General features: G+C 51.3%; 37 protein-coding genes. 6 read left to right on the plus strand and 31 right to left on the minus strand.

What is annotated here, in order from left to right; translation table 11 throughout:
* Positions 1 to 796: 796 nt before the first annotated feature.
* The 10 genes from HMPREF3027_RS07910 to HMPREF3027_RS07955 all read right to left on the minus strand — a co-directional run bounded on the left by HMPREF3027_RS07910 (position 797) and on the right by HMPREF3027_RS07955 (position 10,590).
* Positions 797 to 1,801, minus strand: a complete 1,005-nt coding sequence (locus HMPREF3027_RS07910; protein ID WP_021903252.1) for an ROK family protein — start codon at positions 1,799 to 1,801, stop codon at positions 797 to 799.
* A gap of 14 nt (positions 1,802 to 1,815) precedes the next feature.
* Positions 1,816 to 2,412: a nuclear transport factor 2 family protein gene (locus HMPREF3027_RS07915; RefSeq protein ID WP_244860704.1), complete on the minus strand. Its 597-nt coding sequence runs from the start codon at positions 2,410 to 2,412 to the stop codon at positions 1,816 to 1,818.
* Between the two features lie 627 nt (positions 2,413 to 3,039).
* Complete coding sequence (locus HMPREF3027_RS07920; RefSeq protein WP_210400693.1) at positions 3,040 to 3,861, minus strand: purine nucleoside phosphorylase I, inosine and guanosine-specific; 822 nt, start codon at positions 3,859 to 3,861, stop codon at positions 3,040 to 3,042.
* Positions 3,862 to 3,878: 17 nt separating this feature from the next.
* The gene (locus tag HMPREF3027_RS07925; protein WP_070707935.1) at positions 3,879 to 5,159 is read right to left on the minus strand and encodes an amidohydrolase; all 1,281 of its coding nucleotides are present in this window, start codon (positions 5,157 to 5,159) and stop codon (positions 3,879 to 3,881) included.
* Positions 5,152 to 6,531, minus strand: coding sequence for a dipeptidase (locus HMPREF3027_RS07930; RefSeq protein ID WP_070707937.1), 1,380 nt, complete (start codon positions 6,529 to 6,531; stop codon positions 5,152 to 5,154). The genes HMPREF3027_RS07925 and HMPREF3027_RS07930 overlap by 8 nt, the downstream gene beginning before the upstream one ends.
* Positions 6,532 to 6,635: 104 nt before the next feature.
* On the minus strand, positions 6,636 to 7,313 hold the full coding sequence (locus tag HMPREF3027_RS07935; protein WP_070707939.1) for an RluA family pseudouridine synthase: 678 nt from the start codon (positions 7,311 to 7,313) through the stop codon (positions 6,636 to 6,638).
* Complete coding sequence (locus tag HMPREF3027_RS07940; RefSeq protein ID WP_083317563.1) at positions 7,313 to 7,816, minus strand: dihydrofolate reductase; 504 nt, start codon at positions 7,814 to 7,816, stop codon at positions 7,313 to 7,315. The genes HMPREF3027_RS07935 and HMPREF3027_RS07940 overlap by 1 nt, the downstream gene beginning before the upstream one ends.
* Entirely contained in the window at positions 7,813 to 8,607 is a 795-nt protein-coding gene (locus HMPREF3027_RS07945; RefSeq protein ID WP_070707943.1) for a thymidylate synthase, read from the minus strand. The genes HMPREF3027_RS07940 and HMPREF3027_RS07945 overlap by 4 nt, the downstream gene beginning before the upstream one ends.
* A complete protein-coding gene (gene thiL / locus HMPREF3027_RS07950; RefSeq protein WP_070707945.1) occupies positions 8,604 to 9,635 on the minus strand; it encodes a thiamine-phosphate kinase in 1,032 nt (343 codons plus the stop codon). Before thiL ends, HMPREF3027_RS07945 begins: the two co-directional genes overlap by 4 nt.
* Before the next feature lie 7 nt (positions 9,636 to 9,642).
* Entirely contained in the window at positions 9,643 to 10,590 is a 948-nt protein-coding gene (locus HMPREF3027_RS07955; RefSeq protein WP_070707947.1) for an HU domain-containing protein, read from the minus strand.
* Positions 10,591 to 10,754: 164 nt separating this feature from the next.
* On the opposite strand from HMPREF3027_RS07955, the gene HMPREF3027_RS07960 reads away from it, so the two are divergent.
* Entirely contained in the window at positions 10,755 to 11,258 is a 504-nt protein-coding gene (locus tag HMPREF3027_RS07960; RefSeq protein ID WP_018027499.1) for a hypothetical protein, read from the plus strand.
* Between the two features lie 259 nt (positions 11,259 to 11,517).
* On the opposite strand, the gene HMPREF3027_RS07965 is transcribed toward HMPREF3027_RS07960, so the two are convergent.
* The 14 genes from HMPREF3027_RS07965 to HMPREF3027_RS08030 form a co-directional block, all read right to left on the minus strand.
* A complete protein-coding gene (locus HMPREF3027_RS07965; RefSeq protein ID WP_021903262.1) occupies positions 11,518 to 12,531 on the minus strand; it encodes a S24 family peptidase in 1,014 nt (337 codons plus the stop codon).
* A 12-nt stretch (positions 12,532 to 12,543) separates the two neighbouring features.
* Entirely contained in the window at positions 12,544 to 12,921 is a 378-nt protein-coding gene (locus HMPREF3027_RS07970; RefSeq protein WP_026161600.1) for a VOC family protein, read from the minus strand.
* 18 nt (positions 12,922 to 12,939) lie between these two features.
* Entirely contained in the window at positions 12,940 to 13,431 is a 492-nt protein-coding gene (locus tag HMPREF3027_RS07975; protein WP_070707949.1) for an alanyl-tRNA editing protein, read from the minus strand.
* A 14-nt stretch (positions 13,432 to 13,445) separates the two neighbouring features.
* Positions 13,446 to 14,339, minus strand: a complete 894-nt coding sequence (locus HMPREF3027_RS07980) for a hypothetical protein (RefSeq protein ID WP_018027495.1) — start codon at positions 14,337 to 14,339, stop codon at positions 13,446 to 13,448.
* A gap of 12 nt (positions 14,340 to 14,351) precedes the next feature.
* On the minus strand, positions 14,352 to 15,023 hold the full coding sequence (locus HMPREF3027_RS07985; protein WP_070707951.1) for a DUF3256 family protein: 672 nt from the start codon (positions 15,021 to 15,023) through the stop codon (positions 14,352 to 14,354).
* Positions 15,023 to 16,435 (minus strand): glycoside hydrolase family 125 protein, encoded by a 1,413-nt coding sequence (locus HMPREF3027_RS07990; RefSeq protein WP_070707953.1) that lies wholly within the window; start codon positions 16,433 to 16,435, stop codon positions 15,023 to 15,025. The genes HMPREF3027_RS07985 and HMPREF3027_RS07990 overlap by 1 nt, the downstream gene beginning before the upstream one ends.
* Position 16,436: 1 nt before the next feature.
* A complete protein-coding gene (locus HMPREF3027_RS07995; RefSeq protein WP_246830565.1) occupies positions 16,437 to 17,849 on the minus strand; it encodes a PDZ domain-containing protein in 1,413 nt (470 codons plus the stop codon).
* 82 nt (positions 17,850 to 17,931) lie between these two features.
* Positions 17,932 to 18,459: a chromate transporter gene (locus tag HMPREF3027_RS08000; RefSeq protein WP_021903269.1), complete on the minus strand. Its 528-nt coding sequence runs from the start codon at positions 18,457 to 18,459 to the stop codon at positions 17,932 to 17,934.
* Positions 18,456 to 19,046, minus strand: a complete 591-nt coding sequence (locus HMPREF3027_RS08005) for a chromate transporter (RefSeq protein WP_018027490.1) — start codon at positions 19,044 to 19,046, stop codon at positions 18,456 to 18,458. Before HMPREF3027_RS08005 ends, HMPREF3027_RS08000 begins: the two co-directional genes overlap by 4 nt.
* A 53-nt stretch (positions 19,047 to 19,099) precedes the next feature.
* Positions 19,100 to 19,951 (minus strand): glutamate racemase, encoded by an 852-nt coding sequence (gene murI, locus HMPREF3027_RS08010; protein WP_070707957.1) that lies wholly within the window; start codon positions 19,949 to 19,951, stop codon positions 19,100 to 19,102.
* Positions 19,951 to 20,325 carry a YccF domain-containing protein gene (locus tag HMPREF3027_RS08015; RefSeq protein WP_070707958.1) on the minus strand — a complete coding sequence of 125 codons (375 nt, stop codon included), beginning with the start codon at positions 20,323 to 20,325 and terminating at the stop codon, positions 19,951 to 19,953. Before HMPREF3027_RS08015 ends, murI begins: the two co-directional genes overlap by 1 nt.
* Before the next feature lie 26 nt (positions 20,326 to 20,351).
* A complete protein-coding gene (gene fmt, locus HMPREF3027_RS08020; protein WP_070707996.1) occupies positions 20,352 to 21,287 on the minus strand; it encodes a methionyl-tRNA formyltransferase in 936 nt (311 codons plus the stop codon).
* A 7-nt stretch (positions 21,288 to 21,294) separates the two neighbouring features.
* On the minus strand, positions 21,295 to 23,082 hold the full coding sequence (locus HMPREF3027_RS08025) for a chloride channel protein (RefSeq protein WP_070707960.1): 1,788 nt from the start codon (positions 23,080 to 23,082) through the stop codon (positions 21,295 to 21,297).
* A 1-nt stretch (position 23,083) separates the two neighbouring features.
* The gene (locus tag HMPREF3027_RS08030) at positions 23,084 to 23,668 is read right to left on the minus strand and encodes an L-threonylcarbamoyladenylate synthase (protein WP_070707962.1); all 585 of its coding nucleotides are present in this window, start codon (positions 23,666 to 23,668) and stop codon (positions 23,084 to 23,086) included.
* A gap of 304 nt (positions 23,669 to 23,972) precedes the next feature.
* On the opposite strand from HMPREF3027_RS08030, the gene HMPREF3027_RS09635 reads away from it, so the two are divergent.
* The 4 genes from HMPREF3027_RS09635 (at position 23,973) to trxB (ending at position 29,505) form a co-directional block, all read left to right on the plus strand.
* Entirely contained in the window at positions 23,973 to 24,134 is a 162-nt protein-coding gene (locus HMPREF3027_RS09635) for a hypothetical protein (protein ID WP_168165887.1), read from the plus strand.
* Positions 24,135 to 25,340: 1,206 nt separating this feature from the next.
* Entirely contained in the window at positions 25,341 to 27,908 is a 2,568-nt protein-coding gene (locus HMPREF3027_RS08035; RefSeq protein WP_070707964.1) for a DNA translocase FtsK, read from the plus strand.
* Positions 27,908 to 28,525 (plus strand): hypothetical protein, encoded by a 618-nt coding sequence (locus HMPREF3027_RS08040; RefSeq protein ID WP_246830566.1) that lies wholly within the window; start codon positions 27,908 to 27,910, stop codon positions 28,523 to 28,525. The genes HMPREF3027_RS08035 and HMPREF3027_RS08040 overlap by 1 nt, the downstream gene beginning before the upstream one ends.
* A gap of 29 nt (positions 28,526 to 28,554) precedes the next feature.
* Positions 28,555 to 29,505, plus strand: coding sequence for a thioredoxin-disulfide reductase (gene trxB, locus HMPREF3027_RS08045; protein WP_021902783.1), 951 nt, complete (start codon positions 28,555 to 28,557; stop codon positions 29,503 to 29,505).
* A gap of 278 nt (positions 29,506 to 29,783) precedes the next feature.
* Here trxB and HMPREF3027_RS08050 read toward each other — a convergent pair whose 3' ends face one another.
* From HMPREF3027_RS08050 to dacB, 7 genes are all read right to left on the minus strand, one after another.
* Positions 29,784 to 30,320 carry a 4'-phosphopantetheinyl transferase family protein gene (locus tag HMPREF3027_RS08050; RefSeq protein ID WP_070707966.1) on the minus strand — a complete coding sequence of 179 codons (537 nt, stop codon included), beginning with the start codon at positions 30,318 to 30,320 and terminating at the stop codon, positions 29,784 to 29,786.
* Entirely contained in the window at positions 30,317 to 31,657 is a 1,341-nt protein-coding gene (locus HMPREF3027_RS08055; protein WP_070707968.1) for a hemolysin family protein, read from the minus strand. The genes HMPREF3027_RS08050 and HMPREF3027_RS08055 overlap by 4 nt, the downstream gene beginning before the upstream one ends.
* A gap of 40 nt (positions 31,658 to 31,697) precedes the next feature.
* Positions 31,698 to 32,141 (minus strand): single-stranded DNA-binding protein, encoded by a 444-nt coding sequence (locus HMPREF3027_RS08060; RefSeq protein WP_070707970.1) that lies wholly within the window; start codon positions 32,139 to 32,141, stop codon positions 31,698 to 31,700.
* Between the two features lie 236 nt (positions 32,142 to 32,377).
* Positions 32,378 to 33,736 (minus strand): RagB/SusD family nutrient uptake outer membrane protein, encoded by a 1,359-nt coding sequence (locus HMPREF3027_RS08065; RefSeq protein WP_070707972.1) that lies wholly within the window; start codon positions 33,734 to 33,736, stop codon positions 32,378 to 32,380.
* A 15-nt stretch (positions 33,737 to 33,751) separates the two neighbouring features.
* Positions 33,752 to 37,057 (minus strand): SusC/RagA family TonB-linked outer membrane protein, encoded by a 3,306-nt coding sequence (locus tag HMPREF3027_RS08070; protein WP_070707974.1) that lies wholly within the window; start codon positions 37,055 to 37,057, stop codon positions 33,752 to 33,754.
* 19 nt (positions 37,058 to 37,076) lie between these two features.
* Positions 37,077 to 39,614 carry a zinc-dependent metalloprotease gene (locus HMPREF3027_RS08075; protein WP_070707975.1) on the minus strand — a complete coding sequence of 846 codons (2,538 nt, stop codon included), beginning with the start codon at positions 39,612 to 39,614 and terminating at the stop codon, positions 37,077 to 37,079.
* Between the two features lie 52 nt (positions 39,615 to 39,666).
* Positions 39,667 to 41,103 (minus strand): D-alanyl-D-alanine carboxypeptidase/D-alanyl-D-alanine endopeptidase, encoded by a 1,437-nt coding sequence (dacB, locus tag HMPREF3027_RS08080; protein ID WP_070707978.1) that lies wholly within the window; start codon positions 41,101 to 41,103, stop codon positions 39,667 to 39,669.
* Between the two features lie 54 nt (positions 41,104 to 41,157).
* On the opposite strand from dacB, the gene HMPREF3027_RS08085 reads away from it, so the two are divergent.
* Entirely contained in the window at positions 41,158 to 42,324 is a 1,167-nt protein-coding gene (locus HMPREF3027_RS08085; protein ID WP_070707980.1) for an AI-2E family transporter, read from the plus strand.
* The last annotated feature ends 305 nt before the right edge of the window (positions 42,325 to 42,629 follow it).

Below are 42,629 nucleotides of genomic sequence, written 5' to 3' on the forward strand. Positions count from 1 at the left end.
CCCTCCGACCTGTGCCTATTTAACACGGACCTCTACCGAGGTCCTATGGATCCTAGCCACCGCGTCAGAGGGGGCAAAGCCCCCGAACGACTGGGGGATTAATGGTTGTTTTTTCCTCTCCCCCCCTCCCTCCCACCTCTACGACGTCTCCTCGCGGAAGGTCGGACAACTCAATGTGTCTACTCTTTCAGGAATAGAGGAGGCTGAGTGTCTACACTTTTAGGAATGCGATGATATGCCGACCCCATATTCCGCATAGGGGGCGGAAAGCATTCCGTATGCGTGCGGAACGTATTCCGTAGCGCTGCGGAATCCATTCCGCACGCATACGGAATATAGGGTTGATACAAGAAGAGACTGTTGCACGAAGGCGATCTGCGGCGTTGCTTTCGGGATTCGGGCTCGGTCACGTACGTGAGTACGCTCCCAGTGCCCTAGTTGGGCCTTGGTGCCTTACGGCACCTTGCCCTCACCCTCAGGCCTTGCATCTCATCCTTCGTTCAAAGTCTCAGCACATTTGAAGCAAATGTGCGAGAATGGCACTTCGTGCAAACATTCTCAAGAACCGATTGTGGAAGAAACGAATGGCACCACTTAGGGTAGGAGCGTCGGTCGAGATGCTTTCCCCTTTTTTCGAGACAGGGTCTCGGCCAGTGCTTTAATAGTGTTTTGTATTTCAGTGGATTACAACTTGTCGTTATGGGTCATATCTAGGGTGATGACTCTTGGGTTGAAACAAAAAATCACCTAGAGGGGAGCCCCTAGGTGATTTCAAGATGTATTGGTGAGGTTTTGGTTACTCTGTAAGCAGAGTGAGTAGCTTGCGGTCGGCCTCCCAGCCTAGTGCACTAGCACCGAGGACTGCGGCATCGCTCTCTTTGAGTTCGCTCACGAGGATCTTCACCTTGTCTTTGTAGATATTGAGGAGGTTTTGCTCCATGTGTCGCTTCACTGGCTCTAGTAGGATATTGCCAGCTTTGGTTAGTCCTCCAAAGAGGATTATTGCCTCTGGACTGGTGTAAGCTACGGAGTCGGCGAGTGCTTCGCCTAGGATGGCTCCAGTCGTCTCGAATACATCAAGTGCTAGCTTATCGCCTTGCACTGCAGCATCGTAGACATCCTTTGAGGTTATCTCATCGATATTGAATGTGCGAAGGAGACTATCATCTTCACGAGCGGTGAGGAACTCCTTGGCGGTGCGTGCTACACCTGTAGCGGAGCAGTAGGTCTCAAGGCAACCAAAGCGACCGCAACCACAAGAGCGCCCGTTGCGACGGATAATGGTGTGTCCGATCTCGCCGGCAAAACCATCGTGACCGTAGACGAGCTTTCCACCCACTACGATACCACTCCCTAGCCCTGTGCCGAGGGTGATCTCGATGAAGTCTTTCATACCACGAGCAGCTCCATAGGTCATCTCTCCGATAGCGGCAGCATTGGCATCATTGGTGAGTGCCACAGGGATGCCATTGAGTGCTTCGCTAAGGAGGAAGGCCATAGGGATGCGACCCTTCCAAAGGAGGTTGGGTGCAAAGTCAATGGAGCCGGTAAAGAAGTTGCCATTTGGGGCACCTACGCCTACACCATGGATCTGGTCGATTCCCCCTGCGTCATTTGCAAGGTCGGTGATGGCATCTGCCAATTCCTTGATATAATCCTCTACTTTGATATGATTGGTACTCTTGATCTTATCGCTTCTGATAATGGTACCTCTCGCATCTACAATGCCGAAAACGGTATTGGTACCCCCCACGTCTACCCCTACTACATAGGGCTTGTTGTCGCTTGTTACGATTGCCATGAATTATCTATTTATCAATTGTTTTGTACATACACTGACTTTACCATACGGGAATTGACCTGATTGGCAAGGTCTAGAAATACCCTCCACTCATCGCCTTCGCGCTTTAGCTTGAGACTTCTGTCGTAGCTACGAGTGGGCACGCCATCTTTCTTCACAGACTCCTTGATCTTATTCTGGATCTCCTCGGGTAGATCTTTGAGTCGGTGACTCTTCATTGAGAGGATGGTCTTGGCATCTTCTAGTGAGAGGTTGCCAATCTTCTCTAGGTCGGGCAGGTAGATGAAGTAGGTGACAGTGGCGGTTTCGCCATTAACGCTACTGGTAAACTTATCTACCTTGATGGACTCCTTCACCTCGGGAATCAATTCGATGGCATCTGCAAGCTCATCTGGGATGGTGTAAAAATGCTTGAAGTTTTCGAGCGTCATCGCATCTTTATCCTCCTGTGTGAGTAGGTCGTAAAACTGCTCGAGGTCGCCATTGAGCTCTGCTTTCACGGCCTCTTCGGCCACTTCCTTAGGGTCTTTTCCACCACACGAAGTGAGGGTAGCAAGCAATAGACCTATGAGCATTGCCACGCTAATGGATGAATAAAATCTTTTTGCCATAATCATCAATTTAATGTATTCGATTGTCGTACAGAGGGACCCCGTGGGGGCTGCCTCGCTATTTTACCGCAAGTTACAATTATTTTACGAATTGGGCAAAGGATTAGCCCATTCTTTGATTATTTGTACCTGTCCAAAAATAGTTTTGGGTGTTAGGATTGATAAATGTCAGTCATAACCCTAAATGGACTGCCAAAATGAATATAACGCACGAAATATCGCCTGTTTGCTTTCATTTTGTTACTATGGAAATCTTTTAACATAAAAAGAGAGGAGAATAGTTGCAAGTATCAAAAATAATGCCTACCTTTGCACTGTGGTTTTTTCATAATAGTATTAGATTATAGGTTTGAGATTGAGGGTGTCGTGAGACACTCTTTTTCTATTTCGGGGGAAGGAGTTCAAAGGGAAAGGGGCTATATCCAGCTGGATATAGCCCCTTTTCGACTTTGCACGAAGGCGATCTGCGGCGTTGCTTTCGGAATTCGGGCTCGGTCACGTACGTGTGTACGCTCCCTTTGCCCTAGTTGGGCCTTGGTGCCTTACGGCACCTTGCCCTCACCCTCAGGCCTTGCATCTCATCCTTCGTGCAAAGCCCCTTTTTTATTGGGAAGCTACTCTAAATTATTAATAGAGTGACTTGATAAGCTCTGTGAATAGACGGCCCATCTTCTCAGAGGCGGCATTGGCGGCACGTATCACATCGTCGCCATCGTTGACGAAGTCATCTGTGAAGTGGTACCCTTCGTTGGTGATTACCGACATACCAAAGACGCGGATATCGCAGTGGCGAGCCACAATCACCTCTGGCACGGTGCTCATACCGATTGCGGTACCTCCGATGATGCCTAGGTACTTGTACTCCGCTGGAGTCTCGTAGCTAGGGCCTGTCCAACCGACATAGACGCCCTTATGAAGCGGGATATTGAGTTGGCGACCAATCTCCTCTGCCTTGGCAATCAGTGGGCGGTCGTAAGCTCGTGTCATATCGGGGAAGCGAGGGCCAAACTCCTCCATATTCTTACCAATGAGCGGATTAGGGAGCATATTGATATGGTCTCTAATGATCATCAGATCTCCCACCTTGTACTGGTCGCAGATGCCCCCGGCGGCATTGGAGACGAATAGGTACTCTATGCCGAGGAGCTTAAAGACGCGTACGTGGAAGGTCACCTTCTCCATTGGGTAGCCTTCATAGTAGTGGAAGCGTCCCTGCATGGCGATCACTGGGCTACCATCGAGTTTGCCCACGATGAGGTTGCCTTTGTGCCCTAGTGCCGTAGACTTAGGGAAGTTGGGGATATCGGTATAAGGGATCACGCGAGCCTCTTCTATCTTATCGGCCAATTGACCCAAGCCAGAGCCTAGGGTAATCGCCACCTTGGTCTCTTGTGGGATCAGCGGTCTTAGGTAGTCCGCTGCTTCTTGATATTGCTTGTACTCTACCATAATTGTATCAATTTCTATCACTTTTGTTTCTTACTTCTCTCAAATAGGTCGCGGGCTACGGTGCGAGCTTCGGACATAATCGCCTCCTCGCCTGGTACGTGGCGACCACGCATCAGCACCCGACCATCAACGATAAGGGTATCCACCGCACTACCGTTGGCCGAATAGACCGCATTGCTCACCAGGTTGTGGCAAGGGGTCATCTCGGGAATATCTAGTTGCAACAGGGCAAGGTCGGCAAGTCGTCCCACCTCAATCCGCCCTGCGGGGATACGGAGAATCTCCGCACCTGCAAAGGTGGCTGCCTTGAAAACCTCTCCCGCCTTGGCACTGGTTGGATCTCCCGACCAAGCTTTAGCGAGGAACGAGGTGAGTTTCATGGCGGTAAACATATCTAGGTTGTTGGAACTAGAAGTGCCGTCGGTACCAATACCCACGCGGATACCCTTTTGCCACATCTCCTCGATCTTGAAGCGGTAACCACTCGCCAACTTCATATTAGAAGCGGGGTTGTGGACACACGCCACACCATGGTCGGCGAGGATCTGAAGCTCCTCGCTATCCATCCAAAGCGAGTGGGCGAGGACCAGATTAGGAGAGAGCACTCCTAGCTGTTGCAGGTACCTCACAGGGGTGGTGCCGTGCTCCTTTACGCACTCCTTCACCTCGCCCTCCGTCTCGGAGAGGTGTAGGTGTACGAGTAGATCATTGGCCTTGGCGAAGTCGTGGGTGTACTGTAGCATCGGACCAGTCACCGTGTAGATGGCGTGCGGACCAATCGAGAGCTGCACACGGTCGGAGTAGCGCTCAAATTCCTTTAGATATCGCTCCATATTCCGCTTGTCCAGCTCTGCCCGTTCCTTATCCCCTCTATCGAATACCGTGTAGGAGACATTGGCCCTCAGCCCCATTTCCTCTACCGCTCTTGCGGTGCCGTGAGGAAAGGAGTACATATCTAGGAAAGCGGTGGTGCCACTCTTGATCATCTCGAGGCAAGCGAGCTTGGTGCCGACATAGACATCCTCCTCGGTCATATGTGCCTCCACTGGCCAAATCATATTATTGAGCCAATCCATCAGGCGTAGGTCATCGCCATACCCACGGAAAAAGGTCATCGCCGCATGCGTGTGGCAATTGATCAAACCAGGGATCACCGCCATACGAGAGGCATCAATCACCTCAGCCCCAGCCTCCATTCCTTGGAGGTCGCCGATGGCTACTATCTTATTGCCCTCAATAAGAATATCCCTCCGCACCCCATCAGGGTGCAGAGGATTTTTAATAAATAGCTTACTCATTGTGTCCGTATCTTGCGTAGAATTCAGCCACGGTACGGATACCGATATGGAAGTTGTAGAGAGGGAAGTTTTCATTTGGTGAGTGGATAGCATCGCTGCCAAGTCCAAAGCCCATCAAGATACTCTTCACTCCTAGCACTCGCTCGAAGGTAGCGATGATTGGAATACTTCCACCCGAGCGAACGGCTAGTGGCTTCTTGCCGAAAGTAGCCTCATAAGCCTCCTCAGCCACCTTGTAGATAGGTAGGTCACTTGGGCATAGGTATGGGGTACCACCGTGTAGATACTCCACCTTTACATCTACATGATCGGGAGTTAGCTTATGAACATAGTCGATAAAGGCTTGTGCAATCTTCTTCTCATCTTGATTTGCTACCAGACGGGTAGAGACCTTAGCAAAAGCCTTGCTAGGAAGGATGGTCTTGGCACCTTCGCCTTGATATCCACCCCAGATGCCACAAAGGTCAAAGCTAGGACGGCTACCAGTACGCTCTAGGGTATGGTATCCCTCCTCGCCATATAGCTCCTTCACCTTTATCCCGGCCTTGTAAGCTGCTTCGTCAAATGGGATTCTCTTAGTCATCTCCCTATCGGCCTCGGTCAGCTCTACCACATCATCGTAGAAGCCAGGGATAGTGATACGTCCCTTTTCATCCTGCATCTTAGCGATCAGCTTGCACAACTCATTGAGAGGATTACCTACGGCACCGCCATAGATACCCGAGTGGAGGTCGTGGCTAGGCCCCGTCATCTCTATCTGCCAGTAGCAAAGGCCACGCAGACCGGTAGTCATTGATGGGTTCTCAACACTCAGCATACCGGTATCGCTCACAAGGATATGGTCGCTCTTCAATAGCTCCTTATGCTCTTGGCAGAAGGCCTCAAGGCTAGGCGAACCGATCTCCTCCTCGCCCTCTAGCATCACCTTCACGTTGCAGCGAAGTAGATCCAGCTTAATAGCTGTTTCTAATCCCTTTACCTGGCACATTGTCTGCCCCTTATCATCATCAGCCCCACGAGCATAGATGATACCATCGCGTACCTCAGGCTCAAAAGCCTCCGACTTCCAGAGCTCTAGTGGCTCGGGTGGCATCACATCGTAGTGGCCATATACCAGCACGGTAGGGAAGGAGGGGTCGAGTAGCTTCTCGGCATACACCACAGGGTTGCCCTTAGTAGGCATCACCTCCGCCTTGTCCATACCACTCTTCAGCAGTAGGTCGCGCCAATGCTCGGCACAGCGAATCATATCAGGCTTGTGCTTGCTCTGCGAACTTACCGATGGGATACGAATGAGCTCAAATAGCTCCTCTAGGAATCTCCCTTTATTCTCCTCTACAAATTGATCAATCTTCGGATTGGATTTACTCATAGTAAATGGTCTCTCTTTAGTTTGGTTATTAAAATACTATCTACCTCAAAGATACCTATTTTCTGCCAAACTTTAGCCACCTCGCCGAAACAAGAAGGGGGTGACTACTTGAAGTAGCCCCAAAGCGGATCGTCGGTGGGGTAGGGAGCCACCACAGAGATTGCTTCGCCAGAGACGGGGTGTGTGAAGCTCACCTCTCTAGCGTGAAGCGAGATCGATCCGTCGGGATTACTCCGCTTGGCACCATACTTCAGGTCGCCCCGAATGGTGCATCCGATGCCACTGAGCTGAGCACGTATCTGATGATGTCGCCCCGTCTCTAGTCGTACTTCGAGGAGCGTATATCGATCGCTCTCGCCAATCACTCGATAGTGCAGGCGTGCCTCCTTGGCACCCTTGGTGCCAGTGGCAACGATATAAGACTTATTTTGCTTAGGATTCTTCTTGAGCCAATGCACCAGCGTCCCCTCTGGTGCTTTTGGGGGTTGTTCCACAATGGCGTGGTACACCTTCTCCACCTTGTCGTCGTGAAAGAGCCGATTCATTCTGGAGAGCGCCTTGGAGGTTTTGGCAAAGACCACCACTCCGCTCACTGGCCGATCGAGACGGTGAACCACTCCGAGGAAGACATTTCCTGGCTTTTGGTACTTCTCCTTGAGGTATTGCTTCACCTTTTCAGGCAAAGGGACGTCGCCCGTGCTATCGCCCTGAGTGATCTCCCCTGCTCGTTTGCTAATAATGATCAGGTGGTTATCCTCGTAAAGCACCTCAAATGCTGCCATTATGCTTTTCGCTTCCAGGTGGTAAAGGAGTAGGGGAAAGCGTTGCGCTCATCCGCCTCATGGGGCTCATTTTGAGTGCACTCCCAAAGGTCAATGTCAATGTCGGGAAAGAAAGTATCTGCCTCTGGCCACTGGTGATGAACCAGCGTCACATGTAGCTGATCGGCTAAAGCCATCCCCTGTCGATACAGCTCCCCTCCGCCGATAAGGAAGAGCTTCTCCCCCTCCGCTACCTCCATCGCCTCCTCTAGGCTATGAACTACCTCCGCTCCCTCTGCGTGGTAAGCCGTATTGCGGGTGACCACAATATTTTGTCGCCCTGGAAGTGCCCCCTTAGGGAGACTCTCAAAAGTCTTGCGTCCCATCACAATCGGATAGCCCATAGTGGTCTCCTTGAAGTGACGCAGATCGGCAGGGAGTTGCCGTCCCCATGGCATATCGCCCTTCAGTCCTATCGCCCCGTTATCCGCAATAGCGACAATAATGTGTAGCTCTGATTTCATACCGATACCTCCGCTTTGATGTGTGGATGAGGGTCGTAGCCCACGAGTTCGAAATCCTCAAACCTAAAGTCGTCAATCGACGACACCTCTCGCACAATATTCATCTTCGGCAAAGCTCGAGGCTCCCGACCCAATTGTATCCGTGCCTGCTCTAGGTGGTTGAGATAAAGGTGGGCATCACCAAGGGTGTGGACAAAGGTGCCCGGTTTTAGCCCCGTAACCTTCGCCACCATCATTAATAGCAAGGCGTAGCTGGCAATGTTGAAAGGGACACCGAGGAAAACATCGGCACTACGCTGATAGAGTTGCAGGCTGAGGCACCCCTCCGCTACGTAAAACTGAAAGAGTAGGTGGCAAGGAGGTAAATGCATCTCCTGCAGCTGCCCCACATTCCACGCACTCACGATGATCCGTCGGCTATCGGGATGATTCTTGATCGTCTCAATAGCCTCTGCCAGCTGGTCGTGCTCCTGCCCTTTGGCATCACGCCAATGCCGCCACTGTGCCCCATAAATCGGACCGAGATCGCCCGCTTCATCGGCCCACTCATTCCATATCCGCACCCCGTGCTCCTGTAAGTAGTGGACATTGGTATCGCCCTTGATGAACCACAAGAGTTCGTAGATGATGCTCTTCAAGTGTAGCTTCTTCGTGGTAAGTAGAGGGAAGCCCTCCGAGAGGTCAAACCGCATCTGATACCCAAATAGGCTCTTAGTACCAGTGCCAGTACGGTCGCTCTTCTCCACCCCTTCGTCGAGGATCTTCCTCAGTAGCTCTTGGTATTGTTTCATTTGTCCTCCTCCTCTCTATGATATCCTTGTGCCACAATTGTCGTTTCGCTACCTCCCGAGGAGACTAGTCGCACGCCATCCTCTGCTTCGGTGATAAAACCGATCTGCCGAACATCCTCCATTGCATCTACCAGATCCTTTAGTCCGAGTGGAATGGTAAAGAGTAGCTCAAAGTCGTCTCCGCCATTCATCCCTACTAAGGTGGGCGAAAGCCCCAGCTCGTCTGCCATACCCACTGTCTCGTGGTCTATCGGAATCGCTTTTTCATAGATGCGAGCTCCTACACCCGAGGCGTGGCAGAGCTGAAGTAGGTCGCTCGCCAGACCGTCACGAACGCTGATCATCGCCGTCGGTTTGATGCCAGTCGCCTGTAACTGCCTTAAGATATCTAGCCGAGCAATCGGCTTCATCTGTCTCTGAAGAATGTATTCGCGACCGTCAAACTGGGGCGCGAAGTCGGCTGTTCCATCGAAAGCCACCTTTTCCCTAATCAATAGCTGCAACCCCATGTAGGCGGCTCCTACATTGCCTGTAAGGCAAAGAAGGTCATTTTTCTTAGCACCACTTCGGCGTAGCTCCTCCCCAATGGCCACACTGCCGAGTGCCGTCACCGCAATGGTGAGGCCTGTGTACGAACTGCTCACTTCTAGTCCTACCAAGTCAATATTATATAGTGCCAAAGCATCCTTCACTCCAAGCATCAAGACATCTACATCCTCTACCTTGAATCGCTGTGAAAGGCCAAGGGATAGCGTTAGTTGTCGTGGCGTTCCACCCATGCCAATGATTTCTGCCACGGCCGAGGTGACTGCTTTAAAGCCTAAGTATTGAAGGGGAAAGTAGACGAGGTCGAAGTGGATGCCCTCTAGTAGCAATTGGCTCGCCACCAATTGTTGCTCTCCCGAGGTGGGGGCTACCAATGCGGCATCGTCCGTTAACCCAAGTAGCGTAGAGGCGTGGTGGGTCTCCTCCAGCCCCTCAATGATATGGTCGCGGAGTCCAAAGGCTCCCAACTTGCTGATCTCCATAGGTCAATTATTGCTTATGGATCCAAGCGGTGCTAAATGCCTCCTCCTTCGTTAGTTCACGGAGATAGGTTTGTGCCTCCTCGCTTGTCTCAAAGCTAGCGGCATAGAAGCGGTGTAGCCCTCGGCTAGAAACCAAAACACCCCCCTCATCGGCAAAGCGAAGGTAGTTGCTATTTTCATTGATAAACTTATGAGCCATGGTCTCATTTGGAAGCGTTGCCACCACCACATAGTAGCGACCTGGCTGCTCGCTCCCCTCCGTGATGCGGAAGCCTTCAAAGGTAGGTACTTGTACCTCATCCATCACTGGTGTGGGCTCCTCCTTCTGCTCCGCCACCTGCTCGGTGAGGAAGCCAGCTTGGTATTGCGTTACGTTGTTAGGTGATTGTAGCTTTTGATTGGGAATGAAGATCGCTGCCGCCACCATAGCAGCAGCAACTGAGCCATAACCTAGGCTTCTGAGATTGATAGGTAGGTAGTAGATGTGCCCCTTGAGCCCAGCCCGCCGCTCTGCCACTTTGGAGGTCGCTTTGGGGCGAGGTAGCATCGCTACTGGGCGTAGACCGTAGTAGTCAATGGAGAAGGGGTGGTGTGGATTGGGGATAAAGGTGAGATTCATCTCCCCTTTTGACTGTACCAACTTGCCCACTTCGCCGATCTCCACTACTCCGCTAGAGAGTAGTTGGGCTCGGAGCTCCTCAATGTCCTTCTCCATAATAGAGAGGGAGCGGCGATAGCCAAAGGAAAAGGCATCGCTGTAGCTCTTCACCAGCACCCCATCATTATCCTTCAGTGCTGCATTGAAGGAGATGCGACAGCGCCCTGGATAGATTAGTCCCTTCTGCTCATCTGCCACTGCTGGCTCGTGATGCACCAAAAAACCACCGATCCCTGGTACCACTACGCACTCCTCAGTGTAGAGAAGTTGCTCTATTTGCCTCGTTAGTCGTCTCATAATTCTACCTTATAATTCATTCTCCTATCACACAAAGATACCTATTTTTCCATAAACCGATAGTGGCGGTTGAAGGAAAACAAGGGAAAGATCTACCAATTTTCAAGAAAAAGAGTACCTTTGTGGTAGATAATAGTATCAGATAAACTAATAAATTAAATGTTATGAAGAGAAAATTAGCCCTCGCAGTAATGGCTGTCGTAGCTCTATTTGGTCTACAAGCCAATGCTCAGAATGTAATGCAAAAAGGCACTAGCATCGTATCTGGTAGCCTTGGTATCACTAGCAGTTCGCTCCCTATCTACGCCTCTTACGACTATGGTGTGGTAGATAATCTATTCCAAAGCCCTGATGCTGCCCTCTCTGTAGGTGCCCTCGGTGGTGTGGTCCTAGGCAAGCATACTCTAGGGTATGTCGTTGGCCCTCGTGTAGCGATGCACTACCACTTTATCCCTGAGCTAGATACCTACTTCTCCTTGATGCTTGGTGCCTACGGTTACCACTACAAAGACAAGAAAGAAGGGGTGGATATTAATAAGTGGACACACGACTTTGACTGGGGTACTCACATTGGTGCTCGCTACTTCTTTACCCCAACGGTGGGTATGTTCCTTGAGCTAGGATATGGATATTCTTATGCCAATGTAGGTCTCTCCTTTAAGCTCTAATCTTTAGAGAGCACTCTGTAAACAAAAATAGGCCGAAGGGGCAATCGCCCTTTCGGCCTATGTGTTTATGAATGGTACCTGTATAAGGGAGCAAAAGTGGAGTTGCAACTAAGCGATCGGCGAGTTGCAACTAAGCAAATGACGAGATGCAACTAACCAATTGCTTAGTTGCATCTCAATTTTTGCCTTGGTAGGGAGTTGGTTATCAGTTGGTTATAAGGGGGCTGAAAACCACCTGTATTGGAGGTGGATTTGGGTGTTAGTACTTCATGGAGCGGCTGACCAGTTCCACTACGTTGTATACCCCTATGATGTCTTTTAGGTGAAGCACGATGTCGGGATATTCGGGGTTGAGGCTATGGCAGGTGATGGTGTCATTTTCGAGGTCTTGGTCGATTACTTTTTTGATGATGATGCCCTCGGAGTAGGTGGCAAAGACAAAGTAGTACCAGTTCTTACGGTGTAGACCTAGTGACCAATACTCCCGTGCCACTTCGCGACAAAGTACCTTATCCCCATCGCAAAGGGCATTGGTGGTGCCGTCGTCCATAGAGGCACCTCGGACGGTGAAAATATAGTAGCGACCTTTGTACCTGCGATCGACTGGGACGGAAAGGGTCTGCAACCCTTCAGGATCGGGGTCTCCGTATCCCGTAAGTCGCCCAGCCACTGCGGCATCAGGTATGATGGGGAAGCTCATCATCTCCGCCACTTTGTAGGGCGTTGCACTCTCTACCCCAGGCTCTTGTAGTGGCTTGATATAGACTTCCCCTCGCCCCCACAGAAGCCATTCCCTGCCATATTGTGGAAAGCGCTCGTAGATGAGCTGCATGGTATTGTTGCTGGGCCGTGTCTTATTTTGCAAAGCTCTATAGATAGTGCTAGGGTGGGTGAGACCAATCTCCTTTGCAAAGTCTTGCACGCTGTATCCCTCCTGCTCTACCACGTAAGCGACACGTTTCCAGCGGGCACCACTTGCCTCATCAGGATCCACCTCTAGCTTGGTCCTCATATTGCCGGTACCATCGTAGAGCCAGTCGCTTGAGTACTCCTTTCCATAGACCTCCAAAAAGCGGTCTAGGAAGCGATGCGACAGGTACTCCGAAGCAAGGCTAAAGGCTCCTCGCACGGTGGAGATATTCATCTCCAACTTCTCCGAAAGATCGGCATAGTTTTCAATCAGATCCCTGCTGACTAGGCTCTCGTATATCTTGAGGAGCCGACGCTTGATCTGTAGCTTGTGCTTGGGGTCGATGGGTGGTTTCTGTGCCATAGAGCTGAGTGGTTACTTGAGTGGAAGTACCTCAATCCAATACCCATCTGGGTCTTGGATAAAGTAAAGACCCATCTCGTGATTTTCGAAGCAGATACAGCCCATCTCGCGGTGATACTCTCGCCATTGGTCGTAGTCGCCCTCTACGCGAAGGCAGAGGTGATACTCGAGGTCGCCAAGATTGTAGGGCTCCTTGCGGTCGCGTAGCCAAGTGAGCTCTAGTGTAAAGCTGGTGGTGCCGTCACCGAGGTATACTAGGATAAAGGAACCGTCGGAGGCTTCCTTTCTCCTCACCTCCTTTAGGCCAAGTGCTTGCTCATAAAAGCGGAGGCTCTTCTCGAGGTCAAAGACATTGAAGTTGAAGTGATCGAATCGGCTCTTTAGCTCTATCATATTATCTGTGTTTATTTATTCATCAAATGTGGGATCGCTCTCGTAAAGGCGGTAGCGGATACGCCACCTGGCGCGCTCAGGGTCGTAGGCATTGGAGTAGATCTCTACCCGCCCTATCTGCTGGGTATGTGCCACATGGCTACCGATGCAGAGGCAGGTATCGTAATCGCCCACCTGTACGATGCGTACCGCCTCCGAGGAGTCGTGGGGGATGCGACTAAGGTCTACATCGTACTGCTCCGCCTCTTGGCGTGTGGTGGTGAGGTAGGTGACGGGTAGGTCTTGTAGGATGATCCTATTTACCTCCTCCTCGAGTAGCTGCGCCTCCTTATCGCCCATTGGTTGGGTGGTGTGGAAGTCTAGTCGCGACTTCTTGCGCTCCACATGGGCATTGATGCTCCGCCCGGTATCAAAGAGACGGCACATCGCCTGATTGATGATGTGCTCGGCGGTGTGCATCGGTGGGTATTCCTCCTTATTGTGGCTATTGTATTGTGGGTCTGGCATAGCTGGTAGAGTCCTTAGAGTGCAAAGGTAAATCGACCGATGATGTAGCCATCGGCAAAGATCTCTACACGATAGTTGCCCTCCACTAGATATTCCTCTATATCCCAGTACATAGTGAGGGTCGTTGCCTCGCCACCATACTCCACCTGTCGCTTGATAGAGTAGGGTACTTTGCCCCCTTCAAAATTGAAGTGACCGCTCTCGGCGGGCTTCTGTAGAAGTACCTCGTCGGGGGTGATGATACGCATATAGATGTCGCGGAAGCCTGGTTCGGCGGTGACATTCTTATCAATCGTAAAGCGGAATTCTAGCTGACGCATCTGCTGGATACGCTTGGTCTCCCGCCCTCTTGAATTGAGGCGCCGTACATTGAAGCTAGAGACAGAGAGCTTGCTGGCAAGGGTCACCTGCTCGGTTAGCTTCGCCTTTTCCTCCCGTAGCTGTGTCCGCTCGGAGGTCACTTGGCTTATCTGTCGCTTCACCTCTTGATTCTCTGTGCGGAGCTCGGCATTGGCTCTATTGAGGGAGTCAATCTGCACCACATAGTGCCTGAGTACTTTGCGGAGCGTCTCTAGCTCACGGCGTAGCTCCGAGATCCGTGCTGCGTTGGTACTCTTCACTGTCCGTAGCTCCTCCATCAAGCGTTGTACCTTGGCCTGCTCCGACTCTAGCTGGTGGAGGATGGAGTCGTTGCTCACCTCTATCTTGAAGCCCTCGTACTGAAGTGCCACCTCGTTGTATTGCTCTTGTAGCTCTTGCTTCTCGATCTCAGCGATATTCTGAATGTCGGTGAGTTGGCGACGCTGGCGAAGGATGGTGTAGATGCCACCCGCTATCAGGAGTGCCAGTAGGATAGCCCCTACGATAATGAGTGCTTTCTTCTTGCGTTTTGCTTCTTCTGTAGACATACTATATCAGTTTTATTTTTGGCTCCTTAGTTGTCCCCTCTTCCATTGATAGGTCACCCCATCTGGCTTTATCCATTGTCCCGCTTCGGGATATAGTTTTTGGTAAAGCGGTAGGTCGAAAGTGGTGACTTTGGTTGATAAAAGTAGCTCCGTTGGTGACCATTGATAGCTGTAAGCGAGGGTACCGACTTCCGAGAGCACCCGCTTTGTATCGTTGCGATTCAGAAGCTCAGGGTCGGTTACCAACTGAGCTAGTGGCGGGAAGCGGAAGTAGCTCAAGGTATCAAGTCGCCGCCATTGCTTATCGTAAAAGATGAGCACCGACTGCCATGGCACTACCTCACTCGTCAGTACAATACTGATCATATAGCCTCGCCACCCCTTTGGCAGCACCTTTAGCTGCATACTACTCATCTCATCAAGCTGCAGCTCCAGGTAGTCTTGGGTGAGTGTGCGGATGTTTGACGCTGTGCTGGTGAGGGAGTTGGGGATCTCCTTTAGGGTATAGATACGCCCCTCCTTATGGGCATCGTACTGAGCTAGTAGATCTTTCTTTCGCTCCTCGCTGAGAGTGGGCATCACGGTCTGTGGCATTGAGAGAAATAGCTGACGGATATCGACTCTCTGTGCTGTGGCAGAGAGAGCTATCAGGAGGGTCAGTAGGCTGAGGGAGAGTCGTCGCATCACTTGAGTTGATTGAGTAGGTCGAGTTTGCCTTCATCCACCAGTCGGAGGATCAGCTCTCCGAAGAGAGAGTTTTGCCATGCAAACCACTCGCGGGTGAAGTTGGTCGCATCATCCTTGTGGAAGGATTCGTGCATAAATCCAGTGCCAGCATCGGTGTCTAGTAACATCTGTAGGCAATAAGCAATCTCTGCATCGTCCTTTGAGGTAAATGCCCTCATCATAATGCTCATCGGCCATACCATATCATACCCAATGTGTGGCCCGCCGATCCCTTCGCCGGCACTCCCTTTGAAGAAAAAGGGATTCTGCTCACTCAGCACAAACCTGCGGGTATTCTGATAGATAGGGTCATCCAACGAGACATCCCCTAGGTAGGGCATTGCTAGTAGACTAGGTACATTGGCATCGTCCATCAAGTAGTGGTTGCCAAAGCCATCCACCTCGTAGGCATAGATCTTGCCAAAGGTAGGGTGGTCGTAAACGGCATACTTCTGGAGTGCCTGCTCCACCTCATTGGAGAGGGCGGAACACTCCGCTGCAAGCTCAGGTAAATGGTTGACCGTGGTGAGGATCTCAGCCATCTTGCGAAGTGAGGTGACCGCCATAAAATTGCTAGGCACTAAGAACTGGAAGTGGGTGGAGTCGTCGCTTGGTCGGAAGGCACTTGCGATAAGCCCTACAGGGCAAACTGGCTCGCCCCATCCGATGTTGCTCTTACCGTCAGTACTACGGTCTGTAACCCGCAGAAAGCGGTAGCTTCCTCTCCCCTCCTTGCGTTGCTGGTCACGGAAAGTGACAAGGATATTCTCCACTGCCTTTATCCAGGTCGCATCGAAGATAGAGCTATCGCCCGTCGCCTTCCAATAGGCGTAGGCAAGGCGTATTGGGTAGCAGAGAGAGTCAATCTCCCACTTCCGCTCATACACACCAGGGAGCATCTGCGTCTCATCGCTCTCCGCCCACTTCGACATGATCGGTCCATCGAGAAAGGCATTGGCAAAGGGGTCGAGGTTGATTTGCTTCAGCTGCATACGGATCACCCCCTCTATCATTTGGCGGAGGTGGTCGTCTTCACCCACATACCTCAGGTAAGGCCACACCTGCGCTCCACTATCACGGAGCCACATAGCGGCGATATCACCTGTGTAGACAAAGGTCTCGGGTAATCCCGCGTCATCTAGCCGGAAGTGCACGGTGGTATCTAGGGTGTTGGGCAGACAGTTGCCAAACATCCAGCGGAGTTTGTCGTGCGTTATTAGCTCCTGAACCCTCACGATATCACGCTCTATCACGGGCGAGGCAAAGAGTCGCTCCTGCTCCTTTGGGCGCTGGCTTTTATAGTCCGTTGCTGATGCCACTGAAAAAGTAACGAGTAGCAGGCAACATATCAGTATATTCTTCTTCATCATATTACATCAATTCGATATAGTCCTCCTTCTTCAGTACTGGCTTCATCGCAATTGGGATCACCTCATCACCTCGCTTAATCTCTACTACAATATCCTCAATGATAGGTTCGTGGACGTATGGGCGGTGGCTAAAGAGGTAGGTGAAGGCACCCTTGTACTTAGGGTTCTGCATCTTCTCAGCTATCTCCTTGTACTTATCTAGTCGCCAAAACTTATTGCCGTCAAAGCCATCGCTACTAGGGAAGCGAGTCTCCTCGTCGCGGAGCAGAAGGCTCTTCTTCAGAAAGGCGTGGTACCCATCGGTCATCGCCTTTACAGAGGCCTCCAGTGGCAAGCCATTAATGGTGAGGATACGGTCGCCCGGCAATAGCCCTGCTCGCTCTGCTGGACTTCCCTTCTCCACCCAGAGGAGTCGCTGTAAATCGTCGGCATCAAGGTAGATACCGATAGAGCGATAGGTGTTTTTGTGCATGACAAAGGTAGGGTTGGAGATATAGCGTAGAAAGGGGAAGTTGGAGAGCAATAGCGGTGCAAAGTTGTCGGCATAGGTCTCCACACTATAGGCACTATTGAGCCGCTCCCTTGCCTGCACACTCCAGATCAACTTCTGTTGCTTTGCATCGGAGATCTGTACCACCATCGTCAGTAGGTGCGACCCTGTGAAGCTAGGCGCGTTGATGCTATGGAAAGGGTACTGCTGGATATCCCCAGTGTGTGCGTTGAAGCGATAATTCTTAAGACCCTTCTCCACGTCACTCTCAGCCCCTTCACGGTAGTTGGGGTTAACGGCGAGGTCAGCTTGCACTGCCACCACCAAGTCTCCTCCCTTCTCCTGATACTTCAGACCTTTACGTACCAGCTCTTCGTAGATATTACGCTCCAGCACCGTCGGCCTACGACCCGTAGCGAAGCTAAAGCTACGATACTGTGCAAAGTCAATACGCTCGGGAGCACGGTAGTTAAAAGGCATAGTAAACCGGCGAGTAGTCACATCCTCCACACTATACATATTGAAAGCCCGAGCCAACATTGCTTCCGAGATCGCCTGTGCAGGGACACAATGCTTGCGGATAGTGATCGGCTTCTTGCGGTACCCGAAATTGGTCACTTGTAGCTGCACACTTCCCGCATTGGGATCTAGGAGCACACGATTGATCTCCTCTTCGCTCATCTCCTGTGTATTGACCCCATTGATGGTCTCGATAATATCCCCAGGTTTTAGCCCCGCTTTGGCAGCAGGTTGATCTGGTACCACCTCCACTACTACCGCATAGGAGTCGCCCCAATTCGCCTGATAACTGATCTGATAAAGTAGCCCTACTTCACACCGGCTACTCTGTGCACCCACCTTCTGAGCCATCACTGAGAGGGCACTCAGTAGGCAAAGGGCAGTCATTATAATTATTCTCTTCATTGCTCTAGTCATTTTCAATAAGTTACTGATACCTCAAAGATACTAATTTTCAGCCACATTACGGAGTAAAAATGGGCCTTAGTTAGATGTAGATAAAGTATCCAGCGATACCGCCGAGGATAATCACGAGGATAGGGTGAATCCACCTCATCACCACTGCCACAAAGGCTAGGAGGAAGAGGATCACACTAGTGAGGTCCACGAAGTTTTCTTTATTCAGAAGAAGCAAAAAGGCAGCTCCGATCAGCCCAACAGCAGCAGGGCGGATCCCCACAAAGAGAGCGTTGAAGTGCCGATTATTCTGAATGCGTGCAAAGGAGACGGAGATGAGTAGCACCAGCACAAAAGAGGGGATCATCACCGAGACGGTGGCAGCAACAGAGCCCCACACAGAGCCGGTAACGGTATAGCCTATATAGGTGGCGCTATTGATACCGATAGGGCCAGGGGTCATCTGCGAGACCGCCACAATGTCGGTAAACTCTTGCATCGTGAGCCAACCATAGTTGGTCACCACCTCCTCCTGAATTAGGGAGAGCATCGCATACCCTCCACCAAAGCCTACCAAACCAATCTTGAGGTAGACCAAAATAAGCTGTAGGTAGATCATTTCTCCTCACCTCCTTTCGACCGTACTATATATATGGTGTAGAACCAGCCCAAAAAGGCCGAAATAAAAATCACCGCTACAGGGCTCACCCCCAGTAACCAGATGCTCAGCGCCACTACAATAGGGATCCACACCCACTTCCATCCAAGTCCCAAAGCCTGCCATACCGTGATGGTAGGGGCGGCAATGAGGGCAACCACTACTGGGCGTATCCCTTTGAAGATCGCCTCCACCGTGGGGTTGTCCTTCACATCACTGGCAAACATCGCCAGCAACAAAATGATCACAAAGCTCGGCATGGTGCCGAAAAAAGCACAGACCAGCGCCCCCAAGAAGCCCTGAATGCGGTACCCCACAAAGATAGCAATATTCACCGCCAAGATTCCTGGAAGTGACTGTGCCATTGCAAAGAGGTCGATAAATTCTTTATCCTCTAGCCAACCATACTTATCCACCACTTCGGTGCGGATTAATTGGATCATAGCCTGACCGCCCCCAAAGGTAAAGCCACCAATGAGGAAAAAGGTCTTCGCCATTTGCAATAACTGGCGCCAATCGCGTCGTTTCTGTAGCCCTTTCTCTTTCATATCTACAAAGATACCATTTTATCTCTCCCTATCCTCCCCAATAAATGCCACAGCTAGGTGAGGGAGATGTGGGTGACTTGATCGGGGGAAACCGTCTCCTGCATAAAGTAGTCGGCCATGGTGGCAAAGCGGTGGTCGGCCTCGGTAGTGGCGTAGCGGGCCTCGCCGTTGGTGGTGAGTCGCTCCTCCATCTCTGGGTGTCGCCGTAGGTAGTCGAGGAGAGAGTGAGCCACGATCTCGCCCTGGGCGATTACTTGGATCTCCTTGGGGAGAGCTTGCTCTATTCTGGGAAGCAGAAGCGGATAGTGAGTGCAGGCGAGGATGAGTGCCTCCATCTTTGGTGCTGCACTCTGGAGAAGCGAGAGGTCACGCTGAATAAAGTAATTGACCCCCACATTGTCATCAATCTCTCCCCGCTCCACAAGGGCCGCCCAAAGGGGCGTTGCCTTTTGCACCAGGTGGGCGTTGGGAGCATACTTTTCCATCTCAATCTGATAGGAGTGGCTCGCAACGGTTGCTTCTGTTGCTACCAGTCCCACCTGCATCGGTTGTTGCTCAGTACATCGGCCGAGGTACTCCACCGTCGGACGTATCACCCCAAGGATCCGCCGCGTAGGGTCGGAACTATTGGGAAGGTCGCACATCTGCAACTGCCGGAGGGCTCGTGCCGAAGCGGTGTTGCAGGCGAGGATCACCAGCGGACAGCCTTGACTAAATAGATAAGCCACCCCCTGGCGAGTGTAGTGGTAGATTAGCTCAAAGGAGTGCGACCCATAGGGGGCACGAGCATTATCCCCGAGGTAGAGGTAGTCGTATTGGGGCAACCACTTACGTAGCTCCCCAAGCACGGTGAGCCCTCCATATCCCGAGTCAAAGACCCCTATGGCACCTTTGCTCCGCAACATCAGGGGTTAATAATGATTTCGCGTCCGAAAGGAGCCAAAGCCACCTTAGCCATCTTGAAGTGCTTTGTTCCCCAAGGAATACCTACGATGGTGATACAAAGGAGCAGCCCTATTGCTACGTGGGTAATAGCGATCCAGATGCCCGCAAATATTGCCCAAAGGATATTACCAAGTAGCCCAATTGGGTTGCGACTTGAAGGCGTTACCTCACTCCCGAAGGGAAAGAGCATCACCATCCCTAGTTTGAAAGATTGCTTGCCGAGTGGAATGCCAATAATGGTGATACAAAAGATCAATCCTGCGGTGAAGTACTCCAAGGCCGAAGCCAATCCGCCACAGATCCACCAAACAATGTTGAGAAGTAGATTAACCATAACCTATATATATAATGTGTAACTAACTAATTAAATCGCCCGCCCTCGGGAAGACTATTGCCGAGGAGGTAATCATAGATAGTGGTGCGTCGCTTATTGGGAAATTGCACCTCCCACAGCTCCACAGCCCCTTCAGTGCACTGCACCACCACCGACTCCTTCGTCACCCGATACTCCCCGGGCTGTAGCCTTTGTAGCGAAGGGCAAGGGGTTGCCTTGAAGACCTTGATCTCCTCCTCCCCTAGTGTAGCAATCGCCGAGGGGTAGGGGCTCATGGCCCTAATCCGTAAAGCTATAGCGTGTGCTGATTCTTGCTGAAAGCTGAGGAGCCGGTCCTCCTTAAATATCTTAGTGGCATAGCGAAGCCCCTCCACCTTTGGTTGAGGCTTAGGGGAGAGCGTCCCTTGCTCCAATCCCTGTATGGTTTTGAAGGTCACCTCCGCACCCAGTTGCATCAGCTTATCGTGGAGTGAGCCCCCTGTCTCCTCGGTAGTGATGGCAATCTTTTCTTGTAGTAAAATATTGCCCTCATCAATGCCCTCATTCAGGAGAAAGGTAGTCACCCCCGTCTCCTTTTCGTCATTAAGGATCGCATGCTGAATAGGTGCCGCCCCTCGATACTGCGGGAGTAGAGAGGCGTGGAGGTTAAACGTGCCCAAGCGGGGCATCGCCCACACCTCACGGGGGAGCATTCTAAAAGCAATCACAATAAATAGGTCGGCTCCGAGTGCCTTGAGCTCGGCATGAAACCCTTCGTCACGTAAGTTCTCAGGCTGTAGGATAGGTACGTTAGGGCAATACTTCATCGCCACCTCCTTCACTGCCGAAGGACGTAGCTTATGCCCTCGCCCAGCCGGCTTATCGGGATTGGTCACCACTCCTACCACCTCTGCCCCTTGCTCAAGGATATACTGTAGGATATAGCTGGCAAAGTCGGGAGTTCCGAAATATACTATCTTCATCTTATTCTTAATCTCCTCCAAAGTTATCATTCAGTACCTCGCGGTATTGGTTGAATATCTGCGACTTAGAGACAAAGCCGAGATACTTCCCCTCCTCGTCTTCTACAGGGAGGTTCCAAGCCCTCGTATCATCAAAGAGCTTCATCACCTCATCCATACTCATCCCCACCACCACACGTGCTTCGGGAGATACCATAAAGGTCGCCACTTTGAAGCGGTCGTAGAGCTCGGGTCGGAACATGATGTTGCGGATATTATCCAGTAGCACCATCCCCACCATACGCCCCTTGTCATTCACCACCGGGAAAATATTGCGCTTACTCTCGCCAAAGATACGCACCGTATCGCCCAGCGTCATGTCGGGCGAAAGGATGCTAAAGTCGTTTTCAATCACGTGATCCACTTGCATCAGCGTCATCACCGCCTTATCCTTATTGTGCGTCAGCAGTTTCCCCTCCTCCGCCAACCGTAGCGAGTAGATACTGTGGGGTAGGAAGAGCTTAATCGTACCATAGGCCGTGGTGGAGACCACCAGAAGGGGGAGAAATAGATTGTACCCACCTGTCAGCTCAGCGATGAGGAAGGTACCCGTCAGCGGGGCATGCATCACCCCTGCCATTACCCCCGCCATGCCCATGAGGGCAAAGTTGTCGGTAGGAAGGTAGATATTGAGACCCGAGATATTCATTACATAGCTAAAGGCAAAGCCCACCAACGCACCCACAAAGAGACTAGGCGCAAAGACACCGCCGGCTCCACCACCCGCATTGGTCGCCACTGTGGCAAATACCTTTGCCAGTACCGCTAATGTCAAGAAGAGGGGAAGTGCCCACGTGGTGCCGGTTAGTTTCTCGAAGAAAGAGCCTTGCATGACCCGCTGTGGCTCGGCGCTAATTAGCGTGCTGATAGAGTTATACCCCTCACCGTAGAGTGGGGGAAGCAAAAATATTAGCGTGCTGAGGATCGCCGCGCAGACCAGAAACCTCTCCCAATAGTGTGTCATCCCTTTGAGCTTGCGCTCCAGCCCAAAGGAGATCTTGGTGAAGTAGAGCGAGGCGAGTCCGCAAAGAGCTCCTAGTACGATCACCCACGGCATCCTACCGAGTGTAAAGGCCTCTGTCGCTTCGTAGGCAAACTGTGCCTCGGTACCAAAGATCAGGTAAGAGAAAGAGGCAGCGGTTACCGAGGAGATAAGTAGCGGTAGTACAGAGGTGAGGGTGAGGTCCATCAGCAGCACCTCCACCACAAAGATAAGTCCCGTGATCGGTGCCTTGAATATCCCCGCTACCGCCCCCGCTGCACCGCACCCCAAGAGGAGCATTAGGTTTTTATGCTCTAGGTGAAAGAAGCGACCGATGTTGCTCCCGATCGCCGAACCAGTCATCACAATAGGCGACTCTGCACCTACCGAACCACCCATACCAATGGTGATAGAAGAGGCGACAATAGAGCTCCACATATTGTGTGGCTTCAGCCGACTCTTACGCTGGCTAAGGGCATAGAGAATCTTGGTGACGCCGTGGCTGATATCATCACGCACAATGTACTTCACAAAGAGGTAGGTAACGAAGACACCCACCACCGGCGTGATCAGGTAACCGATATAGAGGTCGTCGACCTCGGAGAAGGACGCTGCGTGGTCCGCAATCCAATGGATCGACCCCTTTAGGATCGCAGCTGCAAAGGAGCAGAGCACCCCAATCACGAAGGCAAGTATCAGGATAAAGATCTGCTCTGGAATGTGCTTTTCGCGCCACTCCAAAATCTTTAGCACCGATTTATGCTCCTTGCTCATCCTATCTTAGTACCTTGAATTGTCCATCCACCTCCAGCTTGATAATGCTCGAGGCAGTGGCAGGCCTCCTATCGCCTTGTCGATATTTCACTACATAGTCCACCCCTTCGAGTATCTCTTGAGAGAGCTCTCCGAAGTGTGCCGGACTAGGTGCTCCCGATACATTGGCAGAGGTGCTCACAATTGGCTTCTTAAATCTTAGGCAAAGATCCCTACAGAAGGGCTCACTCTCCACCACTCGGATCCCCGCACTCCCATCCTCTGCCAAAAGGTTGGGTGCCAATCCATGCACCCCAGGGTAGATCACCGTGAGTGGGGTGGGGCTTGCCTCAATCAGGTCGTAAGCGATCTCAGGCACCTCCTTCATAAGCCCTTGCAACTTGGCCGAGCTATCTACAATAGAGATCAGAGCCTTGGCACTCGCTCGGTGCTTTAGTTCAAAGACCTTCCGCACCGCCTCCTCGTTCGTCGCATCACAACCAATGCCCCAAATCGTATCGGTAGGGTAAAGGATCACCCCACCCGCCTCCAGCACCCTCAGTGCCTCGGCTAAGTCCTCCCGCTCGTATCGTTCGTCTACCTCCATACTGTTCCTCTGATTTTGATAGCGAAGTTACCACTTTTCTAATTAATCACCTAATCCCCACCTGTTTCGCTCAGGGCGTAGGTGTTCTTTCTGTTTTTTTTACATATTAATCATCCTTATCCCAAAATTTTATACACTCTGCCTCCTCTTTTTCGTAGGCTATGTTTATTTTAAGCATCATAATGTAGTCAAAGAGCGGCGTTGTTGAAGTAGGTTATTTTGATAGCGTCAGCACTTTTTTGTTTTAATTTATTTGATTATATTTGAAGGGTAATTAATATTGATAACTTAAAAGCGATAAATTATGTCAAGAGCTAAATTTGATGGCAAGTGGAGCAAGGACCTAATTACAGGGAAAAGAAAAAGAACTGCCGGAGACGATTCGTTTCTGGAGAATAATGATCAAGTATGGATTAAATTGCTTAAGGGACTTCTAGACCTATTGCATGGAAAGAGGCAGTACTAATTCTGCTTTATAATGTTGGACCATTATATGGTCAGCGCATCTGCTTTGATTACAGGGCACTGATTTCTTTTCACGTGCGAATTCCATCGCATGTGTACTTGTTGAAGTGTCGCACGTGTAAAGTGTAGGTGGTACATATTACGCTAGTTAGTTGTGCGAACTTGGGTTTCGTTGTGCACAGGTCTTTGGTGTTTTATTTCCATGGCTTGTGCTCTTTTATTACATCTTTCTTCAACCCCGCTTTCATGGGTGATAAATAAGTCGATAATAGCCCAAGAACTCTTGTGGGTGGAGAACCTATTCTAGGATTAGTTTAAGTGTCCTAGGTCATATTGTCCGACCCGAAGGGATCGAGTATATACATGTGCCATTTCTCATCCCCTAGTCGTTCGGAACTTCGCTCCTCCGACAAGGGGCTACAACAAATCGGATCTCTGCCGAGGTTCTTACTCATAGCCCTCCCGCTAGAAACCATACGGTAAAAACCTTCTAATGCATAAGTTAATGACCCTATAAAATAGGAGAAAGTAGTGACCCAAAAATCCAATTTATAACAAACTGATATTCAATACCATATAAAATAGAAAACTGAGTTGCAACTAAGCGATCGGCGAGTTGCAACTAAGCAAATGCCGAGTTGCAACAAAGCAATTGCTTAGTTGCAACTAAACTTTTGACCACTTTGCTGTTGCTTTTTTAGGCAGTTGTACGAAGACCATCAGCCCCCTTATTTGTGGTATGGATTTATCCGTGGATGTTAATTGCAGGGGTTACGCATTAGAAAGACCTTATCGTATGATCTTTAGTGAGTTGTCTACGAGAAAGGACCTCGGCAGAGGTCCCTCTTAAATAGGCACAGGTCGGAGGGGCAAAGCCCCGAACGACCTGTGTGTAAGAGCATATTCCCTACCTCAATGACCCCGGTTGAGGGGTCAGACCTAGATAGGGTTGTCCGACCCCTTAGCCGGGGTCGAAGGGGTGTTTTGCTCATCGTTATACACAGGTCTTCGGCACTGCGTGCCTTGACCTGTGCCTATTTAACACGGACCCCTCAGCCGGGGTCCTCACCTATAGTCACACCTATGAATACTTTACGGTAAGACCTTTCTAATGCGTAGCGTTGCCTCTTTTTTGCGGAGCGGGGGTGGGGTTATTGTGCTAGGATTTGGGTAAGTTTGCAGAGTATAATATTATTGTATTGAGTTGATGAGCAAGAAGAGGATCGTTAGGGAGAAACCGGTGGAGAACCGCCGTAGTCGGTCGGGTGAAGAGATTGAACTAGGGGGTAGTCTGAGGGAGCGAGCAGGTCGTTTCTTCAGGGGCATGATGGGTAAGGAGCGTATGCTCCCCGTCTCCATTGGTTTGCTACTCTTTGGTCTGGGTCTTTTTATGCTCTATGCCTTTGTCACCTATCTCTTTGAGGGGTCTGCGGACCAGAGTGTGTTGCTCGATCCCGACCTTGCCGATGTGGCGGCTCAGGCCGAGGCGATGCAGGGGAGCAGCGGGGTGGTAGGGATGCATCTGATGCATCTTATGGTGAATGAGTGGGTAGGTCTGGGAGTGATTTTTGTGATCATCCTTCTCCTTGCTATGGGTCTTGGTTTGCTAGGGCCTGCCAAGGTCAATTACCCGAAGCTGATCATCTTTTCCACGATTGCTACCTTTTGGTCGTCGCTCTTCTCTGCTACTATATTCCGCCCTATCGCAGCTAGTTTTTTCTTTTACCCAGGTGGCATTTTGGGGGAGACGGTACGGGTTTGGCTAGAGATGAGGGTAGGAGGTTTTGGCCTTTGGCTGGTGATTATCCTGACCCTCTTGCTGGTGCAATTTCTATTTTTCCAGGGGATTCGTGCCAAGTACAACCGTTGGGCAGAGGCGAAGCGCACTGGTGTGAAGAGTGACGAGGCGCCTAAGCGAAAGGGGTTGCTATCGTGGTTCCGACGCAATAAGTCAGTGGACGATGGCGATGACGAGGGAGAGCTCCTTGAGGATATCCCTGAGGACCCCTATGTAGCCCCTTCTGAAACGAGTGAATTGGCGGAGGAGGAAGAGGAAGAGACGCCTCAAGCCCCTACCACGATTACCTTGGAGCCAGAGGAGGCACCAGCACCTCCGATGCCTCGGCCTGACCCTATCATCCACAGGAGTGAAGCGGGAGATGGGGTGGATATGGTGGTGATGGACAATCGTAGCATGCAGGACGAGGTGACCAGTGCCGAGCTACGTGCCAAGCAACTGGTGGAGGAACAGGGGGAGTACGATCCTACCCTAGAACTGGCGGGCTTTGAGATGCCTTCGGCCGACCTCCTCAAGAAGTATGAGCAGCAAAATGAGGAGATAGATACCGAGGAGATAGAGCAGAATAAGCGGCTGATCACCACTACTCTGGAGAGTTTCAGAATAGGGATTAAGTCGATTAGTGCCACGGTGGGCCCTGCCATTACGCTCTATGAGGTGGTGCCAGAGGAGGGCATCCATATCTCTCGTATCCGTGGGCTGGAGGATAATATCTCTATGAGCCTTTCGGCGATGGGGATTCGTATCATTGCACCGATGCCGGGCAAGGGGACGATCGGTATGGAGGTGCCAAATAAAAAGCCTCAGGTGGTGAGTATGCGTTCGGTGATTCTCTCCAAGAAGTTTGCCGAGAGTACCGCGGCCTTGCCAGTGGCGCTCGGGCGTACGATCACCAATGATGTCTTTGTCTTTGACCTTGCCAAGACACCGCACCTCTTGGTGGCAGGAGCAACGGGGCAAGGTAAGTCGGTGGGGCTGAATGCTATTATCACCTCTTTGCTCTACAAGCTTCACCCCTCGGAGCTGAAGTTTGTGATGGTGGACCCTAAGATGGTGGAGTTTAGCCCTTATCGTCAGATTGAGAAGCACTATATGGCGAAGCTACCCAATGAGGATCAGGTGATCATCACCGACCCTAAGCGGGTGCAAGGGACGCTGGAATCGCTCTGTGTGGAGATGGACGACCGCTATGAGCTACTCTCGTCGGCGCATGTGAGGAATATCAAGGAGTATAATCAGAAGTTTAAGCAACGGCTCCTCAATCCGGAGAAGGGGCATAAGTTCCTCCCCTACATTGTGTTGATCATCGATGAGTATGGTGACCTGATGCTCACGGGAGGTAAGGAGATCGAGGCACCTATCACCCGCTTGGCACAGAAGGCGAGAGCGGTGGGTATCCATGCGATTATCGCTACGCAGCGACCCATGGCGTCAATTATTACCGGTGCCATTAAGGCCAACTTCCCTGGTCGCCTCGCCTTTAAGGTCTCTTCGGGTATTGATTCTAAGATTATCCTAGATGCTCAAGGGGCTAATCGTCTGATTGGCCGTGGGGATAGCCTTTTCACTACGGGCAACGACCTCACCCGTGTGCAGTGTGCCTTTGTAGATACCCCTGAGGTGAATAGTTTGGTGAAGTTTATCTCTGACCAGAGAGGGTTTAGGGAGGCGTACGAACTACCAGAGGTGAAGCCTGAGGGTAGTGACCTCGCTGGTTCTCTGGCTACTGGCGAACTAGATCCTAGTAATTGGGACGAATTCTTTGAGGCGGCCGCCCGTAGGATTGTGCTGGATAACCGCCCTTCGGCGAGCTACATTCAGCAGATATTTGGAGTGGGTTACAACCGTGCGTCTCGTATTATGGTCCAGTTGGAGCATGCGGGTATTATCTCGGGTGCTGATGGCAATAAACCACGTGAGCTTCTTATCACTACGGAGGAGCAGTTGGAGCAGTTTTTTGAGGAAAATAGAAAGTAATGATGATGAAGATACAGAGATGGCTACTAGCGTTGCTCCCGCTGTTACTCGCCTTTTCGGCCGAAGCACAGGAGCAGACGCTACAAAAAGCAAAGCGATATTTAGATGCCTCTAAAGGGCTACAGATAGAGTATCAGCTGACGATTGGGGAGGATAGTGAGCAGGGGAGTTACTATGCACTAGGCGAGGACTTTTGTCTGGAGAGCCCTTCGATACGTGCGTGGCACCAAGGGGGCAACCTGTGGGTCTACATTCCGCAGAATGGGGAGGTCAATCTCACCCAGCCTTATAAGGAGGACCTACTGGAGCTCAATCCTCTCTTAAACCTTAACCGTATTTCTGCCAAGACCTTTAACCTCAAGGAGTCGACCACAGGGGCGGTGACGACCATTAAGGCGACCCCTAAGCAGAAGGAGGAGATAGAGTGGCTAGAGGTGCACCTCAATAGCCAGTGCGAACCGCTCTCTATGCGGGTGAAACAGAGGAGTATATCGGTGCCGATTGTGCTGAAGGTGACTAAGCTACGGCAGAGTGCCACGGCTCAGATGAAGCAGAAGGGCTTCTTTCGCTTTGATGCGAACAAACTCCCAGGGGTGACGGTTATAGATTTAAGGTAACTGTTTAATGACTAATAAGATATAGAGATATGGAAACAATCAAGACGAAGCTACTCATCATAGGGGGCGGACCAGCAGGATATACTGCGGCGATCTATGCCTCAAGGGCCAATCTTTCTCCCGTGCTAGTGGAGGGAATGCAGCCAGGCGGGCAATTGACCACTACCACTGATGTGGAGAACTTCCCCGGCTATCCCGAGGCGGTGAATGGCACTCAGATGATGATGGATATCAAGAAGCAGGCGGAGCGCTTCGGCACCGATATGCGTGATGGTGAGGTGACAAAACTCGACCTCTCAAAGCGTCCGTTTAAGGTGGAGATCAATGGTGGCGACTCTGAGATTATTGCCGAGAGCATCATCATCGCCACTGGTGCTAGTGCCAAGTACCTAGGTCTGCCCGATGAGCAGAAGTATATGGGTATGGGCGTTAGCGGTTGTGCTACCTGCGATGGTTTCTTCTACCGTGGTCAGGATGTGGCTGTGGTAGGTGGTGGAGATACCGCCTGCGAGGAGGCTCTTTACCTCTCTCAGATCTGTAAGAAGGTCTACCTCATGGTGCGTCGTGATGAGCTACGTGCCTCAAAGGTGATGCAGGACCGTGTGCTGAAGAAGGAGAATATTGAGGTGCTCTGGAAGCAACAGGCCGAAGGACTTTATGGGGAGAATGGTGTCGCTGGTGTCCATGTGGTGAAGAACAAGGGCGAGGCGAATGAGGAGCGTTATGACCTACCAGTCCAAGGCTTTTTCCTCGCCATCGGGCACAAGCCTAATGTCGACTTCCTCGGCGGTCAGATTGAGCTCGATAAGCAGGGGTATATCCTCACGAAGGACGGTATGCCTAATACCAATGTAGAAGGCGTCTTTGCTGCTGGTGATGTGGCTGACCCTCACTTCCGCCAAGCGATTACCGCTGCGGGTAGTGGCTGTAAAGCTGCGATGACGGCGGAGCGTTTCCTCGGCGAAAACCCACTGAAGTAACGACTTTGCACGCTGGGTTCCACTGCAAAGGACCTCGCAGAGGTCCGATTTGTCGTAGCCCCCATTCAAGGGCGTAGCCCGATGAATGGGGGAGAAATTGAGGAGCGTTATCTTACGACCCCTTGTGGGTCGGACAAGTAATCCTAGAAAAGGCTGTCCGACCCGCAAGGGGTCGTTTTATATATATGGTGTCTATTACCCCCGGTCGTTCGGGCTATGCCCTCCGACACGGGGGCTACAACAAATCGGACCTCCAAGGAGGTCCTTATCCTTTGAATTTAGACGGTTCGGAGCTCTATCTCAATGTCGGTGGCGACGGTGAGGTAGAGCTTTTCTATTGATAGGTATTGGGAATGGACGGATTGAGGCAACTGCTCTCCGCTGTCGGTGGTAGCGATGCAGAGGGTAGGGGAGACCATCTCTATCTGGTTGATGCCTTTGGAAAGCTGCTCCGAATGGGCTTTGTAGACCGCTTCTTTGGCGGTCCAGAGTTGTATTGGTGGAAGTCCGTACTTCTTTAGAAGGGTTTGCTCTTCAGCGGTACTATAGCGAGGCAAGGTCCGCTCAGCCTGCTGAACCTTCTCCTCTACATCAATGCCAAGTGGCGTTCCTAGCGGTCCGATAGCCACCGCCAGCCAGTGCTGTGAGTGCGAGATTGAGAGGGCACAATCGGGGTGCTCCTCCAGCCTTGGTCGCCCCTTAGTAGTATATGAAATAGGAGAGGAAAGTACCCGTTGCTTCGCCCTTTGCACCGCCTCTCCTCGCTCCAGTTTCTGCTCTATCGGCGTGAGAAAGATCAGCACCTTCGGGCTCATTCCTCTACTTCTGCTTCGCCCTCAGTGTCGGGATAAAACTGCACCTTGCTAATACGCCGGCGCCCCATTTCACGCACCACAAAGCGGTGTTTGCGGATATAGATCTCCTCACCCACCGTCGGGAAGTCGCCCTTTGCCTCCAGTAGCATTCCACCAAGGGTGTCCACCTCCTCCATCTCCTCCTCGATCTCCTTGTAGTCGGGCACTCTGGTGATACGCAGGAAGTCCACAATCCCTATCTTGGCGTCGAATAGAATACTCCCATCGGGTTGCTCCGTGTAGAGCACCTCCTCATCGGTATCGTATTCATCTTCAATCTCCCCCACGATCTCCTCGAGTAGGTCCTCCATGCTCACTAGTCCGCTAGTGCCACCAAATTCATCCACCACTATGGCGAGATGAATCTTTTCGGTCCTAAACTCCTCCAATAGACTATTGATCCGCTTGCTCTCCGGCACAAAGAAAGGCTCCCTAATCAGCGGTTGCCACGCAAAGTCATCGCCCTCCGAGAGGTGCGAGAGTAGGTCTTTGGCATAGAGGACTCCCTTGATATTGTCGATCCGTTCATCGTAGACAGGCATTCGAGAGTACCCTTTGTTCACAATCAGTGCCTTCACATCTTGGAAGCTATCCTTCAGATCCACCGCTACAATATCCATACGGGGAGTCATCACATCATTGACTGTTTTGCGATGAAAACGGACAATCCCATGGAGGAGTTGCTGCTCCTCTTGGTCGTCGGTGGTCAGAGCAATAGCCCGCTCGAGATCGCTCTCCGTCACCTTGCTCTCCTTACTGATAAAGGGCTTAGTGGCTCCGGCTCCTATCTTCACTAGGAGGTGGACGATTGGCTGAGTCACCTTCATCAGGTGTCGGAGCGGACCAATCATAAACTTCGTAGCCGCAAGGGCGTGGTTTTGGAAGTAGACCTTCGGGATAATCTCACCAAAAAGGAGGACCAAAAAGGTGATACCGATCACCTGTACTATAAAGCCCAAAGTCTGTGCCTCGCCGAAGTCAAAGAGTCGGCTCACGGCATAGCTCGTGAGCATGGTGATGGCAATATTCACGAAGTTATTCATCACCAAGATAGTGCCGAGTAGGTAGTCCGAATTGGCAAGTGCCTCTAGCACCTGCTTCTCTCGCTTCTCTGAGCTATCCTCGAGCTGCTCAATATCCTTGGGGCGGAGTGAGAAAAAGGCCACCTCCGAGCCTGAAAAGAAACCACTCAATACCAAGCAAATAAGTGCCAGGATGAGTGCAATGATCACTGGTGTAGTGATGGGATAGGTCACTACACCTTCGAATAAACTGGATAAATAACTCGGGTCGTCCAAAATATCTATTGGTCTATATTATTAGCGGTTGTGTGCTCAATCAAAAGGGTAGCCCATCGGGATTTTTCTCTAGCTCCTCAAAGAGGTGGCCGTATCGCTCTTGTACCTTCTTCTCCGTTGGAGTGGTAGTGGCCACCTCCTTTCTCTTAAGAAGGGTGATCTCCTTGGCGATGATAAAGGTATGCGTGGTAAACTGCCCTTGCTTATTGTAGCTACGTGTATAGGTCAGCCGCCCCGATACCTCCACCAGATCCCCAGGGAGTAGCTTGGTACCTACCTCCTCTGCGAGTGCCCGATAACAGATAATCCTATGCCAGTCGGTCACCTCTCCACTGCACTCCAGTGCCTCCTCGGTGAGATGGGTAGGGGCATGTGTGGCGAGTGAGAAGCGTACAGCACAGGTGGTAGGGTCGTACCACCGTATGTTGGGCTCCTTCCCCACATAGCCTACCAGACGGATAGCATTTACTGTTTGGTCGTCCATTCAATTGGTATCCTTTGTTTTACGCCTCAAAGATACCTATTTTTTGATAATTGGAGTGTTTCCCCCCTGACGATTGCATTGTTGTTAGTCCAGCTTTATGTTGACTTTAAACCTTTAGTCCTGTGCGGTGCCCCCCGAATGGAAGCCTCCTCACAGGACTAAAGGAACAATACTCGGGTACCTATCCAATTTTTTACCTTCAAGGTGCTCCTCTCTATCTATCTTCTGTATACTGTTTACTCAACTAGCTGGGGATTAGCTTCCTGAGCTGAAAGCGGAATGCGGAGTACATAGCGAGCATCGCCTTGCTGGAGATGGTACTCCTTACCCTCTACCACCTTGGAGAGTGCTGGCTGAGTTGTCCGCTTGTAGTCGTACCACTCATGACCCTCTACGCCTAGCTCCTTTTGGCGCTCTAGTAGAATCTCTTGCACCAGAGCCTCTCCAGTGAGGGGCTGTAGCTCCGCCATACGGGTTGCCAGAGCCTCTGCCGTGTATCGCTTCGTGAGGAGGGCAGAGAGATATTGCTTGGCCTCCTCCGCCTTGCCCAGCCTTGCTGCTGCCTCTGCAGCATTGAGGTAGATCTCTGCTCGGCGGATTGTAGGGCGGTAGTCCTTCCCTTGTATCTTATTCTGCCCAGGCTTAGACTCCCACGTATTCATATCCGTGAGCTCCGTGAAGTAGTACTTCTTCCTAAGGTCGCCCTCTGTAAAGCTATCAAAGTACCCCTGCTCCACAAAGGCAAATTCACGGATGGCTTGACCGAATAGCTCCTCCAATGCCCAGATGTTTTCTGCAGATTGGTAGTGGGTAGGTAGCAAGAACTCCTTTGCATCGCCCTGATTAAGGTCGACCAGCTCTTTGCTGATCCCTAGTACCTTTTGGCACTCCTCTAGCACTTCCGACCACTCCCCTTTGTAGAGCGATACCCTTGAAGCGATGGCAAAGAGTGCCTCTCTAGAGCCCCGGTACTTGTACCTTGGCTCACTCCATTGAATCGTGTTGAGGTACTTCTCCGCCTGCTTGAGGTCCGCCTCAATCTGGTCGTACAATTCGCCAAGCGTCGCCTTCGGGAAGGTCTGCTCAATATCTATCGTGCCATTGATGGGCACCACCTTAGTATTGCGTGCCCCTTCACTGTACTTAGGACCATACATATTGGTCAGTTCAAAGTAGGCATAGGCGCGTAGGAGATAAGCCTCCCCTACGATCTGCGACAGCACCTCATCCTTAGGGGTTACCTCTTGGATAATAGAGTTGCAGTAAAAGATCACCGTGTAGAAGCTCCCATAGGTATACTCCTCCGTTTGCCCCTTAGTATCCGCTCCGTCCTGCCACGTGTAGATATTGCGGTAGGCGGGGAAGCCCGAGAGACCATAAGGGTCGATATGCGGGGTCACCTGCAGTCCACGCATCGTGAGTAGCTCCTTGTGGCGTGGAAAGGCATTGTAGCCCTGATTGAGTAGAGCTCGCTGCTCCTCCGTCGTCTCCGGAATCACCTGCCCACGAGGCACGATATCCAAGTACTTGTCGCACGAGCTCCAGAGCATCGAGAGTAGCAGTAGTATTGGTAAGTATTTTAGTTGCTTATTCATATGCTTGAGTTACTATTAAAAGGTGATATTGATACCCACCGAGTAGGTGCGTGCCACTGGCTGTGAGTAAATATTTCCGTAGGTCTCAGGGTCGAAATAGCCCGAGTAGTCGCTACTAATCACAAATGGATTACGTACCTCGGCGGTCAGACGCATCTGCTGGAAGAGGTCACTTCCTACCTCCTCGCCTTGGAGCGTGTACCCTAGTCGGATACTGCTGAAGCGCCAGTAGCTGATCCGCTTTGCCCAAATATCGTAGTAAGAGTAGGTGCTAGCTGGATCGTAACCTCCCATCCACTCCCGTGCGTACTCCTCCATCTCCGTGGTGGTGCCACTACCGAGTAGCTTTGGATATTGGCCAGAAGTATGATCCGGACTCCATACATCTAGGATATCGCGGGTATAATTCACCCCTGGATCCACCTTTGTAGGATGGTAGAACGGAGCACGGGTCACCCAACGATTGATAAAGAAGTTGGAGTAGATCGATAGATCCACCGACTTGTACCGAAGCGTGCTACTCAAGCCACCAGTCAGCTTTGGGTCACGGTCGCCCACATAGCGGAAGAGGTTTCGGTACTCTGCCGGAGTGATATTACCGATCACATCACCAAAGGCCCCCTTTGAGAGGTTGAATAGCTCTTGATAATTCTTCACCTCACCATCGGCGCCCCTAAAGGTCATCAGTCCATTCTTGTCTACTCCAGCGGTTGGAATTACAAATAAGGCATTGACAGGATACCCCTCGAGTGATGGCGTATAGTCATTATCGCGAACATTGTACTTCAGTACCTTTGAGCGGTTTTGCGAAAGGTTGAGGGTAGTGGTCCAGGTCCAATCCTTTGTCTTGATATTGGTGGTGGAAAGTGCCAACTCCCAACCACGGTTCTCCACCTCACCCCAGTTGAGGTTAACGAAGTCAAAACCATTCTCCCTCGGTAGACTGCGGACACTGATCAGGTCGTCACTATTGCGGTAATAGTAGTCCATAATCAGTGAGATGCGATTATCCAGTAGCCCAAGGTCCAGACCTATATTGGTGGTGGTGGTCTTCTCCCATCTCAGCTTTTGATTAGGGGGAGAGAGCACGGTGATGATATCCTCATTGACACCGTTAAAGAAGGAGGTGGTACGCCACTCACCCTTCACGAAGGGCGAGGTATTCTTATCCACATTACCTTGAATACCATAGGAGGCTCTTAGCTTCAGGTTAGAGAGCCAAGAGAGGCCTTGCATCCACTGCTCACGATTGACGTTCCATGCACCTGAGAACGACCAAAGAGGTAGGTACTTGTACTTCGGATCAACCCCAAAGAGGTTCGACCCATCGTAGCGTAAGCTAGCAAAGAGAGTGTACCGATTGTCGTAGGTGTAGGAGAGGGTAGAGAAGAAGGAGACAAAGGCATTCTCATAGATCTGCTTGCGGTAAGGGGCAAATCTGGCGTTGTTGGACGTGGAGGCCGAAAGTCCCTCGGGGAATACTATCGGCTTAGTGGTGAGCGTACGCTCATCATAGCCAAAGCCCTTAGAGTGAATGCCAGTGGTATTATTGCGTCTCAGCTCTATACCAGCCATTACGTCAAGGTCGTGGCGATCCTGGAATCGTTGGGAGTAGAATAGCTGATTCTTCCAATTGTATTGGAAAAAGGAGTCGTGCCAGTTTTGGATAATCCCACCCTCTGGCAAGAAGCTCTTACCCTTGTACAGCGCTGAATTATGATAGCTGCGAGCAAAGAACGACTCCTTTGTGCCACTCTTCTCAGTGGTATTGCTCTCTATCTGAATGCCCAGTTGGCTAGTAAAGCGAAGGGGTTGCAGAATCTTCCACTCTAGGTCTGCCACCGCCTTAAGGGATTGATTCTTGAGCGTGTAATTGGTGTTATTGAGCTCCTCCATGTAGTTGAAGGGGATCTGCTTGTCGTCGGAGAGAGTGACATCGGGGTCGTATATATAGTTGCCCTCACTATCGTAGAGCTCTCTGTAGGGATTGACATTGCGGGTATATCGCTGTGGATTGGAGAATTCACTCTCGGCGAGATAAGAGGTGCGGTCGTTCTGATTGGCAAATAAGCTGAGCCCCACGGTGACCTTCTCTGATAGCTTATAGTCGGTATTGGCTGTGACGTTGTAACGCTTAAAGGCGGTGCCTTTGGTGGTTCCCTTCTCATCGTAGTAGCCGAAGCTGGTGTAATAATTAAATCGCTCGGTACCTCCAGAGAGACTTAGTCCATATTGTTGGTTGAATGTTGGTTCGTAGATCTCCTTAAACCAGTCGGTCTGCTTCCCCCTAAGGGCATCTATTTGTTGAGCCACTTCTGGAGTCAGTGCCGAGAGCCCCTCTGCTTTGTATGCGTCGGTGAGCCCAGCTGCCTCTATGATCCGAGCCACATCGCCATGATTGGAGCGATAGGAGTGAAGTGGGTTTTTGAGGAGGTCCAGCTCCAGGGACACCTTCTCATCGCTATTGAGGAGGTTGAGTCGAGAGCCATCAGGGCGAGCAGTAAAGAAGGCATCGGCATTAAAGTTGATGCGCATCCTCCCCTCCTTACCACGCTTGGAGGTGATGACAATAACGCCATTGGCGGCTCTAGCCCCATAGATAGCCGTTGCTGCTGCGTCCTTAAGAATCGTGATATCGGCAATGTCGGCCGGATTAAGCCCTGCTATTGAGCTATTGTGTAATTGGTCTAGGACATCTTGGTCGCCAATATTCTTCGGTACCATATCGCCATCAAGTGGGATTCCATCGAGTACCCAAAGTGGCTCAGAGGAACCACTCAGTGATACCGTACCGCGGATACGTACTTGAGCCTGTGCACCAGGAGCACCCGACATAGGCGTTACCACCACACCGGCGGCTTGCCCGAGGAGCATTTGGTCCACACTTGGCACCCCTACCTGCTTTATCTCATCGGCATCAATCGTGGTGATAGAGGAGGTCAGTTTGCGCTTCTCTATCTTTTGGTAGCCAGTCACCACTAGCTCTCCTAGAGTTTGGCTATCCTCTTCGAGGACAATATTGTAGACATTTTGCCCTGGAGTAAGTGTGATGACTTGCTCTCTAAAGCCTATGAAGCTTACGATTACCTCCTTTACCGAGGCGGGGAGTGTAAACTTGTAGTCTCCGTCTATGTCCGTCACCACTCCTTGAGGGTTGTAGTCCTTAGCTTGGGTCTGGCTAGGTGCGATAAAGACACTGGCCCCTATGAGTGGTTCATTGGTGCCGGCCTCTGTAATCTTACCACTGATGGTACGCAATTGCTGTGCCGATAGTGGTAGTGTAGCGAGTAGCAATAAAGCTAGTGCTAGTATTCTTTTCATGTTTTACTTGGTCTTTGAGTTATTGCTCTAAGGCATTATCTATTCTGATGATAAGATCCTGGTAGTGTCCTCTGAGGGCAGGGTCTTTGGTCTGGCTCTGTCGGCCGATGGTCTTGCGTATCCTGAGGAGTAGCTCTCTCTTGATAGAGATGGCGTCGGAGATGCGATCGGCTAGGGAGCCATTGAAGTTGATACTCCTTACCGACTCTGTGGCAAAGCGAGCCTCTTCATCTGTGAGGGCAAGGCTATTTTTCTTAGTTACCTTACTTGTGGAGACACTCTGTAGCAGTGCATCTACCAGTCCTTTCTGTACAAATCGGTCACGTACGTCCAGTGCTTCTCCTCGCTCACTCTTTCCGAATACTGCTTTGTAGAGCATATCGGTCAGCTCCGTAGCCTTGAAGGCTTTATCCCCATGGATGTACTCATTCTCGCTCATACGTATGAGACGGTTATCGGAGAGCATATCCCAAAATATATAGCTCTGTGCGTTCTTCAGAACCAGCGTAGGGGATTGCTCAATATAGCCACTCGGACTACTCTTGATGGGGAAGGTATAGCGTAGGAGTGGGGCATTGAATAGCCAGTCGGTAGCGATGATACTCTCACGGATCAAAAACTCCGCTGCCTCTCTCTGCTTCTCCTTTGGCACAAAGTGGTAGCTATTCTGAGTCTGCTGTGAGCGATCTGTCTCCTCAAGGTAAATACCTCCGATCAGTGCCATTGGGTGGTAGATAAAGGTATTCCACTGATTCATCAAGGCATTGTAGAGGATTCCCGCCTCTCGATACCCTTGGTGAGGGTCTTGGTTCTTAGTGATCTTGAGGAGCTGAGGCATCAATCGCTTGAGATTGGCAATGCCAAGCGTGGAGGCCGCCACAGGGTCGTCACCGAGGTCCTCGGTCTGAGCTCTAGGGTCTATGGCATCGCGGGTATCCTGAGCCTCACTATAGCGGTACAGTGGACCGGTGTGCTTGGCGAGTAACTGCTGTAGTGCTGCCACTTCACTGCGTGCACCCCCTTCGCCATACCAGCGGTAGCCATACTCTATAGCGAGTAGGTCGTAGGGCCCTATCTCTGGAGAGAAGTGGGTGACACCATCCTCTGGCTGTGCGATGTAATTGAAGCGGGCATAGTCCATAATGGAGGGGGCGGTACCATTTTGGGCGGTGAACTGTGGGTCGCGCAATTGCTGAATGGTATAGGCACTTGAGGCGATCATATTGTGCCGTAATCCTAGAGAGTGCCCCACCTCGTGGCAGGCGACAAAGCGCATCGCGTCACCGAGTAGATCCTCAGGTAGGTCCCAGCTTGCTGCCTCGGGGTTTTGTGCTCCGGTCTGTAAGATGAGCCAGTTACGTAGCATCTCCAGCACATTGTGCCACCAGATGATATCGGCTTGGATGATCTCGCCACTGCGGGGGTCGTAGACAGAGGGCCCCATGGCATTTTTCATCTCTGATGCAATGTAGGTGATGGAGGAGTGGCTGAGGTCGTCGGGATTGATCTCCTCCGAGCTTTCCCTAGCGATGATGGCATTCTTGAATCCGGCTCGCTCAAAAGCCACTTGCCAATCCTCTATCCCTTGCTTCATATACTTCCTCCACCGCTCGGGAGTGGCGGGGTCGATGTAGAAGACAATGGGCTTTACCGGCTCTACATGTTCGCCACGTAGGTAGGCCTCCTTATCCGAGGGCTCTAACCTCCAGCGGGTGATCAGTTCGCGGTGAGTGATGCTATTCTGTGCATCGGCGTAGTAGCTCACAGGCACTGTAAAGTAGCCCACCCTAGGGCTTAGGTAGCGCCCTGCCATTGGTTGCTCTGGGAGCAAAAGGATGGAGGAGGCGACCTCTACCGTGAGGTATACAGGGGTGCGTAGCTCTACCACCTTGGTGGTGAGCTCCGAAACCACGGTGATATTATTCTTGAAGGCAGTGGCTCGCTTGATTTGAGAGAGCTCTGTATCAGGGCTACCGCCTACGCTGATGAGGTCGAAGAGGTTATTAAATAGCTTTGAGGAGCCGTCATATAGCTTGGTCACCTCCACCAATACCGATGTGCTGTCGTTGCTGAAGCTACTCACCTTCAGCTTTCCCATAATAGGGGAGACGAAGTTCTCGGCTATGGAGAGGAGGAGCTTATCTCCCTCAGGTGCCTTGGGCTGTGGCTGAATATGGCGGATCACGAGTTGCTTCTTATCCTCTGCTAGCTCCATGCGAATGAGGGTATTCTCGTAATTGATCCCTTTATTGATGCCCGCTTCATTGAGCTGTGGGGGCACGGTGAGGATGCGATTGACGATGAGCATATCTCGACCTATCAGTTCTGTGGGGATATCGAAGTAGTACTTCCCCTCCTTTTGGTAGATCCCAAATAGCTCCTCACTAGATGCTGCGTACTGCTCATGGCCTGTGATCTTTTGGTATTCAGAGGAGGTGGTAGGAGCCTTCTCGGCACGGGCTCGTTTGGTGATCTGTGCCGACTTACAGCCCGATAGGGTAGCGACGAATAAGAGTGCTAACGTTAGTGCTAGTTGCTGGTAAGAGTTTCTAGTCATGTAATTGGTTCTTATTGTTTTAATCTATTCAATCTTTCTTACTTACTTATATTTAGTAGCCGAAGGCCTCGAGGAGTACCTCTTCCATCGCCTTGCGGACAGTAGAGGCTTTGCCGTAGAAGTTATTGACCATCAGGGCGACGGTGTAGGTTTTGCCACCCACTTCTACATAGCCGGCATAGCAGACCACATTGCGGAGGGTTCCACTCTTGAGGCGGGCTTTGCCCTGAAGAGGAGTGCCTTTGAGAAACTGCACGAGGGTGCCCTCCATCCCAGCACGTGGAAGTAGACTTTGGTAGCTACCAGAGGGATCGGCTCTGTGTACCTTCCCGAGCATAGTGGCGAGGAAGTAAGCAGAGACCCTATTTTCGGGCGAAAGCCCCGAGCCGTCCATCATCTCGAGTTCGCGGGTATTGATGCCTCGGCTGGTCCAGTAGCGGTGTACCTCGTTGACGGCCGTTTGGGTGGCATTCTGCCCCGGGAGGGGAGTTTTGCCCCAGGTGAGTTGCTGTAGTAGCCCCTCGGCAAAAAGGTTGAGGCTATAGTGTAGAGTAGTCTGGGCAAGTGTGCGGAGGGGTGCCGATTGGTAGGTGTAGAGAAGCTGATTTCCCGCAGGAAGCTGGTGATCCACTTGTGCCTCGCCTTGGGTGGTGATGCCTTGTGCCTTGAGCACCTCCCGTAGGTGGTGGGCGACGAAAAGAGGGGGATTGGGGAGGGCACCACGGATCCGCAGCTTCTCTACCCGCTGAGGATAGGTGCCTGTGATATCGTAGCTCCCATCGGGGTGAGGAAAAGCCGAGATGTAGAGAGAGTCGCGGTGGCTGCTAGAGGTCACTTCGTAGGCTTTCCGTAGCTCGAGCTGAGGCACGGTGGGGGTGGTGTAGTAGCTCTCCCCATGCTTGGTGAAGTGGAGGGAGTAGCTATTGTCGTAGGCATTAAGGCTCCAGAAGCCAGGTGCGTAGGCATTACCCATATCATAGGCGAGCCAGCGAGGGTTCTGAGCTTGGAAGTCACTCGAGGGCGAGAGGGCAATGATATTGCCAGTGATCTGGGTGATCCCTTTTGCCTTAAGGGCTTTGGCCACCTCTTTGAAGAAGTGGTCTTGGTCGCTATTCCAAAAGTATCTTGAGCCTATGGAGGGGTCGCCATGCCCTACAATATAGAGGTCACCCTCCAGCTTCCCTTGAGCAATAGTGCCAGCGGTGCGTATCTCTGTTGGGATACGTAGCCCGCCACCTCTTTGGCTCCAAAGGGTAGCCGTAGAGACTAGCTTCATGGTGCTCGCGGGGGTAGCTAGGTGATGGCTCCGTATGCCTACCAGCTCTTTGCCACTCTCTGCCTCTTGTATCGAGAGGGTCCAAAAGGAGCGTGCTAGAGCGGCTGGTTCGCTTGGTGTCTTGACCCCTTGTGCCTTGGTAGCAAAGGGGAGTAGCAGTAGCATGAGGGTGATGCTACGTAGTCTGTGGAATGTTGGTCGGTATTTCGTCATAATTATCTATCTTTGTGCAAAGATAACCAAAATAGGGGTGACCCCTTCTTAATTATGAAACCAAGACAAATTGAAGAGTTCTTTCGGACCCCTTTTACACGGGATCGCATTGCTCGTATCGGCTTCGGTCTCTTGATATTAGCCGCTTTGGTATGGTTGATTGCCCGCCTCAGCTATTTCCTGATGCCACTCATCATTGCATGGCTGCTCGCCTACCTGATGCTACCATTACTCCACTTTTTGGAGGATAAGTGCAAGATACGCAAGCGGTGGATTTCCACCACGATTGTGTTACTCGTGACGATTGGGCTGGTGGTAGGTCTGCTCGCCATCCTTATCCCAAGCATCACCAATGAGGTGAGTAAGGGATGGGAGATGCTGAAGCGTTATGATATCGGTGCCTACCTGCTGAGCTTGCTACCGGAGGAGCTTTCTACCCGCAGTCAGCTGATCCAGAAGCTAGAGGAGTTTATGGGCAGCATCAATATGCAGGAGCTCTTCGGCTCTATTGAACAGATATTCACGAAGGGATGGGGGCTGATAGAGAGTACCTTTAACCTCCTTGCGGGTGCGGCGGTGATCTACATCTTTCTCTTTTACTTGGTCTTTTTGATGCTCGATTATGAGAAGGTACAGAAAGGGTTTATGGAGATGATGCCGGTGAGCATCCGCCCATTTGTAGAAGAGCTGGGCGAAGTAACTGGTCACTATGCCAATGCCTACTTTCGTAGCCAAGCACTGATTGCGATGATCTGTGGTGTGGTGATGGCGGTAGGTTTTTATATCATTGGTCTGCCGATGGGGATTACCCTCGGGCTCTTGATAGGGCTACTCAATATGATCCCCTATATGCAGACTTTGGGTTACCTCCCACTCGTGATACTGGTAGGGCTACAGTCGGTGATGACGGGCGATAACTTCTTTATCCTCCTACTCGCTGGTGTGGGGGTGATTGTGCTGAGCGATGCACTGCAGCAAGTTCTCCTGACCCCTCTTATCCAAGGTCAGTCCCTAGGAATTCACCCAGTAGCTATCCTACTTTCGCTCACCGTGTGGGGCTCGCTATTTGGGTTCTTCGGAATGCTCTTTGCCCTACCCCTCACGATGATCTGCTACCACTTTTACATGAAATATGTGGTGGGCACCCCAGTGCCCCTTTCTGGCGGCAAGGGCAAGATGCCCGACCTCCATTTCGGCCATAAAGCGAAGGAGGCAGAGTAAAGATAAAAAGGCTAAAAATGCCCTTTGTAACTAATTGATATACAGGGGTCTATTTTTGCGTTAGACGAGATGCAACTAAGCAATTGACGAGTTGCAACTAACCGATCAGCGAGATGCAACTAAGCTTTTGCTTTGTTGCATCTCAGTTTTTGTCTAGTTGGCCTATCGAATATTATTATGGTATACGGTGTGAAATTTCTACCTTATTCTTAGGCCCTGCTCAATCCTGCAACGTCTTACGGAGGTACTTTAATTAAGGTGAAAACCCCGGAGGGGTTTCATGGCCTAATAACCCAAGCTTCCCC

It is taken from the genome of Porphyromonas sp. HMSC077F02 (assembly GCF_001815465.1).
Classification (GTDB): domain Bacteria; phylum Bacteroidota; class Bacteroidia; order Bacteroidales; family Porphyromonadaceae; genus Porphyromonas_A; species Porphyromonas_A somerae.

Bases quoted from the DNA above. Each gene is read 5' to 3' on its own strand.
- trxB (WP_021902783.1), top strand. From the start codon at position 28,555: ATGGAAACAATCAAGACGAAGCTACTCATCATAGGGGGCGGACCAGCA.
- HMPREF3027_RS07955 (WP_070707947.1), bottom strand. From the start codon at position 10,590: ATGAGACGACTAACGAGGCAAATAGAGCAACTTCTCTACACTGAGGAG.
- fmt (WP_070707996.1), bottom strand. From the start codon at position 21,287: ATGAAGATAGTATATTTCGGAACTCCCGACTTTGCCAGCTATATCCTA.
- HMPREF3027_RS07985 (WP_070707951.1), bottom strand. From the start codon at position 15,023: ATGCGACGACTCTCCCTCAGCCTACTGACCCTCCTGATAGCTCTCTCT.
- dacB (WP_070707978.1), bottom strand. From the start codon at position 41,103: ATGACGAAATACCGACCAACATTCCACAGACTACGTAGCATCACCCTC.
- HMPREF3027_RS07915 (WP_244860704.1), bottom strand. From the start codon at position 2,412: ATGGCAAAAAGATTTTATTCATCCATTAGCGTGGCAATGCTCATAGGT.
- HMPREF3027_RS07990 (WP_070707953.1), bottom strand. From the start codon at position 16,435: ATGATGAAGAAGAATATACTGATATGTTGCCTGCTACTCGTTACTTTT.
- HMPREF3027_RS07995 (WP_246830565.1), bottom strand. From the start codon at position 17,849: ATGAAGAGAATAATTATAATGACTGCCCTTTGCCTACTGAGTGCCCTC.
- HMPREF3027_RS07930 (WP_070707937.1), bottom strand. From the start codon at position 6,531: ATGAGTAAATCCAATCCGAAGATTGATCAATTTGTAGAGGAGAATAAA.
- HMPREF3027_RS07945 (WP_070707943.1), bottom strand. From the start codon at position 8,607: ATGAAACAATACCAAGAGCTACTGAGGAAGATCCTCGACGAAGGGGTG.
- HMPREF3027_RS07940 (WP_083317563.1), bottom strand. From the start codon at position 7,816: ATGAAATCAGAGCTACACATTATTGTCGCTATTGCGGATAACGGGGCG.
- HMPREF3027_RS07920 (WP_210400693.1), bottom strand. From the start codon at position 3,861: ATGGTAGAGTACAAGCAATATCAAGAAGCAGCGGACTACCTAAGACCG.
- HMPREF3027_RS08025 (WP_070707960.1), bottom strand. From the start codon at position 23,082: ATGAGCAAGGAGCATAAATCGGTGCTAAAGATTTTGGAGTGGCGCGAA.
- HMPREF3027_RS07980 (WP_018027495.1), bottom strand. From the start codon at position 14,339: ATGTCTACAGAAGAAGCAAAACGCAAGAAGAAAGCACTCATTATCGTA.
- HMPREF3027_RS08075 (WP_070707975.1), bottom strand. From the start codon at position 39,614: ATGACTAGAAACTCTTACCAGCAACTAGCACTAACGTTAGCACTCTTA.
- HMPREF3027_RS07925 (WP_070707935.1), bottom strand. From the start codon at position 5,159: ATGAGTAAGCTATTTATTAAAAATCCTCTGCACCCTGATGGGGTGCGG.
- HMPREF3027_RS08015 (WP_070707958.1), bottom strand. From the start codon at position 20,325: ATGGTTAATCTACTTCTCAACATTGTTTGGTGGATCTGTGGCGGATTG.
- HMPREF3027_RS08060 (WP_070707970.1), bottom strand. From the start codon at position 32,141: ATGGACGACCAAACAGTAAATGCTATCCGTCTGGTAGGCTATGTGGGG.
- HMPREF3027_RS09635 (WP_168165887.1), top strand. From the start codon at position 23,973: ATGTCAAGAGCTAAATTTGATGGCAAGTGGAGCAAGGACCTAATTACA.
- HMPREF3027_RS08065 (WP_070707972.1), bottom strand. From the start codon at position 33,736: ATGAATAAGCAACTAAAATACTTACCAATACTACTGCTACTCTCGATG.
- HMPREF3027_RS08040 (WP_246830566.1), top strand. From the start codon at position 27,908: ATGATGATGAAGATACAGAGATGGCTACTAGCGTTGCTCCCGCTGTTA.
- HMPREF3027_RS07935 (WP_070707939.1), bottom strand. From the start codon at position 7,313: ATGGCAGCATTTGAGGTGCTTTACGAGGATAACCACCTGATCATTATT.
- murI (WP_070707957.1), bottom strand. From the start codon at position 19,951: ATGTTGCGGAGCAAAGGTGCCATAGGGGTCTTTGACTCGGGATATGGA.
- HMPREF3027_RS08030 (WP_070707962.1), bottom strand. From the start codon at position 23,668: ATGGAGGTAGACGAACGATACGAGCGGGAGGACTTAGCCGAGGCACTG.
- HMPREF3027_RS08005 (WP_018027490.1), bottom strand. From the start codon at position 19,046: ATGAAAGAGAAAGGGCTACAGAAACGACGCGATTGGCGCCAGTTATTG.
- HMPREF3027_RS08000 (WP_021903269.1), bottom strand. From the start codon at position 18,459: ATGATCTACCTACAGCTTATTTTGGTCTACCTCAAGATTGGTTTGGTA.
- HMPREF3027_RS07960 (WP_018027499.1), top strand. From the start codon at position 10,755: ATGAAGAGAAAATTAGCCCTCGCAGTAATGGCTGTCGTAGCTCTATTT.
- HMPREF3027_RS08035 (WP_070707964.1), top strand. From the start codon at position 25,341: ATGAGCAAGAAGAGGATCGTTAGGGAGAAACCGGTGGAGAACCGCCGT.
- HMPREF3027_RS08050 (WP_070707966.1), bottom strand. From the start codon at position 30,320: ATGAGCCCGAAGGTGCTGATCTTTCTCACGCCGATAGAGCAGAAACTG.
- HMPREF3027_RS07965 (WP_021903262.1), bottom strand. From the start codon at position 12,531: ATGGCACAGAAACCACCCATCGACCCCAAGCACAAGCTACAGATCAAG.
- thiL (WP_070707945.1), bottom strand. From the start codon at position 9,635: ATGGAGATCAGCAAGTTGGGAGCCTTTGGACTCCGCGACCATATCATT.
- HMPREF3027_RS08070 (WP_070707974.1), bottom strand. From the start codon at position 37,057: ATGAAAAGAATACTAGCACTAGCTTTATTGCTACTCGCTACACTACCA.
- HMPREF3027_RS07910 (WP_021903252.1), bottom strand. From the start codon at position 1,801: ATGGCAATCGTAACAAGCGACAACAAGCCCTATGTAGTAGGGGTAGAC.
- HMPREF3027_RS07975 (WP_070707949.1), bottom strand. From the start codon at position 13,431: ATGCCAGACCCACAATACAATAGCCACAATAAGGAGGAATACCCACCG.
- HMPREF3027_RS08085 (WP_070707980.1), top strand. From the start codon at position 41,158: ATGAAACCAAGACAAATTGAAGAGTTCTTTCGGACCCCTTTTACACGG.